Here is a 57,671-nt window from a genome sequence, read left to right on the forward strand (position 1 = left end):
GGTGTGCAGGTGTACAAGCTTCAGGGCCAGAACCGGTACCTGATGATCGTCGAGGCCATCGGGTCGCAGGGCCGCTACTTCCGGTCCTTCACCGCCACCAGTCTGGGTGGCACCTGGACCCCGCAGGCGGCCAGCGAGAGCAACCCGTTCGCCGGTAAGGCGAACAGCAACGCGACCTGGACCAACGACATCAGCCACGGTGAGTTGATCCGCAGCAACGCCGATCAGACCATGACGATCGACCCCTGCAACCTGCAACTGCTCTACCAGGGCCGGGCCCCGAACTCCGGCGGCGACTACGGCCTGCTGCCGTACCGTCCGGGCGTCCTGACCCTGCAACGCTGACCGGGTGACAGTGGTGGCCTCGCCGGTGGATCGGCGAGGCCACCCCCGGTGTCCTCCAGGCCCGGTCGGCGCCACCACCGGATGCCGGCCCGGCTGGGCACCCTCGGGCGCACGCCCCGAGTGAGACCCCAATCGAAGGAGTCGGCCATGAACGTCATCGGTGAGGCCCGTCCCGCCTCTCCACCACGCCGGAGATGGCGGTCAGGACTGGCGGCGTTGTCCGCCGCCGTCCTGGCCGCCGGCACCCTGGTCGCGGTGCACGCCACCCCGGCCGCCGCGGCCACGCCTGACACCAACGCCTGGTACGTCCTGGTGAACCGCAACAGCGGCAAGGCCCTGGACCTGTACGCCGCGTCGACCGCCGACGGCGCCCGGATCAGCCAGTGGACCCGCAACAACGGCGCCAACCAGCAGTGGCAGTTCGTGGACTCCGGGGGCGGGTTCTACCGGATCAAGTCCCGGCACTCCGGCAAAGTCCTGGACGTCTACAACTTCTCCACCGCCGACGGCGCGGCGATCGTGCAGTGGGCCGATCACAACGGGACCAACCAGCAGTTCCGGCTGGCCGACTCCGACGGCGGCCATGTCCGGCTGATCAGCCGGCACAGCAACAAGGTGGTGGAGGTGCAGGGCGCCTCCACCGCCGACGGCGGCAACATCGTGCAGTACGCCGACTGGAACGGCGCCAACCAGCAGTGGCAGCTCGTCCGGGTCGACGGCGGGGGCACCACCCCACCACCGCCCACCGGCGGCACGGGCTGCGGCAAGGCGCCCACCCTGTCCAGCGGCACCCACACGATCTCCAGCGGCGGCAAGAGTCGATCCTTCATCCTGCGGGTGCCGGCCAACTACAACCAGAACAACCCCTACCGGTTGATCTTCGGGTTCCACTGGCGGGGCGGCACCATGCAGGACGTCTCCTCGGGCGGGACCAGCGGCGCCGCCTGGTCGTACTACGGTCAGCAGGAACAGTCGAACAACACCGCCATCCTGGTGGCCCCCCAGGGGCTCGGCAACGGGTGGGGCAACGCCGGCGGCGAGGACGTCGTCTTCGTCGACGACATGATCAGGCAGATCGAGAGCGCCCTCTGCGTCAACCCCCGGCAGCGTTTCGCCCTGGGCTTCAGCTGGGGTGGCGGCATGAGCTACGCCCTGGCCTGTGCCCGGGCCGAGGTCTTCCGGGCGGTGGCGGTGATCGCCGGTGCGCAGATCAGCGGCTGTGCCGGTGGTAACCAGCCGATCGCCTACTTCGGGTTGCACGGCATCTCGGACAACGTGCTGAGCATCGGCCAGGGGCGGTCGCTGCGCGACACCTTCGTCCGCAACAACGGTTGCAACGCCCAGAACCCGCCGGAGCCGGGAGCGGGCAGCCGTACCCACATCACCACGGCCTACTCGGGTTGCCGGGCGGGTTACCCGGTGCAGTGGGCCGCCTTCGACAACGGGCACATGCCCGGCCCGGTGGACGGCACGTACGCCGAAAGCGGGGTCACCACCTGGACCAAGGGTGAGATCTGGCGGTTCTTCGCCCAGTTCTCCTGACCCGCGCCGGTTGGCCGTCGCCACCCGTACGACATCGGGTGGCGACGGCCCGGCGGGGGTCAGCGCTGGAGGCGGGTCGCCTTGCCGGAGCCCTTGCGGCGGACCAGCCAGGCCTCGGTGATGTGGGTGAACATCGCCTCGGCGGCCCCCTCGGGGTCGCGGGCGGCGATCCGTTCGTAGATGCGGCGGTGCCCCCGGTTGGAGGCCACACACAGTGAACGCTGGGTCCGACCCAGGTAGCGCGCGGTGTTGACCACCTGGCTCTCCAGCGACCGTACGACCCCACGGGCGATGCGGTTGCCGGAGGCCTGCATCACCACGTCGTGGAAGGCCCGGTCGTGGTCGTGGTAGGCGACCTGGTCGTCGACCAGCTCGTCCATCCGGTCGACCAGGGCGCGGAGCCGGTCGAGGGTCTCCGGGTCGGCCAGCCGGGCGGCGACATGGGCCATGTCCGACTCCAGCAGCCGCCGGGTGACCACGAGGTCGTCCAGGATGGCCAGGCTGTCGTCCTCGGCGATGGTGGCCGCCAGCACGAGTTCGTCCAGCATGTCCCACATCGACTGGGGGGTGACCATGGTGCCGGCGCCCTGGCGGACCTGCACCAGGCCCTTCTCCTGAAGGACCTTGACCGCCTCCCGGACGACCGTCCGGCTGACCGAGAAGGTCTCGCAGAGCACCGGTTCGGGTGGCAGGGCCGTGCCGGAGGGATGCACCCCACGGACGATGCGTTGCACCAGCTCGGCGGTGACCGCCCTGCCGAGGTTCGTGGGTCGCCGGACCCAGGCCGGGCTGGCCAGGCCGTCCAGGGTCGTCTCCTGCGGTGGCGTCATGTCCCCTCCGATTTGCTCTGCCGTGGCACGACGTCCAAGGAGATCAGTGTACGACTCGCCCGTTGACCGTCAGACGTCATACGAGTTACGTTCCATCGATCGATTGTCGGCATGGCGGCCGGTCCGCCAGCCCTCCCCGTACAGAGGTGAACAACGATGAAACAGCGCGCGTTATGGTCGGCCGCCCTCGTTGTCGGACTGGTGACGATGGCGGGCTGCGGAAGCGCCGGCGGGCCGGGCAACTCCTCCGGCGGCTCGGCGGACAAGCTGGTGGTGTGGGACTGGAAATCCGGCGAGGCCTCCGCCGCCCAGTACCTCGACAAGGCCAAGGCCGACTTCGCCCGCAAGCACCCCGGGGTGAGCGTGGAGTTCGTCGCGCAGCCCTTCGACCAGTACTACACCCTGCTCGGTGCGGCGATCCAGGCCGGCAAGGGCCCGGACGTCATGCTGTTCAACGGCGGCGGCCAGATCCGGGACCGGGTGGACGCCCTGGTGCCACTGGACGAGCAGGTGGCCGAGGACAAGCAGCGACTGGCCGGCTGGGATGCCTTCACCGCCGACGGGAAGACCTACGCCGCCCCGGTCACCCTCCAGGGCCACCCCATCTACTACAACAAGGCCCTCTACACCAAGGCCGGGCTGGACCCGGCGACTCCGGCCACCACCTGGGACAGGTTCCTCGCCGACTGCGCGGCCATCACCCGGGCCGGGGCCAAGTGCTTCGCCCTGGGCAACAAGGAGGGCGCGGGCATCCAGTTCTGGCTCTCCGCCCTGGGCTCCGGCATCCTCACCGCCCAGGAGTACGACGACTGGATCGCCGGCAAGCGGGACTGGAACTCGCCGAACGTCAAGCGGGTCTTCGCGCTCTGGCAGGAGGCCGGTGCGGCGGGCCTGAACAACGACGGGGCCAACTCCACCGCCATGTTCAACGACTCCTTCGCGATCTTCCAGTCCGGTAAGGCGGCCCACATCATCGGGCTGATGTCCGACGTGGGGCACTGGAAGGACTTCAACGAGTTCCTCACCCCCGACAACCTCGGGGTGATGAGCGCCCCGGTGGTCACCGAGGGCACCACCCCCAGCCTGGCCTACGACGGCGGCATCGGGTACGCGGTCGCCAAGTGGACGAAGGACCCCGAGGTCGCCGCCGACCTGGTGCGCTCCCTGACCTCGACCGAGGCGCTCAAGGCCTTCTACGCCGACGCCGGGGCGATCGCCGCGGACACCACCATCGACGTCTCCCAGGGCGGCCCGGCCGTCGCCGGCATCGTCGCCGAACTTCGCGGCGGCAAGCCGGCCCTGCATGTGGCGCTCTCCTCCAAGACCATCGATCTGATGGGACGGCTCTCCCAGCAGTTGCTCAGCGGCTCGATCACCGTGGACGAGGTGGTGAAGCAGCTGGCCGCCTCCGACCAGGCGGGCTGAGCGGGGTGTCGATCGGAGAGAAGCGGCCGTCGGCCCGTCCGCTGAGATCCGGACGGGCCGACCCGGCGGCCACCGACACCTCACGGCGTCGGGTCCGGCGCGGCGGCTCGCGTCGGCTGCGCGGCGAGCGCCTGGCCCCCTACCTCCTGGTCGCCCCGGCCGTGCTGATCATCGTGGCGCTGCGGCTGTATCCGCTGGTGCTGGGGGTCAACTTCTCCTTCACCGGTGACGGGGTGCGCAACGGCACCGCGGTGGGCCTGGACAACTATCGGGAACTGCTGGCGGATCCGCTGTTCCGTACCGCCCTGGGCAATGTCGGGTGGCTGGTGCTGCTGCTACCGGTGGCGGTGGCCATCCCCGGCCTGCTGGCCACCTTCATCCACCTGCGGGTGCCCGGTCACCGGGTGTACCGCAGCGTCTACTTCTTCCCCGCGGTGCTCTCCCCGGTCATCGTCGGGGCGATCTTCAACCTGCTGCTCGCCTTCGACGGCCCCCTCAACACCCTCCTCGGCATGGTCGGTCTCCCGCCGACCGACTGGCTGGGTGACCCGGACATCGCCAAATTCGTGGTGGTCGGGGTGCACGTCTGGGCCACCTTCGGCATGTCCCTGGTGGTCTTCCTGGCCGGGTTCGCGACCCTGGACGGCGCCCTGCTGGACGCGGCCCGGGTGGACGGGGCCGCCCTGCCCCAGGTCATCCGGCACGTGATCATCCCAGGGCTGTCCCGGACCATCCAGTTCGTCTTCGTGACCACGATGATCGGGATGCTGACCTCGATGTTCGGCCTGCTCTACGTGATGACCAGTGGCGGCCCGGAGGGCTCCACCTACCTGCCGGAGTACTACATCTGGATCCAGCAGGGCCAGATGAACCGCCCCGCCCTGGCCTCGGCCGCCTCGACCGTGCTCTTCGTGATCATGCTCGTGGTGGGGCTGTTGCAGATCCACCTGCTCAGGCGGGCCGGAAAGGAGAGCTGATGTCCCACCTGCGTGGACGGTGGTTGATCGCCCTGCCGATGTCCCTGCTGGCCCTGGCGACGATCTACCCCCTGCTGTTCACCGTCAACGTCGCGATGAAGACCCGCCGGGACTACATCCTGGACCGGTTCGCCCTCACCGACGCCCTGCGGTGGGACAACATCGTCACGGCCTGGACCAGCGTGGGGATGGGACGGTACTTCGTCAACTCGCTGGTCGTGGTGACCTTCTCGGTGCTCCTGCTGCTGCTGTTCGGTTCGATGGCCGGCTTCGCCCTGAGCCAGTTGCGGTTCCGGGGTTCCTCGGCGCTGTTCCTCGGCTGCTTGGCGGGCCTCTTCGTACCCTTCCAAGTGATCATGGTGCCGCTGGCCCGGATCATGGCCGACACCGCCCTGATCGACACCTACCCCGGGCTGATCCTGGTCTACGTGGCCCAGTTCCTGCCCTTCACGGTCTTCCTGATGACCAGCTACTACCGGACCATCCCGTCGGAGATCATCGACGCGGCCCGGATCGACGGCAACAGCGTCTACGGGGTGTACCGCCGGATCATGATTCCCCTGGGCACTCCGGCCCTGCTGTCGGTCGGCATCCTCAACGCCCTGTTCTGCTGGAACGACGTACTCATGTCACTGGTGATGATGCCCTCGGCCGAGCACCGCACCCTGATGGTCGGGGTGACCTCCCTGCGGGGGCAGTACTCCGACGACATCCCCACCTTCGCCTCCGGCGTACTGATCGCCGCCATCCCCGTCCTGGTGGTCTACCTCTTCCTCCAGCGTCAGATCGCCGACGGCGTCGCCGCCGGCTCCACGAAGGGTTGACATGCGGATCACCGGATATCGGACCCTGACCACCGTCCAGGAATGGGGACGGCCCGTCGGCGACGCCAACGGCGTCTTCACCGACGGGGTGGTCCCGGTGTCGATCGTCATCGTCGAGACCGACCTGGGCATCTCGGGCGTCGGCATCGGCCCGCACGTCGAGATCGAACGGATCTTCGCGGCCATCGACGGCGAGGATCCCCGGGCGGTGACGACGCTGTACGACCGGATGCTGCGGCACACCTTCAAGGCGGGACACGCCGGCCCGGTGTTCGGCACCATCGGTTCACTCGACACCGCGCTGTGGGACATCAAGGCGCAGATCGCCGGAGAGCCCCTGTGGCGGCTGCTGGGTGGACGCGACCGGCGGGTCCCCGCGTACGCGTCGGGCCTGGACATCGCGTTGAGCGACGACGAACTCGTCGCCACGTACCAGGGCTATGCCCGGCACGGACTGCGGGCCGCCAAGCTCAAGGGCGGCCTCGACATCGAACGCGACCGACATCGACTGGAGTTGGTCGGTGAGGTCCTGACCGAGGCCGGGCACGGGCGGCGGCCCGGTCTCATGCTCGACGTCAACGAGGCATGGACCCGTAAGCAGGCCGTCCGGCACGTCTGCGAACTCGAACGCACCCTGGACCTGATCTGGATCGAGGAGCCGGTGCGGCGCTGGGATGCCGAGGGCCTGGCCACCGTCGGGCGGGGGGTCCGCGCCTCGATCGCCACCGGCGAGAACCTCACCGGTTTCGAGCAGTACCCGCCGTTGATCGCCGCCGGTGCCGTCGACATCGTGCAGACGGCCGCGGTCGGTGGCATCACCCATTTCCTGCGGGTGGCCGCCCTGGCGCACGCGCACGACCTGCCGGTCAGCCCGATCGGCAACAGCCTGGTGGGGCTGCTGCACGCGGCCACCTCGGTGCCGAACCATCTGACCAGCGAGTTGCAGGACCTGTCCGCACCGGTCGGCATCACCGTCGACCTCCAGGTCGAAGGCGGCGCCTTCGTCCTCGGGGACTCACCCGGACTCGGTGTACGCCTCGACGAACAACGCATCTCCGCCGCCGACCGGCGTCCGCCGCCGCCGGCGTCCGAGGGCCCGCACGTACGGCCGGAGCGAGCCGGACGCCGCCTGTTGGCGGAGGCCGACGGCGTCCCGCCCACCCGGCGGTGGCCCGTCGCGGCATCCACCCCGGCGTCCCGCAACAGTCACGGGCCCGACGGACAGATCCACCGGACGGTGGCGTCATGAGTGCCCGGTCGTTGCCGCTGCGGCCGACGGTGCGCCTCACCGAGTTGGGCCTCGGCGCCGCGCAGGGCGGCAACCTCTACCGGGTCACCACGGACGAGGAGTTCGCCGCGGCCGTCGACACGGCCTGGCAGGCGGGCATCCGCTACTTCGACACCGCGCCGCACTACGGACTCGGGCTCTCCGAGCGACGCCTCGGCGCCGCGCTGCGGCACCGTCCCCGGCACGAGTACGTGGTGTCGACGAAGGTCGGGCGGCTGCTGGTGCCCTCACCGGAGGACGCGCACCGGACCGACCCGGAGGGCTTCGAGGTGCCCGCGACCCACCGGCGGGTGTGGGATTTCAGCCGCGACGGGGTACGTCGCAGCATCGAGGCCAGCCTCGACCGGCTGGGCCTGGACCGGATCGACATCGTCTACCTGCACGATCCCGACGACCACTGGGAGCAGGCCGCCGACCAGGCGGTGCCGGCCCTGGTCGAGCTGCGCGACGAGGGTGTCGTCGGCGCCATCGGAGCCGGCATGAACCAGTCCGCGATGCTGGCCCGCTTCGTGCGGGAGACCGACGTCGACGTGGTGATGTGCGCCGGCCGGTACACCCTGCTCGAACAAGGTGCTGCCGGTGACCTGCTGCCGGCCGCCGAGCGGCGTGGCGTGGGCGTGGTGATCGCGGGCGTCTACAACTCGGGGCTGTTGTCCCGGGACCACCCTCCGGCGGACGCGTACTACAACTACCAGCAGGCGCCACCGGCGTTGCTGGCGCGAGCCCGTCGGCTCGCCGCAGTCTGCGAGACGTACGGCGTGACGCTGCCGCAGGCGGCCCTCGCCTTCGTCCGCCGGCACCCGGCCGTGATCTCCACGGTGGTCGGGGTGCGCGACGCGGCGCAGGCGACCGAGACCGTACGCTGCTCAGCGGTCGCCGTACCTGACGAACTCTGGGCCGCACTGACCACGGCCGGCCTGCTCGCGGTTGGCCCGGCCAGGAGGTGAAGTGCTCGATGGTTGACAGAGTGCAGTAGCGGGATCGTTCACCATGAATCGATGAAGCTTCGCCGTCCAGTCAGTGACCGCGTGTTCATGGGAGGATTCGGGGCAGTACTGCTCGGAATCCTCGGTTATCTGGTGAGCCTGCAGTTCACTGACGGCGCCACGGTGTCCGGCCGACTCTGCATCGGCGTGCTCTCGCTGGTCGCCCTGTTCATGGCAGCCGCTTGCCTCCAAGGGGCGTCGCAGCGGTTTCAGGTCGATGTCGACCGGGACGGCTGGGCGGTGCGGATCGGTCGGTACCGACGCGACCTGCGATGGGCCGAGATCTCAGCCGTGGTGATCGACAGCCGGGAGGTCGAGGGCCAGGGCCTTCGGTGGGTTTCCGCGCTCTACCTGGTGCCGGCGCCCGACGTCAGCTGGGACGTTCCGGACGATCTGAAGGCCACAGTGGACGAGTTGCCGGCGGTGCGGCTGTTCGACCTGCGCGACCTGAGCATCGAGGAGCGGCAGTTCGTCCGCGACCTGGCAGGTCTGGCCGGTGGTCGCCTCGAGGTTCGCGCCCACCGCCTCAACCTGATGCTGGTGGCCGAGGACGCTCGGCAGCAGCCCGACGGCGGGAGGATTCTCCGCCCGTTCCCGCCTGGCGCGCCGGGCGTGCGAACGCAGCGCTGGCTGAACCGGCGGCGAGCCCTGCTCTTCGCCGGTTGGTACCTGTTCGCCGTCGTCCCGGCGCTGCTGCTCACCAACTTCACCGCAGGACTTCACGAACTGCTCGGCGCCGCGGTGGCAGTGCTCGGCCTGCTCGCGGTGATCACTGCGTACCGGCGGTTCGTCACGATGTTCGACCAGGCCACCGACCTCGTCGAGGTCGAGGTGGTGATCGACGGTACGGAACTCGTTCGGGCGATCGGCGACTACGCTCACCGCGAGGACATGCACGGCGGCAACGTCGTTCTGTTGCCACCGGGGGCGACACGTGGCTACGGCAAGGCCGGGCTGCTCGTGTTCCAGAACAGCGTGGTGCTGCTCGGCGATCCGCGGACCGGACGGCTTCGTGACCACGGCGACCTGCACGCTCTGTCGGCGGTGCTGCGCGAGTCGCCACACGAGACCGACCGGGCCGTAGCCCGGGAGATCGACGCTCTCGCCCTACAGTCCCAGGTGGGCGACCCGATGGAGTCAGGCGGCGTCGGAACCGCCCACCTGTGGGTGTCGTTCACCAAATTCGGCCGCGTCCTGGCCTGGGCCCTCGTCGCGGCTTCGGTTGCGGTGACCGGCGGCTGGCTGGTGGAGAGCACCCACTACCTGGGCGGTGCGCTTCTCCTCCTCGTCGGTGTGCCGCTGGCCACCGTCTGGGCGCTGTACGCGTTGTACCGGACAGGCGCGCTGCTCCACGCGGCGTGGCAAGCGCTCCGGAAAAAGCAGTGACCAGCCGTCCGCTCCGGTTGCGCTCTCCCGGTATATAGGATTTTCCTACCGTATTTCGGGACGGCAGGACTACGGTCGCCGTAGTCGATCGAGGGGATTCGCGCATGCCGGCCGCACCGAACGTCTACACCCACGGACACCACGAGTCGGTGCTGCGCTCGCACCGGTGGCGTACCGCCGAGAACTCGGCGGCATACCTGCTGCCGCACCTCGCGCCGGGCATGTCGGTGCTCGACGTCGGCTGCGGACCGGGCACCATCACCGTCGACCTGGCCGCCCGCGTGGCACCCGGACGAGTCACCGCCGTCGAGATCACCGACGAGGCACTCCAACTCGCCCGCACCGAGGCCGGCGCCCGTGGTCAGGGCAACATCGACTTCGCGGTCGCCGACGTGCACGCACTGGACCTCCCCGACGATACGTTCGACGTCGTCCACGCCCACCAGGTGCTTCAGCATGTCGCCGATCCGATCCAGGCGCTGCGCGAGATGCGCCGGGTCTGCCGTCCCGGTGGAATCGTCGCCGCACGGGACAGCGACTATGCCGCGTTCACCTGGTTTCCTCGCGTACCGGCGCTCGACGACTGGCTCGCCCTGTACCAGCAGGCCGCCCGCGCCAACGGCGGCGAGCCGGACGCCGGCCGGCGTCTGCTCTCCTGGGCGAACGCCGCCGGGTTCACCGACGTCAGGGCGACGGCGAGCACCTGGTGCTTCGCCACCCCGGAGGACCGGCAATGGTGGGGCGGGATGTGGGCCGAGCGGATCCTGAATTCGGACCTGGCCCGACAGGTACTGACCGCAGGCGTCGCCACGGCCCAGGACCTACGCAACATCTCGGACGGCTGGCGGGAGTGGGCCGAATCAGCGGATGCCTGGTTCGTCGTGCTGCACGGCGAGATCGTCTGCCGGGCCTGAGGAGCGACGCTCGCTCGGCCAGGCATGTGGTCCGCAGCCCTGCGCCCGGCAACGTCCGACTTCCGAGATGAGGACGTTCGTCGCGACGCTCCCGACGAGTCTGGAAAGGTGTCTGCATGGTGACTCTGTTGGACGGCGTACTGGCGGACCTGGGGCTGATGGACATCGCCGGGCCCCGGCTGGCCGGAGATCCACAGCCGGCGGTGCTGGCGTCACCGCTCGCCGTCGCCGAATGCGCAATCGGGTCCGTGGCCGCCTGTCTCACTGCTGCCGCTGATCTGGCTTTTGCACGCACCGGTCGCTGGCCTGATATCGCAGTCGACAGGGCGCATGTGGCGGCGGCGATGCGCAGCGAGGTTTGGCTTCGCGACGCGGACGGGCGGGGGATCGATGGCTTCGCTCCGCTGTCTCGATTGTGGCGGGCTGCAGACGGTTGGGTGCGTACACATGCGAACTACCCGTGGCATCGGGCGGCTCTGCTGGTGTCTCTCGGTGTAAACGACGATCGTGACGCCGAGGTTCAGGCGCGGTTGGCTGACGTCATTGCTGCGCGCCCGGCGTTGGAGGTTGAGCGTGCTGTGTACGCCGCGGGAGGGCTGGCCGTGGCGGCTCGTACGCAGGCCCAGTGGCAAGCAGACGACCAGAACAGCGCGATGGGGACGTCTCCGCTCGTGAGCATGGTGCCGCTCAGCCGTGGGCCGCTGCCGCTAGCCGAACCGGGCTGGCTTCCGGCGTCGGGGGTGAAGGTGCTCGATCTGACACGAGTCATCGCCGGCCCCGTTGGTACCCGAATGCTGGGCGCGCTCGGTGCCGACGTGCTACGAGTCGATGATCCGCATCGCCCGGAGTTGGCGCTGCACGCCATCGATGGAGTGATCGGTAAGGCAAGCGCGAGCCTGGATGCCAGCACGGAGAACGGCCGTCAAGCTCTGCATCGCCTCCTCGACCAGGCCGACGTTCTCGTGACCGGCTACCGACCCGGAGCCTTGCGCCGTCTCGGTCTGGACCCTAACCAAGTTGCGGACCAGCACCCCGGCACCATCGTCGTCACGCTTTCGGCCTGGGGAACGGCTGGAACCTGGGGGACACGGCGCGGTTTCGACAGCCTGGTGCAGATTGCCACCGGCATCGGCTGGGCCACAAGCACGGATGGCATCCAACCCGGCGCCCTTCCCTGTCAGTTGCTCGACCACGCCACCGGCTACCTCATCGCTGCTGGTGCACTGGCTGCACTGGGTCGACGCGCCCGTACCGGCGACGCCACCCATGTCTCTGTATGCCTCGCCAGGACGGCACGATGGCTGCTCGATCAAGGCATCATGCCGGCCAGGCAGAGCGCGGGCGATGACCCGAAGCGCCAAGCCGACACCTACCGGACAGCTCTCGGAAACGGGTGGAGCGGGATCAGCCCACCGGGTCAACTCGACGGCCGCCCGCTGAGCTGGCCTCACCTACCACCCGCCTACGCTCAAGCGCCGCCCGATTGGAGCTGAACGCCCGCGGCCACGCTGCGAGAGGGCTCGAGCTACGCCATAGTTCCGGCGATGGCCATGAACAGTGAACCTGAAGTAACGGCGTCACACCATCCGCTATTGCCGCTTTGCGCTCGCCATCGGACATCGATAGTTGGTTCCGTGCGCACATGCCGCACCTCGGCCCGTCCCGGGGCGAGGTGCGGTCCACCCTCATCCCTGGACAGGGGTGCAGACGATCAGTTGACCACGGAGCGGACGATCTCGGCGATTCGCCTCTCAGTGACAGCATCCACCGTCTCGAAGTACCACGCGGCCGGCATCAGCCCACCGTCGGCGCCGCCTGCCGGTCGGAAGGCGGCCTTCTCGGTGATCGCGAGGTTCAATCGTTCGTCCATGCGCAGCGTGACGAGCGCGGGTGTGCTCGCCGACTTCGCGTAGGCGGGCATGCCGTACCAGATGCGCGGTTTCAGGGTTGGGGCCGCGGCCATGATGATGTCGTGCACCCGCTGCATCGTCGAACGGGTCGGCTCGTCCATCTTCGAGATCCTGTTGACCACCTGCGTCAGGTTCTTTTCGTCCTTCGACGACATGTCATGTCCTTTCGTCTGCCGATGTCGGGCACCGGCGGTATGAAGTCGGCGCAACAGTGCGCCGCACCCCACCCGGACATGTCCTGAACTGCTCAGGTCTCTCCGCGATGATTCACGTGGTCTGTCACGTGGAAGCGCAGTCGGTGGCGGACCACCGCAGTCAGGCTAACGGATCCGCCGCGGCGTGGTCGTCCGGATCTGCCGCGAGTCGCGCGCTAACCGACGGGTCACGGCCTGCCTGGAGGCCGACGCAGGTTCCTGCCGAGTCGAGTCTGCTGTTGGAACAGCGCCGGGACTGACCGTGCCCTGAGCGTCATCCGAGTGGCTCGCCTTCACCGTCCTGCAAACGAACCTGCGGCTGCGGCCAGACGCTGGTAGCGGCCACAGCTACTGGACGCGGCCGTTACCAGGAGGTCCGGAGTCAGCCGCTTCGACGGTTGCCGTACTGGCGAGGACTCTGCACCGTGCCGGCGCGGCCGTGGACGCGGCTCGGGGTACCCCCGGTGTGGTTGGTGGTCGCCTTGCCCTTGGACCGGCGTGCCGCTCGGTTCTCGAAGGGCTGTGGCTGCTCCTCGGTTTCCGCTTCGGCCTCAGCGGTGGGATCGGCGTCGCTGGTGGCGTCGGTCATGGTGTCTCCTCGTGCTGTTTCAGGACTGGGCTGTTCGCGGCGGATCTGGAAGCGTGGCCGCCGCGATACGCAGACGGTAGCGGGCAGGCTGACCCGAGTCGGGACCGACTGCCCTTGTAAACCATCCAGGCCGGTCGGGAGCCGTCACGTCGCGCAGCCGGTCTGTCAGGCCGGCTGCCACTGGCGTCCGCAAGCGAGTTGAAGAAATATGACGCAAGGTGTCAGGTTTTGGGTGGAGCATGGGTTCATCGGTCGGCGCCGGTGACAGGCGCGGACCACGGCACAGATAGATGCGGAGAGACACGGCCTCCATGCGCGAAACCCCACAAGATCTCGAAGAACTCCAAGCCCTGCTTGACGCCTCCCTCGCCCGCTCCACGTCTCACCTTCGCTCGATCATCAACTCCTCGCGCACACTGAACGCGGAGCAACTCACCCAGGTCCTCACCGGTATGTGCACCCTCGCTCTGTCCACCGTGACAGCGAAGGGCGAGCCACGCATCAGCGGTGTCGACGGGCACTTCCTGCGAGGCAAGTGGTACTTCGGCACGGCGCCCGACGCCGCCAAGGCACGCCACCTCGCGGCGCGGCCCGCCGTCAGCGCCGCACACATGCGCGGTGAGGACCTCGGCGTCTTCACACACGGCAAGGTGGAGATCCTCAACCCCCGCAACGGCGACCAGGCCACGGACTGGCCGGACGTACTCGCGTACTTGAAGGACTTCTACGGCGACGACCTCTTCGACTGGGACAACGACGTGGTCTACTACCGGCTGCATCCGCACTGGATGACCGTCTATGCCCCAGACATCGCAAAGCTCACCGTGGCCTCCCAGCCCTGATCCACAGCACGGTCTCGCCTTCGGGTGGGGTGATGGTGATCCAGGTACAGGGGTCCGCCTTTCCTAGGGGGGCGCCCTCCGCGCTGGCGTGGCTACAATGAGCTAAATATTGCTGCACGTCAATGCATGTGGGATTACCGATGACCGCTACCCGAGCGCAGGATGCGTCCGCCGCAATGCCCGACCCGGGTCGGGCCCGCACGCTGGATGAGCTGGTCGCAGGGCTGCGGTCGTTGAAGGTCTGGGCGGGAAACCCCTCCTACGAATGGATCACCGCCCAGGTCAACAACGCGTGGCGGGCCGCCGGTCGCCCGACCGGCGAGTTGACCAAGCGACCCACGGTCGTGGACTGCTTCAAGCCCGGTCGGCGACGGCTGAACACCGACCTCGTGACCGCGGTCGTGCAGGCACTGCACCCGGACGAGGGGTACGTGCACCAGTGGCGCCAGGCGCTGCGGGTGGTCGGCGGGGAGGCTCTGGCCGCCGTGGTGGTGCAGGTCCAGGACAGGCTTCCACCCGACCTGGCCGGGTTCACCGGTCGTACCGCCGAACTCGATCAACTCCGCCGCGCTCTCGGCCGCAACGGCGCGGTGGCGATCTCGGCGATAGAGGGGATGGCCGGCGTCGGTAAGACCCGGCTCGCCATTCACGCCGGGCATATTCTCATCCGGGAGAGTCGATTTGATCGGGCGCTTTTCGTCAACCTGCGCGGATTTCACCCCGACCCCGCTCGACCTCCAGCGGACCCGGCCGCCGTCCTGGACGGCTTCCTGCGGCTGCTCGGTGTACCGCCGCAGCGCATACCCCACGCTCTGGAGGCCCGCACCGCGGCCTACCGTGACCGGCTCGCCGGTACCCGCACCCTGATCGTGCTGGACAACGCCGCCGACCTCGACCAACTCCGCCCGCTGCTCGCCGAGGTGCCCGGCTGTCTCACCGTGATCACCAGTCGGCGAAGCCTGTCCGACCTGCCCTCGGCCACGCAGTTGGTGATCGACGTGTTCCCAGCGGACGAGGCCGTTCGATACCTGGCCCACGCCGCCGGCCAGGTCCCGGTGGGCGACGATCGCACCGCTGCCGCCCGTATCGCACGGCGCTGTGGCTACCTGCCGCTGGCGCTGGACCTGACGGCCGCACACATGCGGGCCACACCCGACTGGACCCTCACCGATCACGCCGACCGGCTCGACGAACGCCACGACCAGCGACGCCTGGAGACCGGTGTCGAACTCGCCCTCGACCTGTCCTACCACCGCCTGCCCGCCGACCAGCGCCAGCTGCTCCGGTTGCTGGCGCTGCACCCCGGGCAGGACAGCGACGCCTACGCCGCGGCTGCCCTGGCCGGCACCGACATCGAGGTCACCCGTGCCCATCTGGACCGCCTGTGCCGCGACCACCTGCTGCACCAGTCCAACGCGGGCCGGTACACCTTTCACGACCTCGTCCGCACGTACGCCACCACCCGAGCCCACGACGAGGTCCGCCCACGCGACCGTCGCGAGGCCCTGACCCGCCTGTTCGATCACTATCTCGCGACGGCCGCCTCCGCGATGGACGCTCTGCACCCCGCCCAGGCGCATCTTCGACCCCGCGTCGTCCTGTCCGGTACCCCCGTGCCCGAGCTGACCGACCCGGACACCGCCCGCATCTGGCTCGACACCGAACGGCCAGCCCTGGTCACCGTCGTGGCCCACGCCGCCACCCACGGCTGGCCCGCCCACGCCATCCGGCTCTCCCGCGTCCTGGTGCAGTACTTCGCCGGTGGCCACAACAGCGACGCCATCACCGTTCACAGTCATGCCCGCCGTGCCGCCAGCCACATCGGCGACGTCACCGAACAGGCCCACGCTCTCGCCGACCTTGGCGTCGCCTATCTCTGGGGCGGCCAGCATCAGGCCGCCGCCGAACACTTCACCAAGGCGCTGCTCCTGTTCGAGCAGACCGGCGACGCTCCCGGGCAGGCCCGGACCCGGACCAACCTCGGCATCGCCGAACAGCGGCTCGGCCGCTACCGCGAGGCCGCCGCCCACTTCGCGCAGGGCGAGATCCTGCATCGGCGAGCCGGCAACAAGGTCGGTCAGGCACGCACGCTGACCAACCTCGGCGACATCGAACAGAAGACGGGTCAGTACGGCGAGGCCGCCACACACCTGCGGCAGGCGCTCGCCCTGTTCCGAGAGACCGGAGACCGGGCCGGCGAGGCGGTGTCGCTGGTCAACCTCGCGGAGGTCGACACGCGGTTGGGTCGGCATGGGGCGGCCGCCGAAAGCCTGGCCCAGGCGCTCGCCCTGTTTCGTCATGCCGGGCACCGCAACGGCGAAGCCTGGACGCTGGACGGGCTGGGCACCCTCCACGTCGCTCGCGGCGAGCCCGCCAAGGCCGCCGAGTACCACCATCAGGCCCTGACGATCCTGCGGGCGACCGGCGACCGGCACGGCGAGGCATTCGCGCTCAACGGCATCGGCGAGGCCGCGCTCGCCGCAGGCCACCCCGCCGACGCTCTTCGCCATCACACCGCCGCCCAGCGGATCGCCGCCGAGATCGGTGCCCGCGACCAGCAAGCCCGCGCCCACACCGGGCTGGCCAACGCCCACCGCGCCCTCGGCGATCCCGACCAGGCCCGTGCTCACTACCACCACGCCCTCGCCATCTTCACCGACCTCGGTACGCCCGAGGCCGACCAGATCCGCGCCTGCCTGGCCGCCCTCGACAACGTCGGCATCCACACCTGAGCGAGATCCCCGGGAAGCCCGCCCGGTGGCTCCCAACCCGGGGATCTCGCGTCTACGGGAGTGGTCGAGAATGACCAACCCCCCGTGGGGTCAGGTGGTGCAGGGGGTGCCGTTCAGCGTCCACCCCACCGGTGGCGGGTTGGAGATGCCGCTGTTGCCCAGAAAGCCGAACGACGTGGCGGCGCCGGGTACGAGCGTGCCGTTGTGGCTGAGGTTCCGTGCCGTCACCAACGCGTTGGACTGCGTCACGCCGGCGTTCCAACTGCTGGTGATCCGCTGCCCGTTCGTGAACGAGAAAGTCAGCGTCCACCCGTGCACGGGCGTGTTGCCGGTGTTTGTGATGGTCACGTTGCCGGTGAAGCCGGCGGACGTCGGGTTGGAGTGGGCTGTGTAGGCGATCCGGCAGGCGCTGTTGCCTCCGGTGGGCGATGGGGACGGGGATGGCGGCGCGGGGTTGCCGTCCACCGCGGCCTTCGGAAGTCCGACGAAGACATCAGCAGCCTGCCGGCCGAGTACGGCGACATCCAACTCGCACGAGACATTCCACATCGGCTCGAGACCAAGCGTGGCGCAGTACTCCCTCGCCGGTTGAAGAACATTCGCGGGGAGGTGGTGGGAGTAGAAGGGCGCTGCCGGGTTGCCCACGTCGACGGCGTCGCAGAAGCGCAACAGTGAGGTGGTGTGGCTGACCCGCCAGCTGTTGCCGAAGACCCCGTACAGGTCGGCGAAGGAGAGCGGCACGCGCAGGGCGTCGCCGTTGCTGGCTTCGAGGAAGTGGGGGTCACCGTTGTGGTTGCCTAGCAGGCCGCGCACCGCCGGGGTCGCGGAGTCCAGGCTGATGCCCAGGTTCACGTACGGGACGGTGCCGGCGATGGCGGTGCTGCGGACGAGGTTGCCGGACGGGTCTCTGAACGTGTAGACGTTGCCCACCCGGTGGATCGCGACTCCGGTGGACAGCAGCAGTGACTCGCCGGAGGGCAAGGTGGTGTCGACTCCGTTCACGACCAGCCGGGTCCCGGAGCACACCGCCAGCCTGGTGTTGCCCATCCGCACGCCGACTGACTGGTTCACCGATGCGTTGGGCCGGGTCGGGGCGCCAGACTTCTTGCGGGTCTGCACCTCGAACGTGGTACCGGCCCGGGCCTCGACGAAGTCACCCGTAGCCTGGAAGTCGTAGTACGTACCGGCGAAGGTGTACTGGTGAGTGTCGCCGACGGCAACGGCGGCCTTGCAGCCTGCCAGCTCCTGATTCTTGGCTGCCTGGTTGATGATGAGGGCCGGTGCCGGCGATGTGGGGGTCGCACTCGGTTTGGCGAAGTTGAGGTTGTTCCTCTCCTTGCTGTAGCCGACTTGTTTGCATTCGGGCGCCTTCGGACTGCCGTCGACTATCGTCGTGCGGAGGTTGAAGTCGGCCTCCTTGTTGAAGACGGCTGTGGATCCGTTGCCGAAGCCGAACACGTTGAACTCGACCTGCGTCCATCCCGGTCCCGCCTGGCCGGGCTGCGGTGGCACGTCCAGCACGTGAAGGACCTCCGGACTGGACGTCGAGACGGCGTTCTGGTTTCCATCGTTGAACGTGACCATGTCGACGACGACGGTCTCCGCGCCGACCGTCTGCGTCTGCGTCTCCGCTTCCAGCTTGAAGCCCGGAAGCGCGATGTTCCTGATCGGTATGTAGGGAAGCGGGCCCGCCGCCCTCTCGCGTCTCAGCCAGCAGTGGACCTCGCCGTCGTCCGGGACCTCGGTCCAGTCCGTCGGGCAGGGCTTGCCCTGGCTCGCATCCGGGTTGTAGGCCAGCAACCAGTAGTCGATGTAGAGACGGCTGGGCAGCTCATTCGGGACGGTTTGCGGGGTGTTGGCGAAGATGAATTGCTTCCAGCCCTCACACAACCCGGGAGTCGGTGAACTGTCGCACTCCTTGACCTTGAGGCGGTTGGTGTTGAGCTGGAGCGTGTAGCTGTTCGCCATCACCGGCCCGCTGGTAGGGGAGGAGTTCACCGTCAGCAGGTCTTTGTCCTTGACATCCTCGAACGTGCCGGTCGCCCTGGTGATGTCACCGGCATCCGCAGGTCGCTCCGTCACGATGCCCATCCCGGTGCCACCACCGATATCCCGCCGCGCAGCCGGTACCCGGTTCGGGGACATCGGGATCGCCGGCGAATCCACGCAGGCGGTCTCCCGCCATTCGACCTTGGGATAGGTCGCGTTGAAGCACCCGTCCAGCGATGGCCGCGGAGCCTCGACGATCTGCGCATTCCAGTCCAGGAGATTCTCCTGTATGGCGGGATGCTCCGCTTTACTGGCCGTGTGGACGACTCCCATTGTCAGTAGGACAGCCGCGATCGTGGCGCCGATCAGCCCGAGTCGTGCTCGGCGTTTTCGCGGCAGCAATCTCAGCATCGTTTCCTCCCCAGCGCATGTGAAACCGCCTAGCGCCCGTCTGCGGGCGGGTCTTGCTGCCGAGGGTCGCGCGGTGGGGGGCAGGCTGGGGAAATCCCATACAAACCCATAAATGTCTTCGTGGTGTTGGCACTCCCAGCCACACCTTTTCCACCTTCACGATCTGGCACAGCGTCCGCGAGATGACCGACATGGTCCACGGCCGTAGCGGGTGTCGGGACCGGCGTCGTGGTGCGACGCCGGTCCCGATCGGTGCTGTCACCGCTCAGCTGTGGCCGCCTCAGGCCGCGCTGAACCGCCACTGCTGGTTGGTGCCGCCGTGGCAGGTCCACTGCAACAGTCGGGCCCCGTCGGTGGTGGCGGCGGAGTTGACATCCAGGCAGAGCCCGCTCGGCACACTCTTCACCGTGTAGACCCCGGCCGTGCTCGTCTGGGTGGCGGTGAACTTCTGCTGGTTGCTGTTGTTGCAGGTGGCCTGTTGAAGGAAGGCGCCCGCCGTGGTGGAGCCACCGATCACCTCGGCGCACTTGCCGCTGTGCACCGCCTTCAGGTAGACGGCGCCATTACCGGCGTCGACCGCCTGCCACTTCTGGTTGTTGCCGCCGGTGGCCGCCCACTGGTGGATCTGGGCGCCGTCGGCGGTGGAGACCCCGCTGACATCCATCAGCTTCCCGCTGTGCTGCGCGGTCAGCGTCCAGGTCTTGCCCGCCACCCCGTCACCGGGAGGTGGGGTGACCGGGCCGCCGGTGCCGACCCCGGGCCCACCGAAGGTGTGCGAGTCCAGGTCGAACCAGTTGTTCCCGCTGCCCTTGAAGACCAGGTACAGGGTGTGGGTCCCGGCCAGGGGAGTGACGTTCACCGGCGGGGTGGATTGGTAGTTGTCCCACCCTCCGGTGCTCGGCACCGGGGTGGTGGCCAGCAGGGTGCCGGTGGGTGAACCGGCCCGCAGCTCGATGGTGCCGCCGCCCGAGGGGGAGGAGAGGCGGTAGCTGACCGTGTTGATGCCCGACAGGCTCATCGGGGTGAAGGCGATCCAGTCGTTGTTGGAGATGTCCCCGATCCGCTTGCCGCTCTGCGCGCCCGCCTGGTCGATGATCCGGGTGCCGGACTGGCTGCTGTAGTACTCCGCCTGCTTGTGCTTGGGCTGGAGGATCACCTGGGCGTGGCCGGTGAGTGGCGCCGCCCCACCCGCCCCACCGTTGTCGGTGTACCGGGCGTTGAGCACGTAGAACAGGTTGGCCCCGTCCGGGTGCCCGCCGAGCAGGTCGGTCGGGATGGTGCCCGAGCAGCCGGGATAGTCCGTGGTCTCGTGTGCGTGATCGTCATGGCCCAGGGCGGGGTTCAGGAAGACCTTTGTGCAGTCGACCGGGTCCCCGCCGGGGTCGGAGACACTGATCTGGTACGACACCCGGTCACCGAAGGTGAGCATCCCACCGTTGGCCGGGGTGGTGATGGTGACCACCGGAGCGGTGTTGCCGACGGTGATCTGGACGTTGGCGAAGCCGCTCTTGCCGGTGTTGTCGGTGACCTTCAACTGGGCGGTGTAGTTGCCGTTGCTGGTGTAGACCTTCGACGGGTTGGCCGCCGTCGAGGTGGTGCCGTCACCGAAGGTCCACTGGTAGCTGAGCGTGTTGCCGGGGTCGGGGTCCATCGACCCGGCACTGGAGAACTGCACCGTCAACGGGGCGTTGCCGCTGGTCGGGGTGCCGGTGGCCTTGGCGATCGGGGAGCGCCCACCCTGCACGTAGTCGATCCGGTACAGGCCGGAGTCACTGTTGCCGCCGCCGAAGTTGGTGCCCCACTCCAGCAGGTACAGCGATCCGTCCGGGCCGAATTCCAGGTCCATCGGCTTGTTGAACCGGCTGGTCGTCAGGAAGGGGTTGGTCCGGGTGACCGCGGTGGCCGAGTCGAAGTGCACCTCCTTGATGTAGCTGCGGGACCACTCGTAGAAGAAGTGCACCCCGTCGTAGTACGGCGGGAACTTTGTCTGCGAGGGGTTCGCCGGGTCGTACCGGTAGACCGGTCCACCCATCGGCCCCGAGCCCCCGGAGCCCAGCTCCGGGAAGGTCTGCGAGGTGCCGTAGCCGTACCAGATGTTGGGGGCCACCACCGGTCGCAGGTTGGTCAGGCCGGTGTTGTTGGGGGAGTTGTTGACCGGGGCGGAGCAGTTGAACTTGGCGCCGACCGCACCGGTGTCCGGGTTGTACGGCGCGTACGGCTGGTTGTCGCCGTGGCAGAAGGGCCAGCCGTAGTTGCCCGGGGCCTTGATCACGTTGAGTTCGACGAGACCCTCCGGGCCCCGGTTGGTGGTCGGGGGATTGCGGTCTGGCCCGTAGTCGGCCAGGTAGACCCAGCCGTTGGCCGGGTCGATGGAGAACCGGAAGGGGTTGCGGAAGCCCATCGCGTAGATCTCCGGACGGGTCTGCGCGGTGCCCTGCGGATAGAGGTTGCCGGACGGGATGGTGTACCCACCACCGGCCGAGGGCCGGATCCGCAGCAGCTTGCCCCGCAGGTCGTTGGTGTTGCCGGCGGTACGGGCGGCGTCCAGCATGTGCTTGCCCGACCGCCAGTCCAGCGGGGCGTAGCCCTGCCAGTTCGGGTCGAGGTTAGGCGCCACGTCGTCACCGGTGCCGATGTAGAGGTTGCCGTCCGGACCGAAGTCGATGTACCCGCCGGTGTGGCCGGGCTCCGGGTAGGTCCGGTCCCGGTAGGCGGGGATGTCGATGACGGTGACCCCGCTGGACATGTTCAAGGTGTCACCGGTCAGGGTGTAGCGGGACACCCGGTTGATGTCCGTGCTGCTGTTGGCCGGTGAGTGGTACAGGTAGACGTACCCGTTGGTGGCGAAGTTGGGGTCCAGGGCCAGTCCGGTCAGCCCGTCCTCGCCCCCGGTGTAGACGCTGAGGGTGCCCGCGGTGACCGTGCTGTTGGTGCTCGGCTTGAAGATCTTGATCTGGCCGCCGCGTTGCACGTAGAGCACCCGGCCGTCCGGTGCCACCGCCAACGCCATCGGGTCCACGGTGTTGTCGTCCAGGGTGCGCTTCTCGAAGTTGCCCCAGACGGTGCCGCCGCAGTCGCCGGGCTGGTTGCCGGCGGCCCACTTGACCCCGCCGAGTACATGGTTGCGGAAGTGGGTCTCGCTGTAGGACGCGATGGCGTGGCCCATGGCCGTGGCCCAGACCCGACCGCCGCCGACGTTGCGACACCAGGAGATCGGATGGTCCGGGCCCATCGCCCGGGATCCCGGGTTGTAGGTCCGTTCGTCCGCGGTGACCAGCACGTGCACGTCGCCCCGGGGGTTCTTGTCGAAGTTGTACCACTCCTCGCTGCGGTTCCAGCGGTCCGGCAGGCCGGCCGTGGAGGGGTGCTTCTTGTCGGCCACGATCGCCGTGCCGGGCAGCACCCCGGGGGAGTGCTCGGGCATGTGGGCACCGGCGTTGATGGTCTGGTCCCACCAGGGGTACTCGCCCTCGATGCCCATGTCGGTGGCGTTGTGGACGGCGACGATTCCCTTGCCGGAGGCGAGATACCCCTCCACGGCCTGGCGTTGGGCGGCCGAGGTCCAGACCATGCCGGAGGTCTGGAACATGATGAGGACGTCGAAGGTGGCCAGGTTGGCCGGGGTGAAGACGGACGAGTCCTCGCTGTGCACCAGTTCGAAGTTGTCGGCCGCGGCCTGCTGCTGGAACATCGAGACCCCGGCGGGAATCGAGTCGTGCCGGTAGCCGGTGGTCTTGGTGAACAACAGCGCCCGGAAGGCGGGCGCCGCCGTTGCGGGATTCACCAGCGCGAGGGCCAGTAACAGACCCACGATCACACCGACGATTGGTGTTCTGCGACGCATAGCGTCTCCTTCGGGGCGGGCGGAGCTACCTGTGGTGGTGTGGTGCGGGTCGGCCACGTCGCGTCGTCCGGTCGGCAGGTGGACTCGCCGGTGGTCACGCAGCGTCATGCCCGGGCGGCGACTGTCCCGTGGTGGTCAGGGGTCGGGCCTGAAGCTCTATTTATAGAAGATTGCAGATGTTAACGCCAACATCGTGAGGCCGCGTACGGCGGTGACCTGCCCTCTGGATGCACCGCGATGCACGCTCACCTGGCCTGCCGCTAGATCCAAACTCGCTGCCAGGTGGGGGATTGCGAACTCATATCCGAACATCTATCTTCATACGTGTGATGTTTTGGTCATGTCAAGCGAAAGTTTGAGCACGACCACACAAAGTGCCGCTTGCGAGGCGGGAACCGGGCGGGTCGGCGGCCGGAGGATGGCCGGAAGCCGTGGAAAGCTCTCGCCTTTGACTACTATGCGTGAGGATTGGCGATGCCAGATCGAGGCCCGGACGCCCTGCTCGCCCTCCGCGGCATCGGCAAGTCCTTCCTCGGCGTCGGGGTCCTGCACGGGATCGACCTCGACGTGGCGGCGGGCGAGGTGCACGCCGTGGTCGGCGAGAACGGCGCCGGCAAGTCCACCCTGATGAAGATCGTCTCCGGGGTGTACTCCCCGGACGCCGGCACCATCCACCTGGCCGGAGCGCCACAGGTGTTCCACAGTCCCCGCGCCGCCCAGCGGGCCGGCATCGGCATCATCCACCAGGAGTTCAACCTGCTGCCGGAGCGCACCGTCGCGGAGAACGTGTACCTGGGCCACGAACCGGTACGCCGGGGCCTGGTCGACCGGCGGCGGATGCTCGACTCGACCCGACGCCTGCTGGCCTCGGTCGGGGAGACGAACCTGCCCGCCGAGGCCCCGGTCAGCCGGCTCAGCGTCGCCCAACAGCAGGTCGTCGAGATCGCCAAGGCCCTGGCCCTGGACGCCCGACTGATCATCATGGACGAGCCCACCGCCGCCCTGGCCGACCACGAGGTGGCCCTGCTCTACGGCCTGGTACGCCGCCTCCAGGAGCAGGGCATCGGCATCCTCTACGTCTCCCACCGGCTCACCGAGGTCTTCGACCTGGCCGGCCGGATCACCGTGCTCAAGGACGGTCGACGGGTCACCACCCTGGGTACCGCCGACACCACCCCCGCCGACCTGGTGCGGCACATGGTCGGACGGGAGCTGTCGCACTACTACCCGGACCGGGCCACCGGGCAGGAGATCGGCCCGGTCCGGCTGGCCGTGCGCCGGGGCGGCAACCGGAAGCTGCGCGACATCGACCTGGCGCTACGCGCCGGGGAGGTGCTCGGCGTCGGTGGCCTGCAGGGCTCCGGGCGCTCCGCGCTGGCCCGGGCCCTGTTCGGGGCGGTGCCCTTCAGCACGGGCGAGATCACCGTGGACGGCACCCCGATCCGGATCCGTTCCCCGCGTACGGCGATGCGGGCCCGGATCGCCTACGTCAGCGAGGACCGCAAGGGTGAGGGGATCGTCGCCCGCCAGTCGGTGCTCGACAACGCCCTGCTGGCCAGCCGTGCGGTCTTCGCCCGCCGCTCCGGTCGCGCCGCCCGCACGGTACGGGTGCGGGACCTGCTGGCCGCCGTCGAGGTCCGCGCGGCCGGCGACCACCAGGAGATCCGCTACCTCTCCGGCGGCAACCAGCAGAAGGTCGTCCTGGCCCGCTGGCTGGCCGTCGACCCGCGGATCCTGATCTTCGACGAACCCACCCGGGGCATCGACGTGGGGGCGAAGTCGGCCATCCATGACCTGGTCCGCCGACTGGCCCGCGACGGCGCGGCCGTGCTGATGATCTCCTCGGAGCTGCCCGAGCTGCTCGGCATGAGCGACCGGATGATCGTCATGCGGGACGGTCGGATCGCCGGTGAACTGCCCGCCGGGGCCACCGAGCAGGACGTGCTGGCCCTGGCGGTCGGGACCGTACGGGAGACGGCGGCGTGAGCGCCCTGCCCCTGTCGCCCGCCCGCCGACCGGTGCCGGGGGTCTTCGTGGCCCTGGGCCTGACCCTGGCGATCGGCTGGCTGGTCGTCGCGATCGACGGCGGGCAACTGTTCAACCAGTCCACCACGGTCAGCCTGCTGCATGTCGCCACCGGCCTGGGGTTCGTCGCGGTAGGGCAGACCCTGGTCATCCTCGGCGGTTCGCTGGACCTGTCGGTGGCGTACGTGGTCAGCCTGAGCACCCTGGTGGCGGCCGAGACGATGAACGGCCGCGACGGGGCCCTGCTGCCCGCCGTCGGCCTCACCCTGCTGGTCTGCGCCGGCATCGGGCTGTTCAACGGCCTGCTGGTCACCACCCTGCGGATCAACTCCTTCATCGCCACCCTGGGCGTCGGGCTGCTGCTCAAGGGCTACCTGGACAGCAGGTACGACGGTCCGGCCGGCAGCACCGCCCCGGCCCTGGTGCAGACCCTCGGCTACCAGCGGGTCGGACCCGTACCCCTGGCTTTCCTGCTGTTGCTCCTGGTCGCCGGGGCCGGCTGGCTCCTGCTGTCGCGGACCCGGTTCGGTCACCACCTGATCGCCGTCGGCGGTGATCCGGAGGTCGCCCGGCTCTCCGGGGTCCGCAACGACCGGGTCCGGGTGACCGCCCATGTGCTCTGCTCCCTGTGCGCCGGGCTGGCCGGGATCTACCTGGCCAGCCGACTCGGCTCCGGAGCACCCCGGGTCGGCACGGAGGGCCTCTACGACCTGGAGTCGATCGCGGCGGTGGTGATCGGGGGCACCGCCCTGGCGGGCGGACGGGGCGGGGTGGTCGGCACCCTCGGCGGGGTGCTGCTGCTGGCCGGCATCGACGCCATCTTCAACCAGCTGGCGGTGGACTCCTTCGCCAAGCAGGTCGTCCGAGGCGTGATCATCATCGCCGCGGTGGCCGTCTACGCCCGGCGAACCCTGCGGAAGGCGGCCCCGTGAGCACCCAGACCGTCGCCCGCCGCGCCCGGTGGCGGTGGCCCGGTGGACTCCTGCCGATCCTGGCGCTGCTGGCGGTGCTGCTGGTGCTCATCGGGATCCGGCAGCCCGACTTCCTCACCCCGCCCTCGCTGATGTCCTTCCTCGGCCGGTCGGCGCCGATCATCCTGCTCGCCGCCGGCCAGTACTTCGTCATCGTCTCCGGCGAGTTCGACCTCTCGGTCGGATCCCTGGTCACCGCGCAGGTCGTGGTCGCCGCCCGGCTGATCGACAGCGACGGGTCACGGACCTGGCCGGTGGTGCTGGTGCTGCTCGCCGGAGGCGCCCTGGTCGGCCTGGTCAATGGTCTGATCACCACCCGGCTGCGGGTGCCCTCCTTCGTCACCACCCTCGGCATGTTCCTGATCCTCGTCGGGGCGGTCTACCTGTGGTCCGACGGCGCCCCCAAGGGGGGTCTCAGCGAACAGTTCCGCCAACTGGGCCGACGCGCCGTCGAGGAGGTGCCGCTGCTCGGCCGAATCCCGTACGCCCTGCTGGTCCTGCTGGTCCTGGCGGCGGCCGCGATGCTGCTGATGCGCTCGGACTTCGGTAGGACCCTGGTCGCGGTCGGCGACAACCCCCGCACCGCCGAGTTGAGCGGGGTACGGGTGTGGCGTACCCGCACCATCGCCTTCGTCCTCAGTGGCCTGGCCGCGGCGGTCGCCGCGATCCTGATCGGCGGCTACGGCGGGGTGTCCTTCCAGGCCGGCGCGGGCCTGGAGTTCGGCGCCATCACCGCGGTCGTCCTCGGTGGGGTGGCCCTCGGTGGCGGCCGGGGTTCCGTGCTCGGCGCGATGCTCGGCGCCCTGGCCCTGGAACTGCTCTTCGCGTTGATGAACTTCTCCGGCGTCTCCGGCGCGCTCCGGCCGAGCGTGCAGGGCGCCATCATCCTGATCGCCGTGGCGGTCACGGCCCGGCGTCTCTCATCCAGATAAGGGGACCTCCGTTGAAACGTTGCCTGACCGCGCTGGCCGCGGTGACCCTGTTGACCCTCGCCGGCTGCGCCACGGACACCCCGGTGGCCACCGGATCGGGCAGCCCCTCCGCACCGGCGGGCGCCGGCACCGGCGAGCAGTCGAAGTTCTTCGACCAGGCCGACTACGACGCCGAACTGGCCCTGCTGGACGCCACGGCGACCGGGCCGGCCGACAAGCCGTGGGAGCAGGCCCTCAACCCGACCATGACGGAGACCACGACCTTCAAGAAGCCCGGCCCGTACAAGATCTGTTTCTCCAACGCGGCCCTGAACAACCCCTGGCGGCAGGTCGGCTTCAAGACCATGCAGGCCGAGGTGGCCGCGCAGGCCGACCGGATCAAGGAGTTCGTGCACGTCGAGGCCGAAGGCAAGGACCAGAAGCAGATCGCCGACCTCAACGACCTGCTGGGCCGCGACTGTGACGCCCTGATCGTCTCGCCGAACACGACCGCCACCCTGACCCCGGCGGTCGAGGCGGCCTGCCGTACCGGCCTGCCGGTCATCGTCTTCGACCGGGGGGTCGACACCAACTGCCCGGTGACCTTCATCAACCCCATCGGCGGGTACGGCTTCGGCCACGTCGGGGCCGAGTTCGTCAGCCAGCGGATGAAGCCCGGCGGCAAGGTGCTGGCCCTGCGCATCCTGCCCGGGGTGGACGTGCTGGAGACCCGCTGGTCCGCCGCCAAGGTCGCCTTCGACAAGGCCGGGGTGGAGGTCGTCGGGGTCGAGTTCACCGACGGCGACCCGGCCAAGACCAAGAAGATCGTCGACGACTACCTCCAGCGGTACGGCACCATCGACGGGGTCTGGATGGACGCCGGGGCGGTGGCGGTGGCGGCCGTCGAGGCCTTCCAGGACGCCGGCAAGCCGGTGCCCCCGATCAACGGCGAGGACCAGCTCGACTTCCTGAAGGTGTGGAAGGAGGCCGGCCTGAGCGCGATCGCACCGACCTACCCGACCTACCAGTGGCGCACCCCGATCATCGCGGCCCTGCGGGTCCTCGACGGCCAGCCGGTGCCCAGCCCCTGGAAGCTGCCCCAGCCGACGATCACCCAGGACAACCTGGACAGCTACCTGGACCCGGACATGCCGCCGCTGCACTACGCGATGTGCGGCTGCACCGACCTGCCCGGGTACCCCCAGCGCTGGAAGTAGGTCCGATGTTCGAGATCGGCGTCAACCCCTGGGTGTGGGCCTCCCCGGTCGACGACACGGCCCTGGCCGAGCTGGTGCCCCGGATCGCCCGGTTCGGCTTCGACGCGGTCGAGCTGCCGATCGAGCAGCCGGGGGACTGGGACCCCGCCCGGACCCGGGACCTGCTGGCGGCCCACGGCCTGAGCGCGGCCGGGGTCTGCGCGGTCACCCCGCCCGGCCGGGACCTGGTCGACGCGCCGCCGCAGGTCGTCGAGGCCACGGCGGGGTACCTGCGGGGTTGTGTGGCGGCCGCGGCGGCCCTGGGTGCCCCGACGGTCGGTGGGCCGGTTTACGCCTCCGTGGGCCGGACCTGGCGGATGACCGGGGCCGAGCGGGCGGCCTGCTACGCCGACTTCCGCAAGGCCCTGGCCCCGGTCGCCGAGCACGCCGGGGAGCTGGGGGTGTCCATCGGGGTGGAGGCCCTCAACCGCTACGAGACCAGCGTGGTCAACACCGTCGAGCAGACCCTGGATCTGATCGACGGTCTGCCCCCGAACGTCGGCCTGATGATCGACACCTATCACATGAACATCGAGGAGGCCGACCCGTACGCCGCCCTCGCCATCGCCGGCCCGCACCTCAAACACGTACAGGTCAGCGGCACCAACCGGGGGGCGCCCGGGGCCGACCACCTGGACTGGCCCCGGCTGCTGGCCGTGCTGGCCACCACCGGGTACCGGGGGGCGGTCTGCATCGAGTCGTTCACCCCGGACAACGACACCATCGCCACCGCCGCCTCCATCTGGCGACCCCTGGCCCCCTCCCCGGACCGGCTGGCCCTGGACGGCCTGGCCTACCTGCGCGGAATCCTCGGCTGAGCTGCGGGGCGACCACGCTGGCTGTGGGACTGCCACGGCGGCACCAACCAGCAGTGGGCCCCGCGGAACTGATCCCCGGGTGGTGGGGTGGGGGTCGGGCCCGCCCCACCACCCGGTCACCGCAGGTCCACGCGAGCGCGGGACCTCGCGCCGCCCGGTCGTCAGTGGGGGCGCGGACCGGTCTCCGAGGTCTGGGAGATCTGGCGGGTCACGTGGCAGGCCACTTCACGCAGGGCGTCGATCTGGCTCGGGGTCAGACCGTCGATGACGTAGTGCCGGACGGCCGCGACATGACCGGGGGCGGCGGCGACCACCAGATCCCACCCCGCGTCGGTGAGGGCGGCGATGGTGTAGCGGGGACTGTCCGGGTCGGGCGCGCGGCGGAGCAGTCCGCGTTGTTCGAGACGCTTGACGACGTTCGACAGGCGGGACAGCGAGCAGCTGAGGTGGTTGGCCAGGTCACTGAGCCGCATGGTGCGTCCGGGGGTCATGGACAGGACGCTGAGCACGAAGTAGTCGAACAGGGTCAGATGGTTGTCCCGCAGGAGTTGGGCGTCGAGGGCGCCCGGCAGGTTGAACATCAGTTTGGCCAGCGCAAGCCAGGCGTCGCGCTCGTGGTCGGTCAACCACCGAGGTTCCTCGGGCATGTCCCCAAGGGTACGGCCGTCCACCGGCCGTCGAAGTGAGGGAACTCTCTTTCTGTTCAAGCTTGAACAGACTCGTCTAGAGTGGGTTCAACCTTGAACCTACTCATCCGGGAGTCCCAGTGACCTTGTTCCGTCTCGACGCCAGCATCCGTTCGCACGGTTCGGCCAGTCGCGAGATCGCCGACCTCGTCGAGCAGGAGTGGCTGGCCACTCACCCCGGCGACACCGTCACCCGTCGTCACATCGGGGTGGACACCCTGCCGTCGACCCTCTGGGCCGCGGCGCTGTCCGCCGGCATGACCCCCACCGAGGAGCACACCGCCGAGCAGCGGGAGGCGGTCGCCCTGGCCGCTGCCCTCGTGGACGAGTTGCTCGCCGCCGACGCACTGCTGTTCGCCGTACCCCTCTACAACTACGGCGTCTCCCAGCACTTCAAGACGTACGTGGATGTGGTGTTCGCCGACCCTCGGGTGACCGGCCAGTCGTTCCTGGCGGGTAAGCCGGCCGTGCTCGCCACCGTGCGGGGCGGGGCGTACGGTGCCGGAACTCCCCGCGAGGGGTGGGACCACTCGACCCCGTACCTGCGTCGGATCATCGCCGACTGCTGGGGCGCCGACCTCACCGTGATCGAACGGGAGTTCACCCTCGTCGGGGTCAACCCCGCGCTCGACTCCTTCACCGACACGGCCGCGCAGATGCACGCCGGAGCGTTGCAGTCCGCCCGGGAGGTGGGTAAGGCCCTCGGCGCCGGCCGCGCCTGACCCGGTTGAGCCGATCGGCCGAACGCGTCGAGCGGCCTCGAACGTACTCGAGTCGCCGGCAGTTAACCGGCCCGGTGACGCAGGAGGGCACATCCGGCCGGATGTGCCCTCCTGTCGTGCGGTGCGTTACAGGTTGGCGCAGTAGCCCACGCTGAAGGTGCTGGCCCCCGGCTTCAGGGTGCGGTTCCAGGCCACCCCGCTGATCCGGTAGCTACCGTCGGCGAGACGCTCCCGCTTGAAGTTCCAGGCGTCGTAGATGTCGCCTTCGAGCTGCACGGTGGCCGACCAGTCGACCGGCTTGTCGCCGGTGTTCGTCGCGGTGATGGTCGCGCAGTAGCCGCCACCGCTGTCGGAGTACCACCGGGTGAAGGTCTTCAGAGCCACCTCGACATTGGACCCGGCCACCAGCCGGCCGACTCCCCAACGCGCGGTGCTCTGGTAGCCCGCACCCTCCTGCTCGGCCCAGTTGCGGATGCTCGTCCGGGTGCCCTCGGAGGCGTCGTTGACCTGGAAGTCCAAGCCGTGGAAGGTGTCCAGACCACCGTATTCGAGCAGGCTGATCGCCGCCTCCACGGTGTACCCCGTCGAGGTGCGAACGGTCGCGCTCTCCAGTCGGTTCGCCTGGAACCCCTCGTCACCGGTGCCGAACGACACCACGTTGTCGGCGTTGATCCGGATCTGGGTGTCGTCGTACCGGAAACTGCCGTTCTTGAAGTTTCCGGCGTCGACGTAGATCTCCACGGAGTCCTGGATCCAGGGGTCCGAGCCGGAGACGTCCACCACCGGGTCGGTCACCTCGGCCAGCACGTACAGGGTCTGACCCCGCCAGAGGGTACGGACCTGGGCGCTGGCCCCGTCGGTGCCGGAGACCTGCTTGTCCGTGGTCACCGTGGTGGCGTTAGCCCAGGCGGCGTCGACCGAGCCGTCGATCACCGGCGCCTCGGCGGCCTGCCGCACCTCCAGGTACGACAGCTCCTCGACCAGGGTCAGGGTGCCCACCGCCCCCGGGGTGTTCCACCCGGAGGTGGTGTCGTCGTCCCGCACCTGCACGTCCAGGGTGCGGGTGTCACCCTCGGCCGCTGCGGACAGCGGCAGGTGGGCGACCAGGTGGTAGCCGCCCTCCCGGTCGGCGGCCACGGCCGGCACGTCACCGCTGCCGTCGCGGGACACGTGGTAGGTCTCGCCGCCCAGCACGAAGCTGACCCGGTCGGTGTCGGAGACCGTGGTGTCGTCGACCGTCACGTACGCGGTCAGGTGGTCCGGCGCCCACCGCAGCTGGAACCGGGCGACGTCCTCCACCTCGTGCAGCGGCAGCTTGCGCCAGGTCAGGTCCGTCGGCGCGGCGGCGGTCAGCGGCACCTCACCGGCGAAGACGCTGGCGGTACGCAGCCGGGCCGGCAGCTCACCGTCGACCGCCCCGTAGTAGGCCGGCTTGGCGCGCAGGTTGTCGTCGAACAGCAGCGGCCCGCCGTTGCCGGAGCGCCAGGAACGCCCGTCGGTGAGCCCCCAGACCGTGACGGTCAGCAGATCATCGGCGTACGCCCGGAAGATCCGGAAGGCGTCCCGGTAGTAGTAGCCCTGGTCGATGAACTTCGCCTGGGTGGCCGGGGTGCCGGTGGTGACGTCGAGTTCGGTGACGGCCTGGGTGACCGGCAGATCCGCGAACGTCTCCAGCGCGGTCTCCAGGGCGCTGATCGGCATGGCCAGCGAGACGTGGAACTGGTGGCCCACCCCGTGCACCGGCACCCCACGGGCCAGCAGCCGCTGCACCAGGGCCAGGTAACGGGCCTGCTTGCCGCTCTGCTCGGTGTTGTAGTCGTTGATGAACAGGGTGACCGGCCGCTCCGCGCCCTCGGCGGCGTAGACCTCGTTGAACGCCTCGTCGGCGTAGGTGAAGGTCAGGTCGATGAAGCTCTCACCGAGGATCCGGTACCACTCGCTGCGGCGCAGGCCGTCGCTGTACTCGCCACTGTCGCTGACCACCTCGTTGACCGCGTCGAAGGCGTACAGCGGGTTGGTGGGGGAGCCGAACTTGCCGTACCGCTCGCTCATCGACTCGGCGACGTTGAAGATGTGGGTACGCAGCCGCTCTCGCAGCACCTGCTGGTCGGCCGCCGAGGTGGTCAGCGGCTGCCCGGCGGAGTCGGTGAAGAACCAGGCCGGGGTCTGGCTGTGCCAGACCAGCACGTGACCGTAGACCCGCAGGTCGTTGTCGCGGGCGAAGTCCATCATGGTCAGCGCCTGCTCGTGCGGGCGGAAGTTGCCCGCCTCGTCGTACCAGGCCTCCGGCTTCATGTGGTTCTCGGCCGTGATCTGGTTGAAGTGCCGGGTCAGCAGTTGGGCGGGGGCCCCGATGGTCTCCCGGCTGTCGATGGCCACCCCGACCGGGAACTCCGTGGTCTCGTGCAGCGGGGTGAGGTCCTCGATGACCGGCGGCTCGGGCACCCGTACGACGATGTCGTCGGCGAGGAAGTCGCTGGTGTTGCCGGGCACGTCCTCGCCCTGCCAGCGGGTCTCGAAGTAGAGGAAGGCGCTGTCCGCGGCCGGCATGGTGAACCGGGCGGTCACCTCCGTCCACCCCGAGTTGGTGATCGTCTCGAACTGGGCCAGGGTGCTGAAGGACTGGCTGCTCCCGGTGGTGCTGGCCAGGCTCAACCAGATCTGGTCGGCCGGCTGCCCCTCGGCGAACCGCAGCCAGGCGCTCAGCTCGTAGGTCACCCCGGCGGTGAACAGGCCGGTGACGTCCCGACCCAGCCCGGCACCCTGGTTGACCCGGTCGCTGACCAGTGCCGCCGAGGTGCCGCCGTGCGCGACATCGGTGATGGTGACGCTAGGGGCCCCCGGGCCACCGTCGCGTGGGCCCCAACTGTCCAGGCCGTCCTCGAAGTCGGTGTCGATGACGATCGTGCCCGGCGCCGGCCCGCCACCGCCGCCGTCCTCCGGCGCGGTGATCAGCACGTCGTCGAGCAGGAACGGGGTGGTGCCCTCGGCCTCCACGTACAGGGTGGCGGCGTCCAGGCCGGTGGGCAGGGTGTACTCGCCGCCGATGCGTACCCACTCGTCGGCGGTGGTGCTGACGTTGTCGCCGATCCAGGTGTAGGTGTTGTCACCACCACCGGCCGGGGTCGACTCGACGGTGAAGTGCACCCCGGCGGTGCCCTCGGTGCCGGCCGGAAGTTTCGCCCACGCGCTGACGGTGTATCGGATGCCCGGCCGCAGCAGGGTGGTCGCGTTGGTGGCGGGGCCCTGCCAGTCGGCGGTGCGGCCGGTGACGGACAGGCTGCTGTCGCTGTCGCGGCCCTCCTCGGCGAGGGCGAGGGTCACCTCACCCCGGGGCCCCCAGGGGGCGTACGAGCCGGACTCGAAGTCGTTGCTGAGCACGACCTCGGCGGCGGCGGCCGGGGTGGGGGCGACGGTGACGGCCGCGACGAGCGCGGCCGAGCACAGTACGGCGAAAGTTCGTGATCGGCGTCGTGATCGATGGGACGGATTCCACAGGCGCATCGACTGGTCCCTTACGCAAATTGGACAGTGGTGGGGGTGCCTGACATCGGGGTTCCGGACAGATCCAAGCGCGTGCATGTTATGTCGAGCCCATCCCGATGGCCAGAACTTCCGGAAGTTTTCGGAAAGTTGCGCGGGTCCGGCGCTGTCGTCGCCTGTCGTCGCGCTCGGTCGGGTAGTCCGATCGATGCGTGCTGCGATACACCATCTGGTATTGAGGTTCCTGGCACGTTCCCATATATAGTGTTGCCTGCAGCTGGTTCGGCCGTCACTCCACGACGGCCGAGGCAAGAGGGAACCCGGTGAAATTCCGGGACTGCCCCGCAGCGGTGAGTGGGAACGACCGCCGTCAACTAAGCACTGGGCCCGCCAGGTCTGGGAAGCGACGGCCAGTAGGCACTAACACGCCCACGAGTCCGAAGACCTGCCAGCGCGCCGCGCGCGTACGTGTGCGGCGGTCGAAGGCCGCGCGGGACGGCCGACGCCATCAGCTGGTCATAGACGGCAGTCAGGCCGTCCGGTGACCGGCGGCGTCCTCCCGCGTGCCCGTCGACCTTCACCGACCGGTACGAGGAGGGACCATGACGGTGACCCGGGAACAGGCAGGGCCGGAACAACGCCGGCACGTGATGCAGGTCCGTAAACGCAACGGCGACACCGAGCCGGTGGACGTCAACAAGATCGTCAAGGCCGTGGAGCGCTGGGTCGCCGACCTGGACGAGGTCGACCCGTTGCGGGTGGCGACGAAGACGATCAGCGGTCTGTACGACGGGGCGACCACGGCTGAGCTGGACAAGTTGTCGATCCAGACGGCCGCCGAGTTGATCAGCGCGGAGCCGCAGTACTCGAAGCTGGCGGCGCGGCTGCTGGCCGCGTACGTGGACAAGGAGGTTCGTGGGCAGCAGGTGGCGAGCTTCAGCCAGTCGATCCGGTACGCCCACGGTTTGGGGCTGATCGGGGACGCCACCGCCGCGTTCGTGGCCCGCAATGCCCGCAAGCTGGACGATGCGGTCGATCCGGAGGGTGATCTGCGGTTCGAGTACTTCGGGCTGCGGACGGTCGCGGACCGGTATCTGTTGCGGCATCCGCAGACCCGCCTGGTGGTGGAGACCCCGCAGTACTGGCTGCTGCGGGTCGCCTGCGGGCTGTCCCAGTCGCCGGGTGAGGCGATCGGCTTCTACCGGCTGATGTCCAGCCTGGCGTACCTGCCGAGTTCACCGACGCTGTTCAACTCCGGCACCCGACACACCCAGATGTCGTCGTGTTTCCTCGTCGACTCGCCCCGCGACGAACTCGACTCGATCTACGAGCGGTATCACCAGGTGGCGAAGCTGTCGAAGTTCTCCGGCGGCATCGGCATCTCCTGGACCCGGGTGCGGGGCCGGGGCGCGTTGATCCGGGGCACCAACGGCAGGTCCAACGGCATCGTGCCGTTCCTCAAGACCCTGGATGCCGGGGTGGCGGCGGTCAACCAGGGCGGCCGGCGCAAGGGTGCGGCCTGTGTCTACCTGGAACCCTGGCACCCGGACATCGAGGAGTTCCTGGAGCTGCGGGACAACACCGGGGAGGAGTCGAGGCGTACGCACAACCTGAACCTGGCCAACTGGATCCCGGACGAGTTCATGCGCCGGGTGGAAGCCGACGGCGACTGGTCGCTGATCGACCCCTCCGACGCGCCGGAGTTGCCGGACCTGTACGGCGAGGCGTTCGACGAGGCGTACCGGGCGGCGGAGAAGAAGGCGGTCCGCACGGTCAAGGCCCGTGACCTGTACGGACGGATGATGCGCACCCTCGCGCAGACCGGCAACGGGTGGATGACGTTCAAGGACGCGTCGAACCGGCTGTCCAACCAGACCGGCGCACCGGGCAACATCATCCACCTGTCGAACCTGTGCACCGAGATCCTGGAGGTCAACAGCGACACCGAGACGGCGGTGTGCAACCTCGGGTCGATCAACCTGGGCGCGCACGTCACTGCGGACGGCATCGACTGGGAGAAGCTGCGCGCGACCGTCCACACCGCGGTGCTCTTCCTCGACCGGGTCATCGACATCAACTACTACCCCGCGCAGCAGGCGGCGGCGTCGAACCCGCGCTGGCGACCGGTCGGGCTCGGGCTGATGGGCTTGCAGGACGCCTTCTTCACCCTGCGCATGCCGTTCGACTCCATACCGGCCCGGGAGCTGTCCAGCCGGGTGCAGGAGGAGATTCTGCTGACCGCCCTGGAGACCTCGGCGCAGCTCGCCCAGCAGTTCGGCCCGCACCCGGCGTACGCCGACACCCGCGCGGCGCGCGGTGAGCTGCACCCGGACCTGTGGGGCGCCGACGTCACCCAGGTGCAGCGGTGGACCGCGCTGCGCGAGACGATCGCCGCGTACGGCCTGCGGAACTCGCTGCTGGTGGCCATCGCGCCGACAGCCACCATCGCCTCGATCGCGGGCTGCTACGAGTGCATCGAGCCGCAGGTGTCCAACCTGTTCAAACGCGAGACGATGTCGGGCGAGTTCCTCCAGATCAACACCTACCTGGTACGCGAACTCAAGGCGCGAGGGCTGTGGACCCCGCCGATCCGCGAGCAGATCAAACGCGCCGAAGGGTCGGTGCAGGGCATCGCCGAGCTGCCCGAAGACGTACGGGAGTTGTTCCGCACCGCGTGGGAGCTGCCGCAACGGGCGCTGATCGACCTGGCCGCCGCCCGTGCCCCGTTCATCGACCAGTCGCAGTCGCTGAACCTGTTCATGAGCGCGCCGACCATCGGCAAGCTCTCCTCGATGTACCTGTACGCCTGGAAGTCCGGGCTCAAGACCACCTACTACCTGCGCTCGCGACCCGCGACCCGCATCCAGCAGGCCACCGTCGCCGTCACCCCGACCGCCACGCCCGTCGTCGCGGTGAGTGATGACGAGGCACTGGCCTGCTCCCTGGAGAATCCCGAAAGCTGCGAGGCCTGCCAGTGACCACCGTCTCCGAATCCCACACCAGCACCGGCACCAGCTCGGGGGAGCAGCAGATGCTGCTCGACCCCGGCATGGACCTGACCCTGCGGCCGATGCGCTACCCGCAGTTCTTCGACCGCTTCAAGGACGCGATCAAGAATACCTGGACCGTCGAGGAGGTCGACCTGCACGCCGACCTAGCCGACCTGGCCAAGCTCTCCCCGGCCGAACAGCACCTGGTGTCCCGGCTGGTCGCCTTCTTCGCCACCGGCGACACCATCGTCGCCAACAACCTGGTGCTCAACCTCTACCAGCACATCAACTCCCCGGAAGGCCGGCTCTACCTGTCCCGGCAACTGTTCGAGGAGGCGGTGCACGTGCAGTTCTACCTGAACCTGCTCGACACTTACGTGCCCGACGAGAAGCAACGGTACGAGGCGTTCGCGGCGGTGGAGAACATCCCCTCGATCGCCCGCAAGGCCGAGTTCTGCTTCAAGTGGATCGACTCGATCTTCGAGCTGCGGGACCTGAAAACCCGCGCCGACCGGCGGGCGTTCCTGCTCAACCTGATCTGCTTCGCCGCCTGCATCGAAGGACTGTTCTTCTACGGCGCCTTCGCCTACGTCTACTTCCTACGCTCCCGAGGGCTGCTGCACGGCCTCGCGTCCGGCACCAACTGGGTGTTCCGCGACGAGTCGATGCACATGGCCTTCGCCTTCGACGTGGTCGACGCCGTACGCGCCGAGGAACCCGACCTGTTTGACGCCGAGATGGAGCAGCAGGTGCGCGACATGCTCGCCGAGGCGGTCGACTGCGAGGTCCAGTTCGCCGCCGACCTGCTGGAGCAGGGCGTCTCCGGGATGCCGCTGGCCGACATGCGCCAGTACCTGCAACACGTGGCCGACCGGCGACTGGCCATGCTCGGCATCGAACCGATGTACGGCTCGACCAACCCGTTCGCGTTCATGGAACTGCAGGACGTGCAGGAACTGTCCAACTTCTTCGAACGCCGCGTCTCGGCCTACCAGGTCGGCGTCACCGGCACAGTGGCCTTCGACGACGACTTCTGATCCCGGTTTCATCCGATCCGCCGTTTCGGCGGTATGGCGGTCACCCACCCACCCGGATACCGCCATACCGCCGAAACGGCTTTCCACATCCCCGCCAAACCGGTGCGTGGGTTGAAGCAGAGCAAAGGAGGTCGGTGGAGGTTGAGCCCATGCACTCCGTCGGGGCTGTAGGGCGAGTACGCGTCAGGCAGTCAGGACGCAGAATTCGTTGCCGTCGGGGTCGGCCATCGCCACCCGGCCGGTCTCGCTCAGACCGGCGTCGCGCCGGCCGGTCTCGCCCCGGCTCGCATCCAGGTCGGCGTCGATTCGGGTTGCACCGAGGGCGAGGAGGCGGTCGACCTCTGCCTGCTGGTCACCGCCGGGCTTGGGAACGACGTCGAAGTGCAGGCGGTTACGGCCCAACCTCGGCATCAGTGGTGGGCCGCCCCAGGTGATCTTCGGGCCGCCGTGCGGCGATCGGATCGCGGTCTCCTGGTCCTGGTCCCACACCAGCGGCCAGCCGAGCGCAGCAGCCCAGAAGTAGCCGACCTGCTGCGATCCGTCGCAGGCCAGCGCGCCGACGAACCCGCATTCGGCGAGGAAGTTGTTGCCGGGCTCGATGACGCAGAACTCGTTGCCCTCGGGATCGGCGAGGACCACGTGCTGATCCTCGGGGCCCTGCCCGACGTCGACGTGCCGCCCGCCGAGCGCCAACGCCCTGGCCACCGTCTGCCGCTGGTCCTCCAGGGAGGTGCTGGTCAGGTCGAAGTGCATCAGGTTCTGGCCGATTTTGGGCTCCTGGCTGGCGAGGAAGCGGAGCCGGAAGCCGGTGTCGTCGGTGGGCAGAAGGGCGACTCCGTCGAGTGGATCGTCCGTCACGCTCCACCGCAGCAGTTCCGACCAGAAGCGCGCGAGCCGCGACGGTTCATGGGCGTCGACGCAGAGCGCGAACAGGTGACATGCCATCTCGTTGCTCATCTCCGCTCCGCAGACCGACCACCTCGACCACACCGCCAGCCGGTCACCGTCGACCGACCACCGCTGGACGGAAGCGTAAGGCCGAGCCACGACGGGCGCAGCTGAGTAACTAGCGGCCGAACCTCCCGAGCAACTCCGGCCCGATCGGGTGGTGCAGCAGGTGCAGGGGCGCGGCGTCGATGCCGGCCTCGGTGAGCGCCCGCGCGTACGCCGCTGCGGTCGCATCGTCCACCAGGCCGTGCACCAACGGCAGGTCCGCGACGGTCGACCACAGTAGCGATTCCAACCGGCAGGAGGCGATCGTCCCGGGCAGCCCGAGCACGTTGCCGTCGACCGGCACCGGCGGCAGGTCCCCGGGCATGTCGCGTTCGGTCTCGCCGACGTGCAGGAGCCCACCGCCGACCACCAGGATGTCGTGGTCGCGGCGCATCCGGGTCAGGGCCTTCGCGGTGTCCAGTGCGGGCGGGAACGAGTCGTCCACCACGATGGTGCCGGGTGCCAGCCGGTCGACCTCGATCGGTGCGGTGGCCGCGCTCGTCGCCGCGATGATCACGTCCGCTGTGTAGCCGGCCGGGGCGATTCCCGGTGCCGACGGGCACACCTCGATGGTGCCGGCGAAACCGTCCGCCCGCAGCCGCGCGGCGTGCTCGCCCAGTCGGGGCGCGGCGGCGGGAACGTCGCAGAGCACGAGTCGGGCGGGCGGCTGGTCGGCCCGGGTGAGCAACAGCCGCAGCGCGGAGAACCCGATCGAACCGAGACCGACCACGGCTAGGTCGCGGCCGGCGAGGCTGCGCCCGGTGGCGGCCAGCGCGGCCTGCACCGTGCGGACGACGGAGACGACGGTGACGGCATGGCCGGTGGTCACCGCCACCCCGCTGCCGGTACGGCGCAGCACCCCGAGGCCGTAGCCGGTGCGGGCGGGAATCATCCCGGCCAGCGACACGCAGCGGGCGCCGAGGCGGGCGGCCAGGTCCACCGCCTCGGTGGCCTCGTCGGCAAGGGCGTCCCCGGGGGCGGTCAGCTCGTCGGCGAACCGGGGCAGGCAGACGAAGCCGGAGACGCCCAGCGGTGTGGTCAACTGCTCCAGCAGACGCGGCCGGCCATCGGGAAAGAGCAGTTCGCGTAGCTGGGCCCGGGGCAGGCTGTCGGCGGGCAGCCCGGCGATCGCGGCGAGCTGGGCCGGCGGCGGCAGGTAGCCGACGATGGCCGCGGCCAGCCTGGTCGGTCGGCCGGAAACGGCCGTCGTCGCCGGCACGGTGGTACCGGTGACCACGGCCGGCGTGGCCGGCTGGTTCCCACGGGCCGGGCTGGTGTGCTCGGCGGCGGCGGTCAGGTCGACGTGGAGCCAGTCGGCGAGCCGGCGCAGCTCGGCCGGGGTGACTGTGGCGGGACAGCCGCGCAGGGTGACCCGGAGCCCGGCCCCCGTGGGGCGCGCGGTCAGGAACAGGTCGGTCCCGAGGGGCGGTGGCGCCAGCTCACTGTCGGCGTCCCAGTCGAGGCTGAGCCGATCGGCATCGCTCGGCACGGAGGGCGGGGTGTCGACCACCATCGGCGACGGCGCATCGACGACCTCGCGTGATGCCGTATTCGCTGCGGCGGCCGGTAGCGGGGTGCGGGCGGAGAAGTCCAGGAAGCTGAAGAAGAACTGCGCTCCGATGGGGGTGCCGCCCGGGCCGGTGGGCACGGCCGCCGCGATCGACGGCGGATCGTCGTACCGGCGGGCAGTAGCGACCTCGGCCCCGACGTGGGCGAGCTGTTCGGCGAAGCCGGCCGAGCCCTCCAGCCGCAGCGGCAGCATCGCCGCGCACGGGCCGAAGATCCGGTGCAGGTCCGGCAGCGGATGATCCCGACCGGTCAGCGCCAGGCCGAAGACCAGGTCGTCCTGTCCGGTGAACCGGGCCACCGCCCGGTGGTACGCGGTCAGCACCGGGGCGTACAGGGTGGTCGCCGCCGAGGCGGCCAGCCGGCGCAGCCCGGCGACCACGGTCGCGTCCAGGGTGAAGCCGCAGACCGGCTCGGAGGTATCGCCCGGGTCGGGCGCGCTGCCGAGGGCGGGTAGCACCGGCGGCCGGTACGGGGTGCCGAAGCGTCCGCGCCACCAGCCGTGGGCCTCCGGGTCGGGTGGGCAGGCGACCCGGTCGGCCAGCAGATCGACGTAGTCGCGGAAGTGGGTGCGCAGCGGAGGCAGCCCGTCGGGCTGGTCGGCCACCAGCCGGTGGTAGACCGTCAGCAGTTCCTGGCCGAGCAGGGCCGCGCTGTAGCCGTCACCGATCAGGTGATGGGCGTGCACCAGCAGAATGTGCTCATCGGGGGTGAGCCCCAGCAGTTGCAGCCGCAGCAGGGGCCAGGCCCACGGTTCGAAGCGACGGCCGCGCTCCTCGGCGACCAGGGCGCCCACCTCCGCGGGCCCGGCGACCGCCCGGTAGCCGACCGGCAGCCGCAGCGAGGCGGGAAGCTCCTGCTGGACCGGGGGACGGGCCCCGGCGGGAAAGACGGTACGCAGCATCGGGTGCCGGGCCACCAGCAGGTCGACGGCGCGTTGGAAGACGTCGCGACGGAGCCGACCGCGCAGTCGTAGCCGGGCCAGCCAGGCGGCGCCGTCGCCCGGTGCGATGGCGTCGGCGAGCAGGAAACCGCGCTGGGTGGCCGTCACCGGGTAGGGCCCGTCCACCGGGCCGCTGACCCGGTCGGTGGCTGCGGTGGTACGGCCCGTGCCGTCGGTGGTACGGCGCGGGGCAGCGGTGGCGTCGATCTCGGCGGCGAGAGTCCGCAGGGTTCGGTGCTGGTAGATGACGGTCGGGCTCGGTGCGGCCGGGAACTGCTGTTGGACGCGGGCGAAGACCTCCAGGGCCAGAATGGAGTCGCCGCCGAGGGCGAAGAAGTCGTCGTCGGGCGCTATCGTCGGCAGGTCGAGCAGCTCACCCCAGATCCGGGCCAGCCTCGCCTCGGTTGCGGTGTGTCCGCCGGCAGCGGCGTCCGCACCGGCAGGTGCCGGGAGTCGCTTCGGGCCGGCGGCGGGTGCGAAGCCGCCGAGTGCACGCAGCCGGTCCCGGTCCACCTTTCCGGTGGGAGTAAACGGAAGCGTGTCGAGCAGATGGATGCGCGCTGGGACCAGCGGCTCCGGCAGCCGGTCGGCGAGATATTCGCGCAACTGGGCCACCGTAGGCCCGGCTCCCGGCGCAGGGGCGACGAAGGCATGCAGCCGTGGATGCGGCTCGGCCTGGTGCAGCACGGTCGCGGCGGTCACCGCCGGATGGGTACGCAGCACCGCCTCGATCTCACCGGGCTCCAGCCGGTGCCCGTGGATCTTCACCTGGTCGTCGAGCCGACCGAGGAACTCCAGGGTGCCGTCGGCGATGGCGCGAACCCGGTCGCCGCTGCGGTAGTACCGTTCGCCGTCGAGCCGGGTGAAGGCGGTGACGGTCAGCGCGGGCTCGTCGAGGTAGCCGGTGGTGACGCCGACGCCGCCGATCAGCAGCTCGCCGGCCGTCCCGGGTGGGCAGGGGTTGCCGTCCGGGTCGACCACGCGGATCCGCGCCCCGCCGACGGGCCGACCGATCGGCAGTCGGCGTATCGCCTCGTCGGGGCGGTTGTCGATCAGATGCCAGGTGGCGTTGATCGTCGTCTCGGTGGGGCCGTACAGGTTGGTGATCCGGCAGCCGTCACCGAACAGGTCGAACCACCGGCGTACCGGCACCGGCGACAACTCCTCCCCGCCGACGTGGACCCACCGCAGGGCACTGAGATCCGGCCGTACCCCCTCGCGGGTGGTGCGGTCCTCGGCGGCCCGCAGCAGCCGTTCCCAGAGGGTGGGCACCGAACTCCACACGGTGAGCCGGTCCCGCTCCAACCGGGACAGCAGCACCTGCGGGTCGCGCAGTTCCGATCGGGCGAAGGTGACCACCGTGGCCCCGACCAGCAGTGGTGCCAGGATCTGCCGGACCGAGGCGTCGAAACAGATCGACGAGGTCTGGGCCAGCCGGTCACCGGCGCGGTAGCCGAAGGTGTCGATGGCCCAGTCGAGGTAGTTCGACATGGACCGGTGGGTGATCGGCACCCCCTTCGGCCGTCCCGTCGAGCCCGACGTGAAGATCACGTACGCGGTGTCGTCCGGCCCGGCCGTCGGATCCCCGGGCCGGACCGTCGGGCCGTCCAGCGGAACCGCCGGGACGTCCAGCCGGGTCATCATGCCGTCGAGTCGGACCGCCGTGCCGTCGAGTCGGGCGGCCGTGGTCGCGCAGTCGTCGTCGTGCAGCACCACCCGGACGCGGGCGCGGTGCAGTTGTCCGTCCAGCCGGGCCGGGGGATGGGCGGCGTCCAGCGGCACCCAGGCCGCTGCCGCGCGCAGGATCCCGACCACCCCGATGATCGAATTCGGGCCGGGGGCGGTGAGCAGCCCTACGTGTTCGCCGGGGCGTACCCCGTGGGCGAGCAGCAGCGCCGCCACCCGGTCGGCGGCCTGGTCCAGTTCCCGGTAGGTCACCGTACGCCGACCGTCGGTGATCGCCGTAGCGTCCGGGGTACGCCGGCACACCGCCCGAATCCGGGCGCTGACGTCCATGGCGGCGGGCTTCGGTCGTACGCGGCGATCCTGATCGCCGGGCTGCCGCCCGGCGGCGAGGTCGACGAGTTCCTGGTGGTGCTCGGCGGCGAGCCGGGCCACCGTCTGTCGCCGGAACAACCGCAGCGGGAAGTTCCAGGACAGTCGCAGTGTTGTCCCCGACTCCCACCACAGCAGGCTGAGCCCGGTGGCGGCGGAGCCGGAGCCGGCCGCCGTCGGGGTGACCGTCACCGGGCAGTCGGGATCGGTGTCGACCGGGAAGCGGGCGAAGCTGAACCCGGCCGGGCTGGCGGTACGCGGGCCGCTGTCGGTCGTCGGTAGCAGCCGGGCCAGGTCCAGGCTGGACACCGAGCCGTGCCGCTGTGCCTCGGTCCAGGACTGTCGGAGGCGGTCGGCCAGCCGGGCGGCAGACTCGGACGGGTCCACCTCGACCAGCAGCGGCAGGGTGTCGGCGAACGGCCCGACGAGCCGTTCGATGCCGGACATCCGGGCGTCCCGGCCGGCCCGCGCCACGTTGACCGGCACCCGGCGCTGCCCGCTCCACCTAGCCAGGCACCGCAGATACCCGGCGAGCAGCAGGTGGAACAGGGAGACACCGGCGTCGGCGGCCCGCTCACGCAGCCGCGCCACGAGCGCGGGATCCAGTTCGTCGGTGTGGGTGACGCAGGGCGGGGCGGGCAGGCCCCCCGGGTCGCCGTCGTACGGCAGCCTCAGCGTCCACCCCGGATCGTCGAACCTCCGACGCCAGTACGCCAGATCCGTCTTGCGTGGCGGGGTGAGGGCAGCGGCGAAGGCGGCGAAACTGCCGATGGCCGGCGGCATCGTGGGGGTGCGTCCCGTCACCAGTTGGCCGTAGTCCGCCCAGAGTTGTTCGCTGAGCAGGTGGAGACTGAACCCGTCGGCGGCGGCGTGGTGCAGCACCAGGATCAGGTGCGAGCGGTCGGATCGTTCCTGGGCCAGCACCGCCCGCAGCGGCGGTTGCCGGGTCAGATCCACCGGCGTGTTGCAGAGCTGCTCCTCCAGTGCGGTCAGCTCACCGGTCAGGGGCCGTACGTCCAGGCTGATCGCGGCGGCGGCCGGGGGCACGATCACCTGCCGGGGGGCGGTGACGTCGGCGAGGAATCGCACCCGCAGCATCGGATGCCGGGCGACGAGGCCGGTCAGGGCCCGGTCGAGCAGCCTCGCCTCCAGTGGCCCTGTGACGGTCTGCCGGACGAAGGCGTACCCGGCCATGCTCGGGTGCAGTTTCTCGTTGACGAACCAGGCCCGCTGCACCGCAGTGAGGGCGAACGGCTCTCCGTCGGCGAGCGAGCCGGCCGGTGATCCCTCGCCCGCCGCCGGGCTAGCCACCTCCGGCGACGGTGCGGCCGGGTGGGCCGGGGGTCGTCCCGGGTCGGGTTCCGCCAGCGCGGCGGCCAAGGTGGCGACCGTGGTGTACTCGAAGAACAAGGTGACCGGCAGTTGCCGCCCGAGTTCGTCCTCCAGTCGCTTGACCAGGTCGACTGCGGCCAGGGAGTCCAGTCCGAGGGCGAGGAACGAGTCGTCGTCGGCGATCTGGTCGCCGGGGCGGTGCAGGGGCTCAGCGAGCAGTCGGCGCAGCAGTCGCGCCAGTTCCTCGACATCCGAATGCTGATGACGTGCCGACCTGCTGGCCGAAACCTCGCCCGCCTTGGCGATCTCGGCGGTCCCGGGCTCGACCGGCTGGGCAGCCGGACCGGCGGGCCGGTCGCCGTGTGCCTGCACGCGGCCATCGACGTGTTGACCCCGTCGGGCGACGGCCGCCGAGTGCGCGGTCGACGCTCGCCGGTCCGCGACGATCAGGTGGGCGGCGTCGACCTCCCGGGCAGCCAGCAAGGCGTCCAGCGCGGCCCGCGCGGTCAGCGAGCCGGGGAGGTCGTGGCGGGCGCTACCTCGGGCAGCCATCCCCGTGTCGCTGACGGCGGCGAGGCCGACCGCCTGGAAGGGGCGGCCGGTCGCCCGATGGGCGGCGGCGAAGGCGTCGAGGAAGGCGTTGGCCGCCGCGTAGTCGCCGATCGCGGCGGCCAGGCCGGGCAGCACCGCGCTGACCGAGGAGAAACCGACGAGCGCCGCCCGGTGGTGACCCTGCCGGCGCAGCGACTCCTCCACCAGGTAGCTGCCGCGTACCTTGGGTGCCAGCACCGCCAGGATGTCCGGGATCGACTTCGCCGCCAGGGTGCCGACCCGGACCGTGCCGGCGGCGTGCCAGACGGTCCCCACCCGGGGCAGCCTGGCGAGCAGGGCGTCGACATCGGCCGGCACGGTCACGTCGCACCGCTGGTAGGTAGCGGTGGCACCGGCCGCGGCCAACTCGTCGAGCAGACCGGCCGGGGCCTGGGCCGACCGCCCGGCCAGCAGCAGGGTGGGTCGTCTCCGACGGGCCAGGGTACGGGCCAACTCGGCGCCGAGCCCGCCACCACCGCCGAGGATCACGTGCACGTCATCGGACGGTGCCGTACTCGGCTGCGAAACCGGGGTCGACACCGGCACCAGGTGCCGTTCGAGTCGGCGTCCGGCCCGCCAGGCCAGCCCGGTCAACTGGTCGGCGGGGTGCGCCGTGGCCTCGGCCAGGTGCAGATCGGACAACTCCCGGCACACCGCCTCCACCCGGACGGCCAGGTCGTCCACGCTGGACAGGTCGACCATCCGGGCCCGCAGGCCCGGTCGCTCGTCGGCCAGCGCCGCGCACAGTCCGCCCAGCACCGCCTGCACCGGGCGGGGACGCTCGTGGTGCCCGGTGACCTGGACGTCCTCGGTGACCACGAGTAGCCGCCCCAGCCGGTCGTCCGGCTCGTCGAGCAGGGCACGCACCGCGCCCACCTGGTCGGCCACGGCGCGATCGAGGTCGGCCACCTCCGCCAGGTCGACCGCGTCGCCGGCGAGCAGCACGGTCAGCTCCGGCGGCGTATCGTCGTCGGTCTGCGGTGTGACCTGGACCGTGACGCTGCGTTCGCGCAGTGCCGTGGCGAGTCGGGCGGCCAGGTCACCGCCGGCACCCGGGCCGCGCAACCGCACCCGGCCCGGCAGGTCGCGGCCGACCACGGCTCCCGGCCCGCCGGTGGTCGACGGCGTCTCCCGCCAGGTGACCCGGTGCAGGGGTAGCAGCGGCGATGGCGGATGAGACCGTCGTTGGAACGGGTATGTCGGCACCGGCACCCGCCGCCGGCCGGCGTGCAGAGCGGCCCGGTCCAACGGGCCACCGAGGGCCCACAGCTGTCCTACCGCCGCCAGCACAGCCTCGGTGGCCTGCGGCCCGTCCAGGACGGTCAACACCCGTGCCGGGTTGACCCCGACGTGTGGCGACACGGCGCGCAGCCGGCCCGAAGCGCCCAGGTCGACGAAGGTGTCGTACCCGTCGGCGCACAGCTGCTTCAGCGCGATGCGCAGCTCCGGCTCGGTCGATGGGGTCGCGGTGGCGGCGCGGCGAATCGCCTCGGCCGGGTCCAGCTCACCTCGGCCTGCCGCCGCCGCCAGGTCACCGACGCCGACACCGAACAGCCGGTCCGGCCGTACGCCCCAGTCGGTGAGCTGACCGACCAGGGCGAGCCCGACCGCCACCGCCACCTGCCGGGCGACCTGCGGATCGGCGGAGCCGGTCAGACACCAGGTCAGCAGTGGTCGGCCCTGTACGGTCGGGGCGGCGACCTCGGTCAGCCGGTCACGGAAGGCCGGCAGTCGGTCGTGCAGATCGCGTACCGCCGCCGGGGTCGGCGGGCCGTCGGGGAAGACGAACGCCGTCCGGGGTCGTCGGCCCACCGGCTCGCGGTGCTCGTCCAGCAACTCGGCGGCCCGGTCCAGCCGGGCGGCCAACTCACCGTCGGCGACGACCGCCACCCGGTACGCGGCGTCGTCGCGGGCGGTGCCGGAGCTGGCGCAGACATCCGCCTCGGCCAGGTGGGGATGGGCCCGCAGATGGGCGGCGAGGTCCCGAGCCGCCTGCCGAAGCGCCGGCACCGAATGCGCGCTCAGGGTGGCCAGGCCGATCTCCGGCCCGCCCGGCCCGCCCGGCCCGCCGGGCACGGTGGCTGGGGGTTCGCGCAGGATCGCGTGGGCGTTCGTGCCGCCGAAACCGAAGCTGTTCACCCCGGCGACCAGGGGGCCCGGTGCGGTCCAGGGCCGTCCCTGGGTGACCACCTCGAAACCGGCGGCGGCCAGGTCGCAGCGAGGGCTGGGTCGGGTGTGGTGCAGGGTGGGCGGCAGGTACCGGTGCCGCAGCGCCAGCACCACCTTCAGCAGGGCCGGGAAACCGGCCGAGTTGAGCAGGTGACCGAGGTTCGTCTTCACCGAACCCAGCCCGCGCGGCACCTGATCGGCCGGCGGTGGGTAGGCCGCCGCCAGGGACCGGACCTCGACCGGGTCACCGAGTTCGGTGCCGGTGCCGTGGGCCTCCACGTACGACACCTGGCCCGGGTCCACACCGGCCTCCCGGTACGCCCGCGCGATCACCTCCCACTGCCGGTGCGGGTTAGGCGCGAGGATGCTCAACGCCCGCCCGTCGTTGCCGATAGCGGTCCCGGCGACCACGGCCAGCACCTCGTCCCCGTCGATCTGCGCGTCGTTTAGGCGACGCAGCACCAGGGCGGCCCCGCCCTCACCGGGGACGAAACCGTCCGCCTCGGCGGCGAAGGCGCGGCACCGTCCGGTGGGGGAGAGGGCTTCGGCGGCGTCCAGCAGCCGGTACCCGGTCTCGGCGAGGTTCAGGTTCACCCCGCCGACCACGGCGATGTCGCATTCGCCCTCTGCCAGGCTGCGGGCGGCCAGGTGCAGGGCCACCAATGCCGAGGAACAGGCCGTGTCGACCGCGATCGCCGGCCCGGTCAGGTCCAGGGTCTGCGCCAACCGGGCCGGTATCAGGTTGCGCAGATTCCCGACCAGGGCGCCCGCCCCACCGGCCTGCCCATCGGCCGCCAGCAGCTGCGGGTAGGCACTCTCCCCGACGGCCGCGAAGACCCCGATGCGGTGCCGGTGCCGGCGGGGCCCGGCGTACCCGGCACGCTCCAGGGCCTCGTGCCCGATCTCCAGGAACAGTCGGGCGTGCGGATCGGTGAGCCGGGCCTCCTGATCGGTCAGACCGAAGAACCCGGCGTCGAAGAGCATCGGATCGTCCAGGAAGGAACCCCACCGGGTGGTTCCCTCCGCGCAGGCCCACCGGTGCGCCGGGACCACCTCGACGGTGTCCACGCCCTCGACCAACTGCTGCCAGAACCGCTCAAGGGTGTCCGCGTCGGGAAACCGGCAGGCCATGCCGATTACCGCCACCGGCGTCGGGCCCTGCGTCGGGGCCTCGGCGGTCGCCTCGGTCGGGTGCGGCTGCGGTGCCTCGGCCAGCCGGTCGGCGAGGGTGGCCACCGTGGGGCAGTCCCGCAGGTCCGCCGGGTTCAGCCGGGTACCCAGGGCGTCCTCCAGCCCGGCTAGCACCTCCATGGCCTTGAGGGAGGACCCGCCGATGGCCAGGAACCGGTCGTGCGGGCCGATCGTGGCGGGCGGACGGCCCAGCACCCGGGCCCAGACCTCGCGGACGAGGGCCTCCAACTGCGGCCCGGACCGCCCGGCGGACAGGACCGGCCCGGCCACCACCTCCGGGCCCTCGGCGACCGGGGTGCACCAGCGTCGTTCCCGGTCGGCGAAGTCGCCGGCCAGGTACCGGTCGCGCATCCGGCGTCGGCGCAGCTTCCCGCTGGTGGTCCGGGCGAAGGCGCCGGGCGGCAACGGCAGCACCCGCACCTCGTCGTGACCGCAGGCCTCCGCCACCCGGCCCCGCACCGCGGCCAGCACCGCGGCCGCCTCCGCCGGTGGGCGGGCCCAGGGCACGAACACCACGATCCGTTCCCCACCGGAGCCCGGGTCGGTCGTCCCGACCACCACGGCCACCTCGCCGGGCAGGCCGGGGGTGGCCACCGCCACGGTCTCCAGGTCCGCGGCATGGAAGGTGCGGCCGTTGACGAACACCACGTCCTTGGCCCGGCCGGTGAGGCAGAGCCGCCCCTGGCGCAGGAAACCCAGATCGCCGGTACGCAGCCAGCCGTCGACGAAGGTGTCCCGGGTGGCCTGCGGATCGCGGTGGTAGCCCCGGGCCACGTTCGGGCCGCGTACCTCGATCTGGCCGACCCGCTGTTCCGGCAGGGGTCGACCGCCTTCGTCGACGACGCGTACCGCGCACCCGGTCACCGGGTGGCCCAGGTCCATCAGTTCGACCGCGTGCGGGCCGGGCCGGGTGGGCACCGCCACCCCCCGGCTCAACTCGGCCCGGTCGAGCACCTGCGGTTGGGCCACCTCGCCGGGCGGGGGGAAGGTGACCGCCAGGGTCGCCTCGGCCAGCCCGTACACCGGTCGCAGGGCGGCGGGGTTCAGCCCGGTGGCTTGGGTGTGGGCCAGGAAGGACCGCCATACCCTGGGTGAGATCGGTTCCGCCCCCACCACCACGCAGCGCACCGCACTCAGGTCGAGGCCGGCGAGGGTTTCCGCCGGCACCCGGCGGACCGCCAGGGCCAACGCGAAGTTCGCCGCGGACAGCAGGGTGGCCCGGTGCCCGTGGGCGGTGGTGAACCACAGCGCCGGGCGTTTGGCGAAGGCCAGCGGAGGGATGCGTACCTGCTTGAGGCCGACGGCCAGCGGAGTGAGGTGGGTGCCGATCAACCCCATGTCATGGAAGTACGGCATCCAGCTGACCAGGACGTCGTCCGGGCCGGCCTGGCTGGCCAGCCTGGCCTGTTCCAGGTTGGCCAGGACGTTGTCGTGGGTCAGCTCCACCCCCCGGGGGGCACCGGTGCTGCCGGAGGAGAACTGGAGGAAGGCCAGGTCCTCCCCGGCGGGGGTGGGCAGCTCCTCGATCGGGGTGCCGGTGCGCAGGTCTGCCACGCGCAGCACCGGCCCGGCCAGGCCCTCGGCCACCGCTGCGGTGGCGGGGTCGGTCACCACCACGGCGTCGGCGAGCAGTTGCCGTACGGCGCGTACCCGGTGGGTCTCGGGGGGCAGGGGCACCGGCACCAGCCCGGCGGCCAGGGCACCCCAGAACATCGGCTGGAAATCGTCGCCGGCGTCGGCGAGCAGGAGGGCGGGAGTGCCGGGGGAGACCCCGGCGGCTCGGAAGCCGCCGGCCACTCGCAGCGACTCGTCGCGCAACTGGCCGAAACTGACCGTACGCTCCGTGCCGTCCTCCCGGACGTGCACGATGACCTGCTCCGGGGCCCGGTCGGCGGCGTCGAGGAGGACACCCAGCAGGCCCCGGTGGGCACCTGGCCCGATGGCAGTCGACACAGCAGGATGGTAGGTGGTAGAGATCTTGGGCCCGGAGCCGGAGGTGTGGGTGGCCCTCGGGGTCAGTGAGTATCGGGACCGGTGGCCGCCGTAGCCGTCAGCGGTCGATTGTCGGCCGGCGGGTCGCCGGTGGCCGGCCCGCCCGGGTCGGACACCAACTCACTGGTCGGGACCGACTCGTCGCAGGACCGGCAGCGCAGGACCAGGTCCACCGGATGGTCGCAGCGGGTGTGCACCAGGGCCCGGTCGGGCGCGGGTTGGGCGCCGGGGCAGTTCCGCTCTCCCCACTGCATCAACGCGGCCAGCACGGGGGCCAGTTCACGCCCCCGCCCGGTGAGGCGGTACTCGTGCCGCACCGGCCGGTCCCGGTAGGGGATCCGTTCCAGGATGCCGGCCTCGACCAGGGTGCTGAGTCGTTGAGCGAGGACGTTGCGGGCTATGCCGAGGCTGTCCAGCAGGGACTCGAAGCGGCAGTCACTCCCCATCGCGTTGCGCACGATGAGCAGGGTCCAGCGCTCGCCGACCACCTCCAGAGCCCGTGCGATCGAGCAGTCCTGTCCGTACCCGCGAGGCGCCATCGGGTCATCGTAGAGGCGTGTGATCCACCGCTACCCTCCCTGCCCGACCACGGGCGCACCGCGCTGCCCCAGCAGCAGCGCGGCCACCAGACCGGCCACGGTGAGTCCGGCGGCCACCGCGAAGGCCGTGGGCAGGCCGGCGCCCACCGGTGCCGGCAGCTGCGAGAGGGACTGCTGGGCGACGAGTACGGCCGACACGGCGGCCAGTCCGAGCGCCCCACCCATGCTGAACGAGGCGTCGGACAGGCCCGAGGCCGCGGCGGAGTCGGCCTCGGTGGCATCCAGGGTCACCCCGATCTGTGCGGCGACGAAGGCCGCGCCGGCACCGACGCCGACCAGGGGCAGCACACTGAGCAGGTAGACCGTGGACAGCGGACTGTCGACCATGGCCAGGGCCAGCAGGCCGGCTCCGGTCAGGGACAGGCCCGCCAGGGCCACCAGCCGCAGCCCGTGCCGCAACACGACCGCCTGACCGAGGTACGAGCCGATGACCGAGGACAGGGTCAGGGCCGTCATCAGGGCACCGAACCTGGTGGCCGAGAGCCCCAACACCTCCTGCCCGTACAGGGTGATCAGCAGCAGCACCCCTTCGATCACCGTGCCGGCGATGAACAGCACCCCCAGGCTGCCCACCCGGTTGCCGGACAGCAGCGGTCCGGGTCGGATCAGGCGGCGCCCGGTGCGCGCCTCGAGGGCCAGGCCGAGCAGCAGCAGCACCGACGCCCCGGTGAGCCGCAGGAGAACACCGCCGGTGAGGCCGCCAGGTCCGAGCGCGGCGATGATCGTCCAGCCGATCAGGGCCAGGGCGCTGATCAGGCAGGTGGCGCTGGCCACCTCCAGCGGATGTCCGGAGCGGCCGCACCGGTCCTTCGGCAGGATCGGGACCAGCAGTACGGCGACGATCCCGATGGGCACGTTGAGCAGGAACACCCATCGCCACCCGAGATTGTCGGTGAGCAGCCCGCCGAGCAGCAGCCCGGCGGTGCCGCCGAAGGCGCCGATGAGGGTCCAGAAGCCGAGTGCCCGGGACCGGGCCGGACCGGGGCCGAGGGCCATGGCCAGCAGTGGCAGGGCGGTCGTGGCGACCAGGGCCGCACCGACACCCTGCACGATGCGTGCGCTGACGAGCACTTCCCCGGTCCAGGCCGTCGCCGACAGCAGGGAGGCGGCGGTCACCATCGCCAGCCCGGTGGTGAACAGCCGACGCCGACCGAAGAGTTCGGCCAGCCGGCTGCTGAGCAGCAGTACCCCGCCGAAGGTGATCAGGAAGGCGGACATCAGCCAGTGCGTGCTCGCTGTGGACAGTCGCAGTGCCTGCGCGATGCTCGGGATGGCGGGATAGATGATGGTGCTGTCCAGCGCCGCCATCAGGAAGGACGCGCCGAGGGCGCCGAGGGCCAGCCGTTGCCGTCCGCCGAGAGGGGTTGCCGACGCCGACGCTGCGCTTGAGTTGTCCACCATCCAGCCCCTTGGTTCCCCGTGTCGTGGACGCTGGTTGCCGGTGAAGCACCTCAACGTGCCGTCAGCTCTCAACGACCACGGTGGCCATGGTTACGACGACGGACCCGGATAACCCGGTCGTGTCTGGGTGGCCCGGGCGCCGCGCGTGCGGACGGCCCACAGCCCCGTCGGTCCGGTTTTGAAACTTACGTGGGCAAATGAAGATAGCAGCAGTGCCTTTCCGGCACGACCCGGTGCTCGCCCGGTTCTCCCGGGTGGCGCCACACCTGCCGAGCGGGTTTCCCGCCCGATGGGCGGCAGCGGGGCGCCGAGTGCAGTTCAAGGGGGCGATCGGGTGCCGAGACCTCGAGGGTGTGATGCCTGGGACGGGCGCGGTTTCTCCGAATGTGGCATGTGGGGTGGGGTGCCGATCGGGATCTGCGCAGGGCGGCACCGACCGGCCCACCGGGCTGATCCGGCGGGCCGGGTGGGGGTGAGGTCGGGGTAGGTCGGGTGCTGGCCGCCGGGCTCAGGGCTGGGGGAGGGCCAGCAGGATCGGCGGGTCCAGGGAGGTCATCCGGCGCAGCTGGAGGTCGGCCTCGATGGCGCTGGGTCGGCGGCTGATGGTCAGTGGCCCGTGTACGCCGATCAGGGCGTCCTCGTCCGTCCAGTCGGCCTCCCAGTAGTCCTGGCGGCCACGCACCCGGGAGCAGGCCAGCACGTACCACTGCCCGGGAGGTGGGCTGTCCAGTCGGTAGGGGCCGGGTCGTTCGAGCACGGTGCACCGCACCGGACGGCCGAGCGGGACGGGGTCACGGAAGAGCCCGATGAAGGTCAGCCGGTCCTTGGTCTGCTCGGAGGCGGGTGGGTGGACCACGCCCTGGATCGCCGGGACCGGTGGCTGGGCCACGGTTCGGTGGTCGACGGGCACCTGCGGTGTCACCCCACGCAGCCTGCGGTAGGTGCTGGGGGAGACCCCGACACTGCTGCTGAACCGGGAGCTGAAGGTGCCCACACTGGCGTAGCCGACCTCGTGGGTTATCTCGGTGACGCTCATGGATGTCGACAACAGCAACTGTTTAGCCCGGTGCAGCCGCATGACCATGAGGAAGCGGCCTGGGGAGATGCCGGTGACACGTTGGAAGATTCGGGTGAAGTGGAACTTGCTGAACATGGCTGTGCGAGCCATGCCGTCCACGGTGTGCGGTTCTGCCAGATCCTCCCGGATGGCTTCGATTACCCGACCGACGGCACGCTGGATACTGTCTTCCATCGCATCCCCCAATCCGATGGCTGCGCTTGTGGCGACGTTTTGTGGGCTGAGGACTGATACGGCAGAGGTGGGCGTGTGGCGATACGCCGTCTAGCGAGAAAGGGGTTTTGTTAACCCGGGTTTTAATTGCGGGAGAAAGTATCGGCTGCTGGCGGAGCGGAGCTGTTTGGTGACTCAGGGTTATGCTATCTGGCGGGGAGTAGTTAATCAACTACGGATCATGCAGGTCAATGCTGGGTCCAGGCTGACCCCGGGCGGGTCCGAAAAACGGACCCTTGGCTCCAATGCGGCGACAGCAACATTTGGGATCGACCCCCGGGATCGGGTCGGCCGATTCGTCGGATACCCACCCGCAGAAAAGTTGGCAAATGGGGCGATCCGTCATTCCGGCGGGTGGCCTCGACGTGTCAGCCGGATACCCGACCTCGTCGCAGGTGGTACTCGCCGACCCGGCCGGGGTCAGCCTCGGGTGCTGGAGAGCTGCCCCGGGCTGCGGCCCGGACCGGCCGGCCCCCGATACGCCTGAGCGATGTCCAGCCAGTGCTCGGCATCGCCGCCGACGGCCCGTACTGCCAGGTCCTGCCGGTGCCGGCGGCGCGTGACGAGCAGGCAGAAGTCCTCGGCGGGGCCGGTGATCCGCTGCTCGGCCTCCGGCGGGCCGAACGCCCACACCGTGCCCGACGGGGCGGTGATCTCGAAGCGGAACTCCACCTCGGGGGGTGTCAGGCCCCGGGCCAGGTACCCGAAGTCCCAGGTCCGAACGGCGAAACCGACCAGGTGGCCGAGTCGGTCCGTGGGAGTCGGTCGGATGCCGAGGGCGTCCGCGACGTCGCGGCCGTGCGCGAAGACCTCCATCATGCCGGCCGCAGCCAGCACCGGTGCCGGCAGTGGCCGCACCAGCCAGGGCACCGGTTGTCCGGCCGGTACCGCGGCCAGGGCCTTCTCCGCGATGGCCCGCTCGGCCCGCCAGCGCGACAGCAGGACCGCGGGTGGTTCGACGACGAAGTCGGCCATCGCGGCCGCCACGTTGGCGTCGAAGTCGTCGCTGAGCCGGGAGGTCACCTGCTGGAAGGCGGCCGGCTGCGCGGCGGCCAGCCCAGCCAGCCGGAAGGTGGCGGCCAGGTGGGCGATCTGGTGCCGGATCGTCCAGCCCGCGGCCGGGGTCCCGATGTCCCACTGGTCGTCGCTCAGCTTGGCCACGATGGCGTCGAGCGCCTCACTCTCCGCAGTGAGATCGTTGATCACGTCTGGTGTCTGTGACACGTCGATACCTCTTCCTGAAATGGTTGGTCGGCGACCCGTTACCCGGGATTTTCGGCGAGTATCGATTTCCCCACCTATTGGCGTACATCACTACCCTTGAGTAGGTGTGGTGACCTGTTCGGACACGGTGGGTGCCAGTCGATTTTCCTTACTGGCGGCGCTTCGCCTTGGTGTGATCAAGTGGAATGGACTTTCCGAGTGTGCCCCAGTCCGCAACCGTCTTTCTTCTTTCTTTGTGCGGTCAGGCGGCTGGTGGTGGTGATGATGGCGACTCGTGGGGGTCGACTCGCAGCCAGCCGGCGAGTGCGGCCAGTGATCATGGAGTGACGCAGAGCAACCAGGGAGTAGGTGGTCGTCCACCGCTGCCCATAGCCTCGGTTCGTCTACCAGACACCGCACGAGACCCTGACGCGACCGGCGTCCGTCTTCCCTGGGGAGAAGCTCATGGCAGGTCTGTGGCGTAACCTTCGCGCACAGCTGATGACGCCGGACATCGCCGAGACGACGATGAGCAGGCGGGGATTCCACGTCAAGGACGAGCCCGGCCGGCAGCGGCTGGAGGCCGTGGGCGCCAGCTTCCTCACCGGCTTCCGGGCTGCCGTCGAGGCCCGGGACGAGACCGACATCGGCCGGCTGAACCTGATCGATCGGCAGTTCCGTGGCTTCGCCTACGAAGGGGCCGCCATGGGATACGCCGTCCTGGACGGGGTGACCGGCGGACGGCGTACCGCCCGGTTCCTGACCGGCGCCGGCTCGCCCCACGTCTACATGGCCTACGTCGGGATCGGCTGGGCGTACGCCAAACTTCCCCGGTGGCGCTGGCGGGCCGTGGCGGCGCCGGACCCGTTGCTGCGCTGGCTGGTCCTCGACGGCCTGGGCTTCTACCGGGCCTACTTCGAAACCGACCGGTTCGTCCGCCGACAGGCGGTCTCCCCGGTGCCGTGGCCGCCCGAGATGCCCGGTGACTACCCGCGGCGCGCCCTCGACCAGGGCATCGGCCGTGCCAGTTGGTTCGTCGCCGGAGCCGATCCCGATGTCGCCGCGAACATCATCGGCCGCTTCGACTCCGCCCGGCACGCCGACCTGTGGAGCGGCATGGGGCTGGCCGCCACCTACGCCGGGGGTGCCGATCCCGACGACCTGAAGAAGCTGGCCGTCCACGCCGGCCGGTACCGCCCGCAGTTGGCCCAGGGCTCCACCTTCGGTGCGCAGGCGCGACTGCGCGCCGGACTGGTCACCGAGCACACCCCCCTGGCCACCGAGATCTTCTGCGGATGCAGTCCGGAGGAGGCGGCGGCGGTCACCGATCGGGCCCGCGAGGACCTTCCGCCGGACGGCACCGAGCCGGCCTACGAGATGTGGCGACGGCGGATCCAGGCGCACTTCGCCTGAGGCCGCGGACGACGAGAGTGGACGCGGTACCGGGCATGGCCACCACACCCGGCCCGACGCCCCGGGGCCCGGCGTTCGCCGAACGCCTCACCCGCGCGGTGCTGATCCACGAGCCCGGTCGGCTGCTGGTCACCACGACCACCCTCAGCCCCGCAGAGGTGCCCGTCCTCGATGAACCGACCGACCCGGGCGCTCCGCTGCTGCCGGCCGCGTACGTGTTGGAGGCCCTGGCGCAGGGTTGGGTGGCCCTCACCGGACACCGGGGTCCACCGGTGTTCGAGACGGTCGAGTTCGGTACCCCGCTTATGGTCGGCGAGGACGGGGTGCGGTTACGACTGATCGTCTCGGCCGAGCCGGGGACCGACACCACCGTGGTCGTGTTGCGCGGTGAACACCGGGGCCGCCAGGTGACCTACGGACACGCCCGACTGCGCCACCCCGGCCGATCGGCTGCCCGGACCTCCGCCGATCCGGGCCCGGCAGCCGCCCCGCCGATGCCGAACGACCCGCCGGTGGCGCCCCTGCGGGTCGGGGTGCCGGACCGGCCGCCCCGCACCTTCTTCGTCGAACCCGGGCGCTCGGATCGTCGGCTGCGCTACCGCGAGATCACCACCTCGGGCTGCGTGCTGGAACTGACCGGTACGGGTGCGGCGGAGTCCGTCGCCGCCGTGGCAGGTCCGTTGGTGCTCGGTGACCCCGGCGTACGGGCCGCCTTCCTCCGTGCCCTGCATCCGTGGGCACCGGACATGATGCTGCGACCGTCCGGAGTCGACCGGATCTGGCTGGCCGGGGTCGGCCCCTACGAGCAGGTGACCCTGCACGCGACCCACCGCGGCCGGCAGGACCAGGTGCACCGCTACGACCTGGAGATCCGGGCCGGCGGACGCATCGTGGAGCGGTGGACCGGGCTTCGGCTGCGACCGCTGCCCGGCAGACCCGGTCCGTGGCCGGCGCAGCTGCTCGGGCCGTACCTGAGCCGCAGGCTGGCCGAGCTGACCGGGTGCG

Annotated in this window: 35 protein-coding genes and 1 riboswitch (1 of these 36 running past the window's edge); of the genes, 22 read left to right on the forward strand and 13 right to left on the reverse strand. The window is 70.2% G+C overall.

Translation table 11 applies throughout. The features are described 5' to 3' along the window. Together ABZ795_RS00005 and ABZ795_RS00010 are read left to right on the forward strand one after the other, a co-directional pair. Window positions 1-345: non-reducing end alpha-L-arabinofuranosidase family hydrolase (locus tag ABZ795_RS00005; protein WP_357527474.1), on the forward strand; the 345-nt coding region annotated here is incomplete at its 5' end. 147 nt (window positions 346-492) lie between these two features. After that, window positions 493-1,887 carry an RICIN domain-containing protein gene (locus ABZ795_RS00010; protein ID WP_357527475.1) on the forward strand — a complete coding sequence of 465 codons (1,395 nt, stop codon included), beginning with the start codon at window positions 493-495 and terminating at the stop codon, window positions 1,885-1,887. A 59-nt stretch (window positions 1,888-1,946) separates the two neighbouring features. Here ABZ795_RS00010 and ABZ795_RS00015 read toward each other — a convergent pair whose 3' ends face one another. Then, on the reverse strand, window positions 1,947-2,717 hold the full coding sequence (locus ABZ795_RS00015) for a FadR/GntR family transcriptional regulator (RefSeq protein ID WP_327026365.1): 771 nt from the start codon (window positions 2,715-2,717) through the stop codon (window positions 1,947-1,949). A gap of 156 nt (window positions 2,718-2,873) precedes the next feature. Between ABZ795_RS00015 and ABZ795_RS00020 the strand changes: the two genes are divergently transcribed. The 8 genes from ABZ795_RS00020 (at window position 2,874) to ABZ795_RS00055 (ending at window position 12,010) form a co-directional block, all read left to right on the forward strand. After that, the gene (locus tag ABZ795_RS00020) at window positions 2,874-4,142 is read left to right on the forward strand and encodes an extracellular solute-binding protein (RefSeq protein ID WP_357527477.1); all 1,269 of its coding nucleotides are present in this window, start codon (window positions 2,874-2,876) and stop codon (window positions 4,140-4,142) included. A gap of 5 nt (window positions 4,143-4,147) precedes the next feature. Further along, window positions 4,148-5,119, forward strand: a complete 972-nt coding sequence (locus ABZ795_RS00025; RefSeq protein WP_357527479.1) for a sugar ABC transporter permease — start codon at window positions 4,148-4,150, stop codon at window positions 5,117-5,119. Next, window positions 5,119-5,943 (forward strand): carbohydrate ABC transporter permease, encoded by an 825-nt coding sequence (locus ABZ795_RS00030; protein ID WP_357527481.1) that lies wholly within the window; start codon window positions 5,119-5,121, stop codon window positions 5,941-5,943. The genes ABZ795_RS00025 and ABZ795_RS00030 overlap by 1 nt, the downstream gene beginning before the upstream one ends. A gap of 1 nt (window position 5,944) precedes the next feature. Further along, entirely contained in the window at window positions 5,945-7,192 is a 1,248-nt protein-coding gene (locus ABZ795_RS00035) for a mandelate racemase/muconate lactonizing enzyme family protein (RefSeq protein WP_357527484.1), read from the forward strand. Further along, window positions 7,189-8,178, forward strand: coding sequence for an aldo/keto reductase (locus ABZ795_RS00040; RefSeq protein WP_357527486.1), 990 nt, complete (start codon window positions 7,189-7,191; stop codon window positions 8,176-8,178). Before ABZ795_RS00035 ends, ABZ795_RS00040 begins: the two co-directional genes overlap by 4 nt. 132 nt (window positions 8,179-8,310) lie before the next feature. Then, entirely contained in the window at window positions 8,311-9,603 is a 1,293-nt protein-coding gene (locus tag ABZ795_RS00045) for a hypothetical protein (RefSeq protein WP_357527488.1), read from the forward strand. Window positions 9,604-9,707: 104 nt separating this feature from the next. Continuing rightward, a complete protein-coding gene (locus ABZ795_RS00050) occupies window positions 9,708-10,517 on the forward strand; it encodes a methyltransferase domain-containing protein (RefSeq protein WP_357527490.1) in 810 nt (269 codons plus the stop codon). Window positions 10,518-10,633: 116 nt separating this feature from the next. Continuing rightward, window positions 10,634-12,010 (forward strand): CoA transferase, encoded by a 1,377-nt coding sequence (locus tag ABZ795_RS00055; protein WP_357527492.1) that lies wholly within the window; start codon window positions 10,634-10,636, stop codon window positions 12,008-12,010. Between the two features lie 218 nt (window positions 12,011-12,228). On the opposite strand, the gene ABZ795_RS00060 is transcribed toward ABZ795_RS00055, so the two are convergent. Then, window positions 12,229-12,582: a DUF1801 domain-containing protein gene (locus ABZ795_RS00060; protein WP_357527494.1), complete on the reverse strand. Its 354-nt coding sequence runs from the start codon at window positions 12,580-12,582 to the stop codon at window positions 12,229-12,231. Between the two features lie 421 nt (window positions 12,583-13,003). After that, the gene (locus ABZ795_RS00065; RefSeq protein WP_357527496.1) at window positions 13,004-13,210 is read right to left on the reverse strand and encodes a hypothetical protein; all 207 of its coding nucleotides are present in this window, start codon (window positions 13,208-13,210) and stop codon (window positions 13,004-13,006) included. Between the two features lie 290 nt (window positions 13,211-13,500). Between ABZ795_RS00065 and ABZ795_RS00070 the strand changes: the two genes are divergently transcribed. Together ABZ795_RS00070 and ABZ795_RS00075 are read left to right on the forward strand one after the other, a co-directional pair. Continuing rightward, window positions 13,501-14,052, forward strand: coding sequence for a pyridoxamine 5'-phosphate oxidase family protein (locus tag ABZ795_RS00070; protein ID WP_357527498.1), 552 nt, complete (start codon window positions 13,501-13,503; stop codon window positions 14,050-14,052). A gap of 140 nt (window positions 14,053-14,192) precedes the next feature. Next, window positions 14,193-16,784 carry a tetratricopeptide repeat protein gene (locus tag ABZ795_RS00075; RefSeq protein ID WP_357527499.1) on the forward strand — a complete coding sequence of 864 codons (2,592 nt, stop codon included), beginning with the start codon at window positions 14,193-14,195 and terminating at the stop codon, window positions 16,782-16,784. Window positions 16,785-16,874: 90 nt separating this feature from the next. On the opposite strand, the gene ABZ795_RS00080 is transcribed toward ABZ795_RS00075, so the two are convergent. Beyond that, on the reverse strand, window positions 16,875-19,184 hold the full coding sequence (locus ABZ795_RS00080) for a cellulose binding domain-containing protein (RefSeq protein ID WP_357527502.1): 2,310 nt from the start codon (window positions 19,182-19,184) through the stop codon (window positions 16,875-16,877). A 280-nt stretch (window positions 19,185-19,464) separates the two neighbouring features. Further along, the gene (locus ABZ795_RS00085; RefSeq protein ID WP_357527504.1) at window positions 19,465-22,995 is read right to left on the reverse strand and encodes a ThuA domain-containing protein; all 3,531 of its coding nucleotides are present in this window, start codon (window positions 22,993-22,995) and stop codon (window positions 19,465-19,467) included. 507 nt (window positions 22,996-23,502) lie between these two features. Here ABZ795_RS00085 and ABZ795_RS00090 point away from each other — a divergent pair. From ABZ795_RS00090 to ABZ795_RS00110, 5 genes are read left to right on the forward strand one after another with little or no spacing between them, the layout of a single operon-like run. After that, window positions 23,503-25,014, forward strand: a complete 1,512-nt coding sequence (locus ABZ795_RS00090; RefSeq protein WP_357527506.1) for a sugar ABC transporter ATP-binding protein — start codon at window positions 23,503-23,505, stop codon at window positions 25,012-25,014. Further along, the gene (locus ABZ795_RS00095) at window positions 25,011-25,985 is read left to right on the forward strand and encodes an ABC transporter permease (protein WP_357527508.1); all 975 of its coding nucleotides are present in this window, start codon (window positions 25,011-25,013) and stop codon (window positions 25,983-25,985) included. Before ABZ795_RS00090 ends, ABZ795_RS00095 begins: the two co-directional genes overlap by 4 nt. After that, on the forward strand, window positions 25,982-26,956 hold the full coding sequence (locus ABZ795_RS00100; RefSeq protein WP_357527510.1) for an ABC transporter permease: 975 nt from the start codon (window positions 25,982-25,984) through the stop codon (window positions 26,954-26,956). The genes ABZ795_RS00095 and ABZ795_RS00100 overlap by 4 nt, the downstream gene beginning before the upstream one ends. 11 nt (window positions 26,957-26,967) lie before the next feature. Next, entirely contained in the window at window positions 26,968-28,152 is a 1,185-nt protein-coding gene (locus tag ABZ795_RS00105) for a substrate-binding domain-containing protein (RefSeq protein ID WP_357527512.1), read from the forward strand. Between the two features lie 5 nt (window positions 28,153-28,157). Beyond that, window positions 28,158-29,009 (forward strand): sugar phosphate isomerase/epimerase family protein, encoded by an 852-nt coding sequence (locus tag ABZ795_RS00110; protein WP_357527514.1) that lies wholly within the window; start codon window positions 28,158-28,160, stop codon window positions 29,007-29,009. A gap of 161 nt (window positions 29,010-29,170) precedes the next feature. Here the strand turns inward: ABZ795_RS00110 and ABZ795_RS00115 are convergent, their stop codons facing one another. Then, the gene (locus ABZ795_RS00115; RefSeq protein ID WP_357527516.1) at window positions 29,171-29,656 is read right to left on the reverse strand and encodes a MarR family transcriptional regulator; all 486 of its coding nucleotides are present in this window, start codon (window positions 29,654-29,656) and stop codon (window positions 29,171-29,173) included. Between the two features lie 119 nt (window positions 29,657-29,775). On the opposite strand from ABZ795_RS00115, the gene ABZ795_RS00120 reads away from it, so the two are divergent. Beyond that, window positions 29,776-30,417: an NAD(P)H-dependent oxidoreductase gene (locus tag ABZ795_RS00120; RefSeq protein WP_357527518.1), complete on the forward strand. Its 642-nt coding sequence runs from the start codon at window positions 29,776-29,778 to the stop codon at window positions 30,415-30,417. A 126-nt stretch (window positions 30,418-30,543) separates the two neighbouring features. On the opposite strand, the gene ABZ795_RS00125 is transcribed toward ABZ795_RS00120, so the two are convergent. After that, entirely contained in the window at window positions 30,544-33,921 is a 3,378-nt protein-coding gene (locus ABZ795_RS00125) for an endo-1,4-beta-xylanase (RefSeq protein ID WP_357527520.1), read from the reverse strand. A gap of 240 nt (window positions 33,922-34,161) precedes the next feature. After that, a riboswitch (cobalamin riboswitch) is annotated at window positions 34,162-34,368 on the forward strand. A 134-nt stretch (window positions 34,369-34,502) separates the two neighbouring features. On the opposite strand from ABZ795_RS00125, the gene ABZ795_RS00130 reads away from it, so the two are divergent. Both ABZ795_RS00130 and ABZ795_RS00135 read left to right on the forward strand, forming a co-directional pair. Beyond that, window positions 34,503-36,878: a ribonucleoside-diphosphate reductase subunit alpha gene (locus tag ABZ795_RS00130; protein WP_357527522.1), complete on the forward strand. Its 2,376-nt coding sequence runs from the start codon at window positions 34,503-34,505 to the stop codon at window positions 36,876-36,878. A gap of 53 nt (window positions 36,879-36,931) precedes the next feature. Continuing rightward, complete coding sequence (locus tag ABZ795_RS00135; RefSeq protein WP_357528287.1) at window positions 36,932-37,927, forward strand: ribonucleotide-diphosphate reductase subunit beta; 996 nt, start codon at window positions 36,932-36,934, stop codon at window positions 37,925-37,927. A 183-nt stretch (window positions 37,928-38,110) separates the two neighbouring features. Here ABZ795_RS00135 and ABZ795_RS00140 read toward each other — a convergent pair whose 3' ends face one another. From ABZ795_RS00140 to ABZ795_RS00165, 6 genes are all read right to left on the reverse strand, one after another. Then, window positions 38,111-38,884 (reverse strand): VOC family protein, encoded by a 774-nt coding sequence (locus ABZ795_RS00140; protein WP_357527524.1) that lies wholly within the window; start codon window positions 38,882-38,884, stop codon window positions 38,111-38,113. Window positions 38,885-38,993: 109 nt separating this feature from the next. Then, window positions 38,994-50,720: an amino acid adenylation domain-containing protein gene (locus tag ABZ795_RS00145; protein WP_357527526.1), complete on the reverse strand. Its 11,727-nt coding sequence runs from the start codon at window positions 50,718-50,720 to the stop codon at window positions 38,994-38,996. A gap of 62 nt (window positions 50,721-50,782) precedes the next feature. Beyond that, window positions 50,783-51,298, reverse strand: a complete 516-nt coding sequence (locus ABZ795_RS00150; RefSeq protein WP_357527528.1) for a helix-turn-helix domain-containing protein — start codon at window positions 51,296-51,298, stop codon at window positions 50,783-50,785. Window positions 51,299-51,328: 30 nt separating this feature from the next. Further along, window positions 51,329-52,756, reverse strand: a complete 1,428-nt coding sequence (locus ABZ795_RS00155; RefSeq protein ID WP_357527530.1) for an MFS transporter — start codon at window positions 52,754-52,756, stop codon at window positions 51,329-51,331. A gap of 511 nt (window positions 52,757-53,267) precedes the next feature. After that, the gene (locus ABZ795_RS00160; RefSeq protein ID WP_327026333.1) at window positions 53,268-54,011 is read right to left on the reverse strand and encodes an AraC family transcriptional regulator; all 744 of its coding nucleotides are present in this window, start codon (window positions 54,009-54,011) and stop codon (window positions 53,268-53,270) included. 459 nt (window positions 54,012-54,470) lie between these two features. Beyond that, a complete protein-coding gene (locus ABZ795_RS00165) occupies window positions 54,471-55,274 on the reverse strand; it encodes a TIGR03084 family metal-binding protein (RefSeq protein WP_357527533.1) in 804 nt (267 codons plus the stop codon). A 444-nt stretch (window positions 55,275-55,718) separates the two neighbouring features. On the opposite strand from ABZ795_RS00165, the gene ABZ795_RS00170 reads away from it, so the two are divergent. Next, complete coding sequence (locus tag ABZ795_RS00170; protein ID WP_357527535.1) at window positions 55,719-56,666, forward strand: DUF1702 family protein; 948 nt, start codon at window positions 55,719-55,721, stop codon at window positions 56,664-56,666. Between the two features lie 35 nt (window positions 56,667-56,701). After that, window positions 56,702-57,671, forward strand: partial view of a polyketide synthase dehydratase domain-containing protein gene (locus tag ABZ795_RS00175; RefSeq protein ID WP_357527536.1) — the 5' portion only. The gene runs 515 nt beyond the window's last position; 970 of the gene's 1,485 nt are visible here — the first part of the coding sequence; it begins with the start codon at window positions 56,702-56,704; its stop codon lies beyond the right edge, outside the window.

Source organism: Micromonospora sp. NPDC047134 (assembly GCF_040643455.1).
Lineage (GTDB): Bacteria > Actinomycetota > Actinomycetes > Mycobacteriales > Micromonosporaceae > Micromonospora.

What these genes read in the sequence shown, in the direction of transcription:
- ABZ795_RS00010 (WP_357527475.1), top strand. Translation starts at nt 493, where the DNA reads ATGAACGTCATCGGTGAGGCCCGTCCCGCCTCTCCACCACGCCGGAGA.
- ABZ795_RS00015 (WP_327026365.1), bottom strand. Translation starts at nt 2,717, where the DNA reads ATGACGCCACCGCAGGAGACGACCCTGGACGGCCTGGCCAGCCCGGCC.
- ABZ795_RS00020 (WP_357527477.1), top strand. Translation starts at nt 2,874, where the DNA reads ATGAAACAGCGCGCGTTATGGTCGGCCGCCCTCGTTGTCGGACTGGTG.
- ABZ795_RS00030 (WP_357527481.1), top strand. Translation starts at nt 5,119, where the DNA reads ATGTCCCACCTGCGTGGACGGTGGTTGATCGCCCTGCCGATGTCCCTG.
- ABZ795_RS00035 (WP_357527484.1), top strand. Translation starts at nt 5,945, where the DNA reads ATGCGGATCACCGGATATCGGACCCTGACCACCGTCCAGGAATGGGGA.
- ABZ795_RS00040 (WP_357527486.1), top strand. Translation starts at nt 7,189, where the DNA reads ATGAGTGCCCGGTCGTTGCCGCTGCGGCCGACGGTGCGCCTCACCGAG.
- ABZ795_RS00050 (WP_357527490.1), top strand. Translation starts at nt 9,708, where the DNA reads ATGCCGGCCGCACCGAACGTCTACACCCACGGACACCACGAGTCGGTG.
- ABZ795_RS00055 (WP_357527492.1), top strand. Translation starts at nt 10,634, where the DNA reads ATGGTGACTCTGTTGGACGGCGTACTGGCGGACCTGGGGCTGATGGAC.
- ABZ795_RS00060 (WP_357527494.1), bottom strand. Translation starts at nt 12,582, where the DNA reads ATGTCGTCGAAGGACGAAAAGAACCTGACGCAGGTGGTCAACAGGATC.
- ABZ795_RS00065 (WP_357527496.1), bottom strand. Translation starts at nt 13,210, where the DNA reads ATGACCGACGCCACCAGCGACGCCGATCCCACCGCTGAGGCCGAAGCG.
- ABZ795_RS00070 (WP_357527498.1), top strand. Translation starts at nt 13,501, where the DNA reads ATGCGGAGAGACACGGCCTCCATGCGCGAAACCCCACAAGATCTCGAA.
- ABZ795_RS00075 (WP_357527499.1), top strand. Translation starts at nt 14,193, where the DNA reads ATGACCGCTACCCGAGCGCAGGATGCGTCCGCCGCAATGCCCGACCCG.
- ABZ795_RS00080 (WP_357527502.1), bottom strand. Translation starts at nt 19,184, where the DNA reads ATGCTGAGATTGCTGCCGCGAAAACGCCGAGCACGACTCGGGCTGATC.
- ABZ795_RS00090 (WP_357527506.1), top strand. Translation starts at nt 23,503, where the DNA reads ATGCCAGATCGAGGCCCGGACGCCCTGCTCGCCCTCCGCGGCATCGGC.
- ABZ795_RS00110 (WP_357527514.1), top strand. Translation starts at nt 28,158, where the DNA reads ATGTTCGAGATCGGCGTCAACCCCTGGGTGTGGGCCTCCCCGGTCGAC.
- ABZ795_RS00115 (WP_357527516.1), bottom strand. Translation starts at nt 29,656, where the DNA reads ATGCCCGAGGAACCTCGGTGGTTGACCGACCACGAGCGCGACGCCTGG.
- ABZ795_RS00125 (WP_357527520.1), bottom strand. Translation starts at nt 33,921, where the DNA reads ATGCGCCTGTGGAATCCGTCCCATCGATCACGACGCCGATCACGAACT.
- ABZ795_RS00130 (WP_357527522.1), top strand. Translation starts at nt 34,503, where the DNA reads ATGACGGTGACCCGGGAACAGGCAGGGCCGGAACAACGCCGGCACGTG.
- ABZ795_RS00135 (WP_357528287.1), top strand. Translation starts at nt 36,932, where the DNA reads ATGCTGCTCGACCCCGGCATGGACCTGACCCTGCGGCCGATGCGCTAC.
- ABZ795_RS00140 (WP_357527524.1), bottom strand. Translation starts at nt 38,884, where the DNA reads ATGAGCAACGAGATGGCATGTCACCTGTTCGCGCTCTGCGTCGACGCC.
- ABZ795_RS00150 (WP_357527528.1), bottom strand. Translation starts at nt 51,298, where the DNA reads ATGGCGCCTCGCGGGTACGGACAGGACTGCTCGATCGCACGGGCTCTG.
- ABZ795_RS00160 (WP_327026333.1), bottom strand. Translation starts at nt 54,011, where the DNA reads ATGGAAGACAGTATCCAGCGTGCCGTCGGTCGGGTAATCGAAGCCATC.
- ABZ795_RS00170 (WP_357527535.1), top strand. Translation starts at nt 55,719, where the DNA reads ATGGCAGGTCTGTGGCGTAACCTTCGCGCACAGCTGATGACGCCGGAC.